A 57,671-nucleotide genomic window follows, 5' to 3' on the forward strand; every position below is an offset into this window, starting at 1 on the left:
ATGTTTATTGGTGCAGGAAGGGGGGCCTTTTGTTCATTTACCCCCCCTGCTTTTTATAACTTTTTCAGCAAACCCTAATTAATTCTAAATCCGAGGATAAATAATCGGTATAAAATTCTTGACATTAAAGTAAAAATTAGCGAAGTTATCATCCAAAAACATGAGCATTGAAAAAGAAATTCAAGTTTTAGCGGCTAAATATGCCGCCGCATTGGAAAAGCAAATTCAATCTAGAATTTCTGAAATGGAGCAGGACGATTTATCCCATTTTTTAATTTATCAGGTTCTGGGAGTAACTGATACAGAAGGTCGCCTGATTGATATTTATCAAAATAAAGGTCGTTTTTTATATAAATATGCAGGTTCTTTTTTAGAAAACGCCACGAAGCTCTGTTTTCTTTACAGCTTTCCTCAATCTGGTTCTATTAGAATTCCGAATACAAAAGGTACTCGCCCAAAAACATTTGAAATTGACTGCTTAGAGGGTAATAATGCCATTGAAATTAAGTGGCGGGATGCCACCACCGATGGCGACCATATCACCAAAGAACATACCCGAATTAGCGTTATAGCGGCAGCGGGATACAAGCCAATTCGCATCATGTTTTATTATCCTAATAGAACTTAAGCTAAAAGAGTCCAACAAACCCTAGAAACACTTTATCAAGGAATCGGCGGTGAATATCATTATGGTGATTCCGCATGGCAGTATGTAAAAAATCGCCCCAATATTGATATGCTAGAAATCCTACAAAAAATTGCCAAAAGAAATACTGGAACAGTATGAACATGAAAGTCTTACAAGGCGATTGCCTGAAACTTTTAGAACCCATTCCGGATGAATCCGTTGATGCCATCTATCTGGACCCGCCATTTTTTACCGAAAAAACCCATAAACTGAAAACCCGCGATGGCAGTAAAGAGTTTTCTTTTGATGACTTATGGGGTTGCCATCAAAACTATGCCAAGTTTCTTTATGAGAGACTGGTTCAATTCCACAGAGTCCTCAAGTCTTCAGGTAATATTTTTTTTCATTGTGATGCTACCGCAAATTACCTGATTCGGTCCCTGTTAAATGAAGTATTTGGACCCGACCAATTTAGGTCTGAAATTATTTGGTATTACAAACGCTGGTCTAATTCAAAAAAAGGATTATTACCCGCTCATCAAACAATTTATTTTTATTCAAAAACCGATTCATTTACATTTAATACCTTCTATACCAGTTATTCTGAATCGACCAATGTAGACCAAATCTTACAGAGGCGATCGCGAGATGCACAAGGCAAAACCGTTTATGCCCGAGATGAACAGGGGGAAGTCATTCTCAATGATAGCAAAAAAGGCGTTCCCTTGTCGGATGTTTGGGAAATTCCCTACCTCAATCCTAAAGCAAAAGAACGAGTGGGTTATCCCACCCAAAAGCCGATTCTACTCCTGGAACGCATCATCGAAATTGCCACCAATCCGGGCGATTTAATCCTAGACCCCTTTTGCGGCAGCGGAACAACTTTGGTGGCAGCGCAACTTTTGGGCCGCCAAGGAATCGGGATGGATATTTCTGCTGATGCAGTTGACTTGACTCAACAACGGCTCATTAATCCCATCAGAACCGATTCAAATTTGCTTAAAAAAGGGCGTAAATCTTATTTAACTTCGGACCCGGACGCCTTAGCCTTTTTACAAGGATTAGATGCTATTCCAGTTCATAGAAATAAGGGCATTGATGCCATCCTTAAACAACAATTCAAGGATAAACCCGTTTTGGTACGAGTCCAAAAATCGGGAGAATCCTTACTTGATGCAGTCCTGTTGTTATCAAAAGCTGCTCAAACTAAAGGGTCTCAATGTTCTATCTTGATTCGGACTCAACTCAAGGAAGCGGTCCCTAAAGAAGTCATTCCCTCTTCTATTCAAATCATTGATGCCCCGGCCTTGAAAGTTGCACAAATTCTGCATGATTTTGCCAACACTTCTATTTTAGGGTGAAAGTGAGCTAAAGCGATTTTTAACTCTCCAAAAGTTAAGATAGAAAGTTTACATCCTTTTATATTCAACTCGCAGAGGGGTGGCACAATCCCGGTTCCAGCCCCCTAATTTCCCTGAAAAAGGGGGATTTTTTAAGATTCTGCAATAGTTTAAATAGCCTAGACTTGACTCACTTAAAGGCAAAACTGGGAGAGAGACTCCCGGATAGGAAAAATTTGTAAAAAAAGTTATTTAATCATCCGGATTGGGAATACTTAAAAAATAGCATAAAATTGCTACATCGTGGGGCCATGATGACTCTAAACCGGGGACCCTCTAAGGCGTTAGGAGTGAATTCAATCAGTCTAACCAGAAACGGGGTTTCACCGCCCAACCACGCTTTTTTGTTTTAAAAAAGCCGGATGTATGGCACTAATTTGGTGAAATTCCCTGATTGTTTACCCCTATCTACTGGATCGTTGGGTGCATCTCATTGCTGTTTCATGTTGTATTCACTAACTTTATCGATTGGGATACTCATTGGATATGAACAAAATGTGGGTGCTATTTGTTGCGATGTTGTCTGTTCCGGGAGTTGAAACGGGCAAATGCCTTGCCCAGGCGATCACCCCTGCCGGGGATGGGACAGGAACTCTGGTGACCCCAGAGGGGAATCGCTTTGAGATTATGGGGGGACAGCGATCGCCGGATGGGGTCAATTTGTTCCACAGTTTTGAACATTTCAATCTCGATGCGGGACAAATTGCCAATTTCCAATCGTTGCCCGAGATTCAAAATATTTTGGGACGAATCACCGGGGGAAATGCCTCCTATATTAATGGATTAATTCAAATAACCGGCGGCCCTTCAAATCTGTTTTTAATGAATCCTGCTGGTATCTTATTTGGGTCAAATGCCCAGTTAAATTTACCCGGGGATTTGACGGTGACGACGGCAACCGGGATTGGATTTGGCAACCATTGGTTTAATGCAACCGGGGATAACAATTGGGCGAATTTGGTCGGAACTCCGTCTCAGTTTGCCTTTAATCTTGCTGAACCTGCGGCCATTGCTAATTTAGGTCACTTAAATCTTGCGGATGGACAGCATTTAAGTTTAATTGGGGGAACGGTTTTAAATGCCGGAACCCTGGAATCGAGAGGGGGTCAAATTACGATCGCCGCTGTACCTGGGGAAAGTGTGGTGCGGATTTCCCAACCGAATCATCTGCTGAGTTTAGAAATTGCTGCAACTCCTCCGGAAGGGGGTCAAACCCCAAATTTTTCCTCGGAAATCACTCCGATGTCTTTACCGGAATTACTCACAGGCGGTAATGTTTCTCATGCCAATCAGGTAGAAGTTCAAGGGGACGGCAGTATTGCCTTATCTGGTTCTAAAATCAATCATTCCGTGGAATTGGGAGATGCGATCGCCTCGGGAACCCTGGAGGTTTCCGGAGAAATGGGCGGTGAAGTGACAATCCTGGGAGAACGAATCGCAGTAATGGATGCCACCATTAATGCCAATGGTACTTCTGGTGGGGGTGATATTCGGATTGGGGGTGAGTTCCAAGGAGGGGGAACGATTCCGAATGCACGCCGCACGTTTGTCAATTCGTTCTCGGCGATTTCCGCTGATAGTTTAGTCCAAGGGGATGGCGGGCGAATTATCGTTTGGGGGGACGAAACCACCCGATTTTATGGTAATATTACAGCGCAAGGTGGGTTACAAGGCGGCAATGGTGGATTTGCCGAAGTCTCCGGAAAGCAGTATTTAGACTTTGCTGGAACGGTTAATTTATCCTCACCGATGGGGAATTTAGGGACTTTACTTTTAGACCCAATTAATATCGAAGTTGTCGTAGGTCCAAACAATCCTGGGGAGTTAGCGGCGAACGACCACTTTGCCGATCCGGGTGCTAATAATACTATTAATAATGGAACGATCGCCGCTGCCACAGCGGATGTGTTTTTACAAGCAAGTAATGATATTACGTTTAATGCACCGATTAATATTGCTACCCCAGGGGTAGGACTTGTGGCCGATGCAGGTAATAATATTCGGGTTAATCAAAATATTACGACTAATGGCGGTCCGGTTAGCTTTTTTGCTGACGGTAACCTGAAGATTGTCAATGCAACGATCGCAACAAACGGCGGTGATTTTATCGGATCGGGTACTGGAACTACCGGGGTTTCCCGAGTGGGGGTAGATCTCTTCAATAGTGCGATCCTCGCAGGCGGGGGGAACATTCAATTAACGGGAATCGGAGGGACGGATCCTACCAATAACTATGGGGTGCAACTGCTGAATGGGAGTCGATTGCAAACCACGGATACGGGAACGATTAACATCGCCGGAAGTGGTGGGTTAGGTTTGGATGGGGGACATACTGGACTCTGGATGGATGCGAGCACCATTGAACATACGGGGTCGGGAGAAATTATACTTCAGGGAACGGGTGGGGACTCTACGGGGACGGGAATTGCCACGTTCAGCAATAATGGCATTCGGATTGCGTCGAATTCCGTGGTGAGTTCCACCTCGGGAGATATTCTGTTAACGGGGAAGGGTGGAAATGGGGACTATGGCAATCATCGAGCACTTACTGTTACCAATGGGACTCGGATCCAAACTGGGGGAACCGGGACGATTACGTTTTCTGCAATTGGGGGTAACAGTACCAGTGATGGGGGGAATTTTGGCCTCCTCATTTCTGGGGTGAATACCCAAGTTTCTGCGGTTGATGGTAATATCAATTTGAATGGAATCGGTGGCGATAGTGGCGGAGTATTAGGCAGTAATCGCGGGATTTCGATACAAGATAATGCGATTATTCAAACAACCGGAATTGGGGATATTGATATTACCGGAACTGGGGGGTTCGGGAATACTTATAACGAAGGGATTTACCTGTTTAACAGTGCCACAATCCAAGCAATGGGAACGGGTAGCATTACGCTGAATGGGACGGGTGGATCTGGTAGTAGCAATAATTTCGGTATCCTTGCGTCAGGTACTGAACCGATTGTGCGGACTGGAGACGGCAATATTTTGCTCAGAGGAACAGGCGCATCGACGGGTATTTTGAACGTGGGTATGTTGTCCTCTAATGTCATGATTGAAACGACGGGGACTGGAGAAATTACGTTAATAGGGGAGGGAACTGGGGGAGGTGACGGGTTAAATTTAGGAAATAGTACCGTAACTGCCAATGGGGGAGGAACGGTGAGATTGCAAGGGGATGAAATTAATCTCACGGGGACAACTGCGATCGCCGGGACGGGAATTCTCCAGGTGGAACCTTTTTCTACAACCATTCCAATTACCGTGGGTGGGGAAATCACTTGGAATACAGCACAATTAAATTTAGAAACTACGGACATTGCTGCGATTAAAAATGGGTTCGATCGCGTCTTTATTGGTTCGCCAACGGGTAGCAATGCCATTACTTTACAAGGAGATGCTACTTTTAATTCTTCCGTCACCATTCAAGCGCCAGGTGCAGGGGGGAGCATCGCTTATACTGGGGGGACGTTATCCGGTGCAAATCAGTCTGCGATCGCCTTGGTTGCTGATGGAAATGTCGCCGCGAGTAATATCACCACTCCGGGCGGTACGATAGAAATTACCAGTAATACCGGGAATATCACTACGGTTGCCGGGACTACCCTCAATACCAGTACCACCACAGGAGATGGCGGTGCAATTACCCTCTCTGCACCGAATGGTAACATCGCCGTCAGTAATCTGACAACCGCAACGACGGATAGCGCTAGTACCAGTCAGGCGGGACCGATTACCCTCACTTCTGGGACGGGAAGCATTACCCTGAATGGGAATATTAATACATCAGCAACCGCAGGTAGTGGCAGTGCGATCGCCTTTGCCGGGGATGTCACCCTGACTCAACCTACCACCACCCTCACCTCCTCGGGAACCGCAGGGGGTGGAGAGATTACCTTTAACCAAACCCTGAACGGGACTAACCCAGGGACGGAAAGTTTAATCTTAAATGCGGGTTCCGGCAATATTTCAATTCTGGGTCCCGTTGGCAATCTCACCCCCCTTGCTGCCTTTACCTTGAATAGTACCGGGACTACTCTCTTGAATAGTCCGATCTCCGTGCAAACCCTCACGACGGATGCGGGGGGGACTACGCAACTGAATCACAATATCACAACCACTGGCGCGATCGCTTTTGGGGATGCGGTCAATCTGGGTCTTTATGCGGTCACTCTCACCAGTGGGGGAAATCCGATTACCTTTGGCAGTACCCTGGATGGGACGCTACCCCTCAACCTGGATGCGGGTCTAGGTGATATCACATTTGTGGGTGCAGTTGGGAGTCAAACGGAGTTAGGTGCAATGACGGTCAACAGTACCGGAACCACGCTATTTAGCAGTTCTGTCAACAGTGCCAGTCTTATAACTTATGCCGGTGGGGTGACGCAAATTAATGGAAATGTTACGACAACGGATGTCCTAGGTCAAGTCTATGGGAATGCGTTGTCCATCATCGGGGATATCATCTTGACGGGAGACGGAATTGAATTTCAGCAGGCGGTTTCAGGAACTGGCAGCTTAACCCTCGCACCTTATACCCTGACTCAGGCGATCACTGTCGGGGGGACAACCGCGAGTGGAGTTGGAACCCTGGACTTAACGGCGGGAGAAATCGGTTTGCTGCAACCCGGATTTACTAAACTCACGATTGGCGGGAGCAATACCAGTGGGTTAATTTCCCTGATAGGTAATCTAGAGTTAAATATTCCCCTCACCCTTCAGGCGCTAGGGTCCGGCGGTGCGATCAATACCACTGGCGGCACTTTAACCGGGAATGCCGCAGCGGCGATCGCCTTGCAAGCGGATGGCACAATTCAGACTGGGAATATTCTCAATTCCAGTGGGACAGTTACCCTGACGAGCAATACCGGCAATATTGATACTTCTGTCGGAACCCTGGATACGAGTTCACCAACTGCCTCCGGTGGCGCGATTACCCTGAATGCTCCCACCGGGATGATTACCCTCGGTGGCATTAATTCCAGTACCACTGCTGCTGATTCGACGACTACTGCTGGAACCGTGATTCTGAATGCGGTATCTGGGGGAATTACTCTCTATGACGATATCAATAGTTCCGCAACCGACGGCAGCGGACTCGATATTATGTTTACGGGAGATGTGACTCTAGCACAATCGGTCCTCCTCAACGCCAGTGGAACCACTGCCAGCGGTAACATTCTGTTTAATCAGCGTCTGAATAGCACGACTGGCAGCGAATCCTTAACCGCTGTCGCCGGTTCTGGGAATGTCACCTTTAGCGGTGCTGTGGGAGATATCAATCCCCTCGCTGACTTAACCGTAAGTAGTACAGGAATGACGCAATTTGGGGGTACAGTCAATGCTCAAACCCTGACAACTAATGCCGGGGGAACCACAACTGTTGGCGGGAATATCACTACCACTGGGGGACAAAGTTATGGCAATCCTGTCTCCATCCTGGGAAATATAACCTTTACCGGAGATGAAATCGACTTTTATAATCCGGTTTCTGGAACCGGGGATTTAATCCTGCAACCGTTTACGCCATCCTTGGCGATCGCCTTGGGTGGCGGATTCGATCCAGGTACGACAACCTTAGATTTAACCGTCACGGATTTAGGATGGTTACAAAATGGGTTTAATTCCCTCACGATTGGACGTGCCAATAGTAGTGGTCCGATCGCCTTATCGGGAAATGTCACGGTTGCCGACCCCCTCACCGTGCGATCGCCACTGAATCCCGGTTCCATTACCACAACTGGATTTACCCTATCCGGAACCGATAATGCTACCCTCACGTTACAATCATCCGGTAATATTACCACAGGTCCGATCTCCACTTCCGGTAATGCGATTACCCTCAACAGTACCACCGGCGCGATCGATACCACCGGGGGAACGCTCAATACTACAGCGGCAACCCAAGGCGGACCCGTCACCCTCACTGCTGCTCAAACCCTCTCTACCGGAGATATCCTCACCTATTCTACTACAACGGGGAACGGTGGTCCGATTTCCCTGAATACCCCCAGTGCGATCGCCACTGGCAGTCTGGATGCGAGTGCAGTGTCTGGAACGGGTGGAACAATTCTCTTAAATGGTAGTACCCTAACTTTCGGCAACATCACGACTACCAATAATACTATCAATCTCAATGCACCCGTTACCCTTGCCACCGATGCCACCATCCAAATTACCGGAAACGGGGGTGCAATCGCCTTTGCCAGTACCCTAGATGGCAGTCGCAACTTAACCCTCAATGCTGGAAATGGTCCGATTACCTTCCAGGGTGCGATCGGGAGTCTCAATCCCTTGCAGAATCTAACTGTGATTACCACAGGTACAACCGCCATCGCCAATCAAATTACGGTCAATAATACCCTCGATTTTACCGCAGCAACCGGGGGAACCCAACTCACTACCGATGTTGCCATCACTGCCAATACCGGGAATATCCTCTTGCAAAACAGTTCGATATCTGGTGCAAATCGTCAGTTAACCTTATCTGCACCCACCGGAACCATTTCCCTGGATGCGATCGGCAGCAATGGCAATGAATTAGGCGCTTTGACGATTGAAAGTGCTGCCATCCTCAATCTCTTTGGCAATATCTATACCAATGGCGGCATCGATTTCACCCAGGCGAACACCATCAACCTTCCGGGAAGCGGAATTATCTTAGAAACCGATAGTGATAACGGCAGTCTTACTACAACCGGGGTCTCTGTCAATGGTCCCGGTTTCCTCACGGTAAATGCAGGCACTGGCAATGTAGAATTCGGCACTCTGGGTAATAGTACCCCGCTTGCTGGAATAACAGTCAATGCCGCCACTGTTAATGCTCCCTCAGCAATTACAGTAGGTACAGGCGGCATGACGATCAACGCCAGTGGTGCGATCGCCACAGGCAGTCCAATCACAGCAACAGGTATTGTTAATTTTACCGCCAACACAGATATCACGACTCAGGCAATTACTGGAACTGACATTACTCTAACCAGTAACAACGGTGCGATCGCCATTAGCGATGGAATGAGTGCATCGGGTGCTGTTGCTGTTAATGCTGACAAAGATATCAATACTCAGGCGATTACGGGGACTGACATTACTCTAACCAGTAACAACGGTGCGATCGCTACAAGCAGTCCCATCACAGCAACAGGTGCTGTTAATTTTACCGCCAACACAGATATCAATACTCAGGCGATTACGGGAACTGGCATTACTCTAACGAGCAATACAGGTGCGATCGCTACAGGCAGTCCAATCACAGCAACAGGTATTGTTAATTTTACCGCCAACACAGATATCACGACTCAGGCGATTACGGGGACTGACATTACTCTAACGAGCAATACAGGTGCGATCGCCATTAGCGATGGAATGAGTGCATCGGGTGCTGTTGCTGTTAATGCTGACAAAGATATCAATACTCAGGCGATTACGGGGACTGACATTACTCTAACCAGTAACAACGGTGCGATCGCTACAAGCAGTCCCATCACAGCAACAGGTGCTGTTAATTTTACCGCCAACACAGATATCAATACTCAGGCGATTACGGGAACTGGCATTACTCTAACGAGCAATACAGGTGCGATCGCCACAGGCAGTCCAATCACAGCAACAGGTATTGTTAATTTTACCGCCAACACAGATATCACGACTCAGGCAATTACTGGAACTGACATTACTCTAACCAGTAACAACGGTGCGATCGCTATTGATGATGGAGTGAGTGCATCGGGTGCTGTTGCTGTTAATGCTGACAAAGATATCAATACTCAGGCGATTACGGGAACTGGCATTACTCTAACCAGTAACAACGGTGCGATCGCTACAAGCAGTCCCATCACAGCAACAGGTGCTGTTAATTTTACCGCCAACACAGATATCAATACTCAGGCGATTACGGGAACTGACATTACTCTAACGAGCAATACAGGTGCGATCGCTATTGGTGATGGAGTGAGTGCATCGGGTGCTGTTGCTGTTAATGCTGACAAAGATATCAATACTCAGGCGATTACGGGAACTGGCATTACTCTAACCAGTAACAACGGTGCGATCGCCACAGGCAGTTCCATTACAGCAACAGGTGCTGTTAATTTTACTGCCAACACAGATATCAATACTCAGGCGATTACTGGAACTGACATTACTCTAACCAGTAATACAGGTGCGATCGCTACACAAGGTCCCATAACCTCAGCAGGAACCGTTAATTTTACCGCACCTAATGATGTTACCACCCAGGATATTCGTGCCAGAAACATTAATATTACCAGCACCAACGGCAATCTCAACCTGGGAAATCTTAATACTGCCTCTACCACAGCGGCAGGAGGGTATATTTTCCTAACCAGCAATACGGGTGCGATCGCCACGGGTCATCTTACCTCATCTGGTGCCACCGATGGCGGCGAAATTTTTGTCAATGCTTCTACTCAAATTACTGCTGGGGAAATTAATTCCAGTGGTACATCCGGTGTCGGGGGAAACGTTACCCTAGATCCATCGGGGGATATCCAAGTCACTTGGATCAACAGCGAAGGTGCAACCCAAGGCGGTTTTGTTGATATTACCACCGGACGCTTTTTCCGCGCCACGGGAAGTTTTACCAATCGGCAAGGCAATTCCGCCAGTATCTCATCCCTAGGCGGGAACGGGGGACCAGTTACCATTCGACATGGCGGTAACGGGATCACCCCCTTTATCGTTGGAGATGGCACAAATAATGGCACTGCTGCACAGATTACCACCGGCAGCAGCGCGATCGCCTCGGGTTCGTTTCTTTATACCTTTACCCAAGGCAATATCGGCATTATTTCCGTTCCCGAACCCCCGCCACCCGTAGAAACCCCAGTGCCATCAGAAGAAGTACCAGCGCCAGTAGAAACCCCACTCACCCCCACCCCTGCGCCAGTACAAACCCCACGGGGAATAGTGGTACCTGTCAATCCAATATTGCCAGAGGAATTACCTCCGCAGACAGCGCAACCGGAAGAAGGTTTACCCATCAATGTACCGACTGCTCCCCGGGTTCCCCAAGAAAGAGCGCCGATCGCTCAACTTTCCACGGAACAACCAGGGTCGTCACCCCAGGAACAGGCACAACCGCCAGTCTCCCGAACCCAGGAACAGGGACAACCCCGAGATTTTGAACCCCAATCCCCGGAATCAATGACGATCGCCCTTTTAGAGGATGCCACGGGAATCTCCTTATCCCCTCTCATCCCGATCGTCTCACTAGAAACGCGATCGCCGATGGATCTCTCCATCGAATCCACAACCGAATCTACAACTGAATCCGCGATCGTCAACTTTCCCGAAGACTATCGCAAAAACCCCCTTTCTCCCCTAGAGAATCCAGGATTCTATTCTAGGGAGCAAATTTTATCCTTAGAACCCAGTCTCGACCCTCAGTTTAGCCTAACGTACCACGAATTAGGGCGAGAACGCATGGATGCCGAGTACGATTCTCTGAATTCCGACTCAACGATCGCACGATTGGAAAACCAGTATAGTCCAACTTCAAGTGCTATCTCTCCTCCGGAAGCACAAATCTCCGGCAGCAACACCCCCCAAACTAGCACGGATTCCAACTCTAATTCTACCGCCATCAGCGCAAAAATTGATCGCATTTTTGAAGAAAATAATCCCGAGGCATCCATCTGGACCATCGAACAACTCAGAAACCAAGAATTTGGACAATATTTGGGAGTAACCGCTAACTTAGCTCAACAAAGTATCGCACTCAAATACTTTCAAGAAGTCTTGCAAACTATTGAGCGGCAAACTGGAAAACAGGCAGCGATTATTTATGCGATCGCTCGCGAATCTCAACTTGAACTGATCTTAGTTCCTCCCGTTGGGAATCCAATTCGCTACAGCGTTCCGGAAGCACCCCGAGAAACTCTCTTGGCAGAGGCAAACGAATTTCGGCAATCCCTCACCGATCCGAAACAACGTCATAACACCCGCTACTTGCGATCGGCGCAACAACTCCATGACTGGTTGATTGCACCGATGGAACAAGACTTACAAAAACTAGGAATTTCCACCTTAATGTTTTCCCTGGACCCTGGATTGCGAAGCATTCCCCTTGCCGCCTTGCATGATGGTGAAAAATTCCTAATTGAAACCTACAGTTACAGTTTAATCCCCAGCTTTAGTTTAACGAACCACATCTATAAACCCCTAGAAAATGTCGAAGTATTGGCTATGGGAGCATCCGAATTTTCCCATCATAAAGCATTACCTGGCGTTCCCTTAGAATTAGAGGCGATCGCCTCCGAAAGTTGGCCGGGTAAATCCTTCCTCAATCAACAGTTTACCCGAGAAAATCTCCTCACTCAACAAGAATCGGAAGCTTTTAGTATCATTCATCTGGCTACCCATGCCGAATTTCTTCCCGGCAACGCCTCCAATTCTTACATTCAGTTGTGGGATAATCAGCTCTATCTGGATGAAATTCCCAGCTTAAACTGGGATAACCCGCAAGTTGAACTTGTAGTATTAAGTGCCTGCCGTACCGCATTAGGAGATGAAGAAGCCGAGTTAGGATTTGGCGGATTAGCAGTCCAATCCGGGGTGAAAACTGCCGTAGCATCCTTATGGTATGTCAGCGATGAAGGCACCTTAGGATTAATGAGAGATTTTTATCACCATCTGCGGACTTCTCCCCTAAAAGCCGAAGCATTAAGGCAAGCACAAATAAACATGATTCATAACACTATCCGCATTGAAAATGGTCAATTACTCAATGCATCGGGAACTCTGCAGCTTCCTCCAGAATTATCCCATTTGAGTAACTTCAACCTATCCCATCCTTATTATTGGTCAGGATTTACGGCGATCGGCAGTCCTTGGTAAGAAACCCCTGAATGAGTCGGGTTAATTTTCACAATTATCAGAAACCGTTTAGTGAGTTTAAACCTTTTTAGAAAAACCAACCTTTTTAGAGCTAATTTTAAGTTGGGTAAGTCACTTTTTTAATTCCCACTCCGGGTTAATTAAAAATCTTTTAGTTTGAGACTTTTTGGACTTAAGTACAAGGCTAATAGTAGGGTTTATTCTAGAAAATATTCGCGGGTTGGAAAGGGTAAAATCTGGTTATGCTTAAATTGGGATCGAACCGAAATTTACACAGGATGGGCAGGGGTTAAACGTTGGCAGCCTAACAAAATCAAGTCTTCTTTAATACCAAATCCGGTTGTAAAAAACCTATTTTACTCTTGTAGTTAAAAGTAGGCCCTTCGACTCCCCCTTCGACTCCGTCGAAGGGCCTACTCGTTTTTAAAGATCTATCACAACCGAATTCCGTATAAGACGAATAAAAGTTTTATTCAGTGGGGTTTTTAGTCAGTTGAAAACCGACGTAGTGGCGAGAACGCGAAGCGCCACTACAGGCCGCCAATTGTTTTAACTCCCGCCGGTGTTGAACTTCGCCCAGGGGGTTTGCTGAAAAAGAGTATTATTTCCCCACAGTTTGGGGAATCAAAATCGTTCGGCTGCCCAACTTTTCATCAAACCCCAGATTGTTTTTCAAGGCAATTAAATCCCAGTATTCAAACGTATCAAATCCCAAGGTTTTCTGGGACAATTGCGGTAATGTGTCTTCCGGTTGAACTTGATAGGAAACCCAGGTATAGGTTTTGCCATCTAGGGTAAAACTGGGAGACCTTTCCAACCACTGCTGATATCGGTTATCTCGATTGAGGTCTAGGCGAGATGCCATCTGATGCAGGGCTTTTTGCCAGAGTTGATATCCCGCTTGGCTCAAATGGATTCCGTCCGTGGTTAACTCGCGCCGTAACATATCTTCGTCGTTGGTAAAGCCGGAATTGAGGTCAAAATAGATTGCGCCTTCGGATTTGGATATTGCCGCGAGTTCGAGATTAATTTTACGAATTCTGGTATTAGGAAGTGCCGCCAGTCGGGTGGGTAAAATCGATTGCACCACCACTTTAGCTGGGGGGTGAATCAGTTGCAGTTCCCGGACTGTATAATAAATATTATCTGCTATACTGGCATCCGGTCTACCCTGACGCAAATCGTTAATGCCTGCTAGGATATAAATGGTATGAGGTTTGGTCTCGGAAAATGTCCACAATCGCTTTAAAATTCCGCTGGTATTATCCCCGGAAATTCCTTGATTGAGCCACAGTCTTCCCTGCGGCATGAGTTCGGGGGGAAACCACATTGAAATCGAATCCCCTAATAAAACCGACAACCGATTAGAACCCTGTCCCTTGGTAAGTGCTTGCGCTTCCCAAGCTAAGAGATTGGTCCAATCCTGATAGGTGGGTTGGCCGATCGCCTGTTCCCATACTGATTTAAAGCTATCCGGTGGGAGGAGGGTATAAGTCCTACCCACTTTTAACCCTTCTACTCGTTGTAAATACATTTGAATTCCAGAAGCCGGTCGATTCATGAGTAAGCCCTCACTATGCCTGGAATTCTAAGATAAGGGAGTGAATTGGGATTGAGTTGAGGCAGTGGACATTTTCTCAAGCGGCTGTTTTTGGGGCGATCGCCAAGAGGGAACCCCACCCTAACCCTCCCCAAGACACAGGGGAGGGGACCGGAGATGCTGTTAATTGTAAAAAACCTGTTGTTGTAAGTCTGAAACTCACCCTATTTTTTCAGTTTATATGCCTGTCGCAATTCGACTAATGCCGTCTGGGATAGTCCAGATTTCAGCGCACGAATCAACAATCCCCAAGCCTGCAACTGTTCTAATCGCTGGGATTTTTGGAGTTGAATCTGATAAAATTGTGTCCAAAACTCCGGTGCATAATGACTCCGCCACCCTTTGCGCCAGCGTTGATGCCACCGCGCCAAATCCGGCAGGGTCGGAGATGCCACTCCCAAAATTGGCGGAAAGTCGGCATAACTCACAAACCGACTCACGCCTTTGCCATGCACATAGACAACGTAACGCATACAATCAATCCGATAGATATCGGCTTCTGAGATGCCAAACATTAGGGCCACTGTCTCTTCTGTGACAAACCGCGCCAGGGGATGCAGGATGTCCGAGGTGTGGTTAATTTTAGATTCGCGGATAACTGGCGAAGAGGGCTGGTAGTTTGATATCATGATGGATAACCTAAATAGAGGGTCCCCTCGATAGATGGTCCCTAACTTGGATTGATAATTACTGTCTGAGATAGACACTTGATTGTCTTTTAGGTTGACTGGGTTGGATAGTTACGGGGTTTAAAAGCCAATGGCTTGAACCTGGTTCTACTGTCCAGTCTGGTTTTAGAAGCGATCGCCTGTTAGTTTTCCAGACCTGGAGGCGATCGCTTTTATTTCTGCATTGATTTATTAAAAGATATCCTCTTATCGTTTGTCAAGTAAATTGTGGGTTTAGTTAGATTAAGGATTCGCGAGTTTGCGAATGAGAAGGGATGGAACCTCAAAGAAGTGTCGGACCGTTCGGGTTTGGTGTACAGTACGGTGCGGCATTATGCCCGATCGCCAGGACTAGCGCTGGTAGATTTTACTGCAATTCACAAGCTGGCTCGGACTTTTGATGTTCTGATAGAAGACTTGGTGGAAATTGTGGAAGAATAGGAAACCGGCAGGGTCTCCCTTTCGGGTTCTTGACGCCGAGGCAGTGAATCCTCCATTCAGACTCTCATCTAACCCAGGGGTGACGGGCGATCGCCTGTTAATTTTCCAGACCTGGGGGCGATCGCTTTTTCAGATAAAGCTATATTAAGATGCAAACGCATCACTTGTCAAGTATGGGATTAGTCAGACTGAGAATTCGGGAATTAGCGGAGGAGAAGGGCTGGACCCTCAAAGAAGTCGCCGATCGCTCCGGTATTGTGTACAGCACAATCAGAAGCTATGCAAGGCGTCCGGCGATCGCCACCGTTGATTTTACCGCCCTCCACAAATTAGCCCGAACCTTCGATGTTCTGATAGAAGACTTGGTGGAAATTATCGAAGAATAGGAAACGGGTTCCGGTGTTCGCCGCCTCTGAGAATAGCCGCGATCGGTTGACAGGATCAGGATTCGCCAAGGGTGGGACTTTACCTGACCCGGATGGAACAGGTGCAATCATGGCACTAAACGCCGATTTGTGCTGTTTTATCTCGCAAATGTATGGAATCAGCAGGCAGAGGCTGCCCTTGTTGAAAAATAGATGGGATGACTTCTAGCTCTACTGAGGCAGATCGCTTAATATATTGGTTTAACTCAGAAAAATACCCGGGGTTCAGGGTTCGGGAATTCTGGGGGGGTTGGGGATTCTGGGGATACCGATCAGAAGGTACGGATCCCTGAATGTAACTGGCATTACATTGGAACTGGAGGGAATTCTCCCATCGAGAGCCAAGTCAGTCTAGGCAAAAGGATCTAGACGATCTCCAGCCACCCCTCGGACCTCATCAATGCCGGTTGATCTCTGAGTCATGTTAAACAGGAAACTCCCTTAACAATCCAACTCAATAAATCGCCATGCCTACTATTCAATCTGGGACTACTCAAGTGGAGCATCAAGAAAACCTAGTTGCACTCAAGTCATACTTTATGACCCTGATTTCCCACGAACTGAGAACTCCCTTAACCACGATCTTATTATCCGCTGATTTACTTGAATGTTATAGCACGAGCTGGTCTGATGAGAAAAAACTCAAGCACGTTCAGCAAATCCAAACTGCTGCTATGGAAATCACGAAGCTGATTGAGAGTGAACATTTTACAGAAACGCTCCAAAAAGTAGCTAGTGAAATTCACTAACTCTTTTAATAATTTTCAAGCCTCTTCTACTCCCTTTCGTTGTAGGGAAGTTGACCGCCTTCGTTGAAAACCGCTGCTCTATAAATCCCCAGGAAACGGGGAGAACCTGAAGCGATCGCCCCGATGATGCCTGTCCCGCCCAGGACTTGACTCCTGGTCACCCGCATGATTAGGGCGCTCACGACGGTGAAGCGGCGATCGCACAAAAAAACCCCCAAATGGGGGCAAATCTCATCAACCAGGAGGGATAACATCCCGATTAGAACAAATACAGAATTGTAAACAACACAATCCAGACCACATCAACAAAGTGCCAGTATAATTCTGCTGCTTCTGGTCCAAAGTGACTTTCACTAGAATAATGACCCGCCTTCAGGGATTTCCATAAGACTGCCAAAATTAACAGCAACCCAAAGGTAACGTGCAATCCGTGAAAGCCAGTTAGCACATAAAACGTGCTGGTAAAGATATTATCCGCCAGACCAAAGCCGGTATGAAAATATTCATACAACTGGCCCACGAGGAACACCGCCCCCATGAGTGCCGTTAGCCCGAACCAAAATCTCAGACCCTTGACATCATTTTTCTTAATCGCCGCATTGCCGCGATTCATCACAAAACTGCTGGAAATCAGGATAATCGTATTCACCCCGGGCAGCAACAGTTCCATTTCTGGCGTGCCTTCCGGCGGCCAGTCCGGGGTCACCGAGCGAAAAGTGAGATAAGCGGCGAACAATCCCAAAAAGATCATCGACTCCGCAACCAGAAACATGATGATGCCAAAAATTCGATGATCCGGATGGTCTCCATGATGACCCCCGTGGGTTCCCGCCCCATGTTCAGCTTGTATAGCCGCGTTGCTGGTATCAATTGTCCCTTGCATAAGCGATCGCCTGTTGTAGAGTTTACGAATTGAGTCTGGGATGATTGGGGTCGGGGTTGACCCGACCCCAAAAAACGCAGTTGCGCGGTTTAGGAAACCGTCGGTCCCCCGGATAACATGGGAGTATTCGCTTGGGACTCAGGCATTGGAATGCCCGAATTGCGATCGCCCATACCGTAATCATAAGGCCCAGTCAAGCGCACAGGTTCCCCAATAAAATTCTCCACCGGCGGAGGGGAAGCCGTCTGCCACTCCATCGTTAAAGCATCCCAGGGATTGCCCGATGCTTTCGCACCCCCAATCCAACTCCACACCGCATTGATAATCAACGGGAAGGTAGAAACCGCCAGGATATAAGACCCCACGGTACAAATTAAATTGACTGTGGCAAACTTGGGGTCATACTCCGCCACCCGGCGAGGCATCCCTTGCAGTCCGAGATAATGCATCGGCAGGAAGCAGAGGTTAAACCCAATGAACGTTAGGACAAAATGCAATTTGCCCAAAAATTCGTTCATCATCCGCCCGGTCATTTTCGGGAACCAGTGATAAATCCCGGCATACAGACCGAAGACGCTGCCGCCAAACAGCACATAATGCAAGTGGGCGACAATGAAATAGGTATCGTGAACGTGAATATCAAACGGGACCGAGGCGATCATAATCCCACTCAGGCCACCGATCACGAACATGGAGACGAAACCCAACCCGAACAGCATGGCGCTGTTGAGGCGAATTTTGCCTCCCCAAACTGTCGCTAACCAGCTAAACACTTTAATTCCCGTGGGAACAGCGATAATCATGGTTGCCACCATGAAGAACATCCGTAACCAACCGGGAGTACCACTGGTGAACATATGGTGCGCCCAGACGATTAAGCCCAGAAAGCTAATAGCCATACTGGAATAGGCGATCGCCTGATAACCAAAAATCGGCTTGCGGGCGTGCACCGGCAAAATATCAGAAATCATCCCAAAAATGGGCAGAATCATGATATAAACCGCCGGGTGGGAATAAAACCAGAACATATGCTGGTAAACCACCGGGTCCCCACCGCCCATTGGATTGAAAAAGGCAGTTCCAGCAATCAAGTCAAACGCCAGAAGAATTAACGCCCCCGCTAACACCGGAGTGGAGATTAAAATCAAAGCCGAAGCGGCCAGCATTGCCCAGCAGAACAAGGGCATATCATTTAATCCCATTCCCGGCATCCGCATTTTCAGGATGGTGGTCAAAAAGTTGATGCCACCCAAAATGGAGGAGGTTCCCAGAATTAGAACGCTCAAAATCCAGATAAATTCTCCGGCTTTTTCCCCAGTGGTGCTTAAGGGGGGATAGGAGGTCCAACCGGCACCAGCGGCACCGACGAAGAAGCTAGATAATAGCAGGATTCCACCGGGGGGAATCAGCCAAAAGGCGATCGCATTCAACCGGGGGAACGCCATATCCCGCGCCCCAATCATCAGGGGAATCAGGTAGTTGCCAAAGGCCCCGGTCCCCGCAGGCACGATCCACAGAAAAATCATGACTGTGGCATGGATCGTAAACAGGCCGTTATAGAGTTCGCGACTGACAAAATCCGAGTCGGGAGTTGCTAGTTCCGTCCGAACAGCAGTGGCTAATGCACCACCAATCAGATAGAAAATGAAGGTGCAGACCAGGTATTGAATCCCGATCACCTTATGGTCCGTACTAAAGCTAAAGTATTCTCGCCAAGGGGTATGTCCACCGGCTTCAACAGCCAGGGTTTCCCCGAGGTTATCGGTTTCGGGTTCGGTTACTTGTGCCATAAATCAATTGTTATTACTGATGCGTCTGTCTTCACTGATTCAGGAAGATCCCGGGTGATGGGTTCTAAGAAATCACCCGTTTAAATCGAGCGATCGCCCAGATGGTGTTCGGCATGGAGTTGTTTGAGTGATTCTCCATCAATCCCCATCTCAGCCGCCAAAGGTTGCAGATAGTCCGTTTCCGACAAGTCTGCCGGATTCAGGGCCACCGTTTCCAGTCCCTCGGATTGGGCCACAATCTGACTTTGTAACCAAGCTTGGAAATCTTCTTCCGTCTGCACAATCACGCGGGTTTTCATCCCGCCATGATAGGACCCACAAAGTTCGGCGCAAACCACAGAGTATTCTCCGACGACTTGGGGCACGAAGCGCAACTCGCTTTCTCGTCCGGGGATGGCGTCTTGTTTCAGTCGAAATTCCGGAATCCACAGGGAGTGGATCACATCACTGGCGCTAATCGTCAATTCCACCTCTTTTCCTGCCGGGAGATGCAATTCTCCAGAGGTCACCCCACTGTTGGGATAGGTGAAAATCCAGGCGAACTGGAGTCCGAGAACGTTGACACTGACAAACGGGTCTTGGCCTTGGGTGCGAGGGGAGGCCCCAACGCCCAGGGCGACCAGTTTACCGGGCGCTTTACTGGGGGCCATTCCGGGTTCGTCCGAGGGTAAGGATGCGGCGATCGCCGCCCCGGCCTGGTGTTTATGGGCAACATGAGACTCATGGGAAGCCATTGGGTCTAGGCCCCCCATTGAGTTGTAAATTTCAAAACTGTAGACCCCGATCCCCATGATGATGACGGCGGGGATCGCAGTCCAGAGAATTTCTAGGGGAACGTTGCCGTGGATGGGGGGCCCATCGGTATTGTCATTGGCCCGTTTTCTAAATTTGAAAATGGAAATCACGATGATCCCCTGCACAATCAGAAACAGACCTGTGGAAATGGTCATCATCGTGTTAAATAGTGCATCAATCCGGGGCGCTTCTTCTGAGGCAGCAACGGGCATGAGACTATGATTCTGGCCGACCCACAAGCTCACCAGGGTGATGGTGATGCCTGCGATCATCGTCCAAATAGCACTGGGTACTTTCAACTTCAACCTCCTTGATGAGAAATTTTGCCGCAGTCGGCGACTCCGAGTGCTGTCTTGCAACAGTTTTTTCTGACTCCACTTGCTAAGTTAGCAATTTTTCGGGTCCGATGTATGGGTTGTGGGTATATTCCGTCCCTCAATTTGTCATAGGGAGAGGATAAATCGGGGGATTTTTGGGGAAGGGTTCAGGGATGGCCCGAGGATTGCACTGTTGTTATCGATGAATGTTTTCGGCAGTGAACGGGGATGACGGTTGAAACCGTCACTACAAACTTGGATGACGGTTGAAACCGTCACTAAGAACGGGGAGGAATGACGGTTGAAACCGTTACTAAGAACTTGGATGACGGTTGAAACCGTCACTACGAACGGGGAGGGATGACGGTTGAAACCGTCACTACGAACGGGGATTTGTGAAGAAAGGTTAACTTTTGGGGAGAGATTGTCAGGAAATCCGGGCAATTTTTCCGGGAGGGAAAATTAGGGAAAAGGCTTGTCGCTCTCGCTTCTGACTCGCTACTGTAGAAAAAGACTGGGGTTGTTTGATTTGGGGGAAAGGATAAACTACATCAGAATAATTACTCAGTGTTACTTTAACATAAGGAACGAAAATGACGCGAAGGAGTAGCAATGATGGCGAACTCAGTCGTTGATCGGCATCCGGCGATCGCACCCACTGACTCCCCCCCTCGGGATCGGATTCGTCGCTTGGTCTGGAAAATTGCGATCGCGACCCTGCTATTAATGGCAGTCGGCAGTGCAACAAGGGTGATGAATGCGGGTCTGGCTTGTCCGGACTGGCCGCTTTGTTATGGTCAGTTAGTCCCCACCCAGCAGATGAATCTTCAGGTGTTCTTGGAATGGTTTCACCGCTTAGATGCGGGATTAATCGGCATCAGCGCGATCGCCTTAGCCGGTTTATCCTGGTGGGACCGACGCGAACTCCCCGGTTGGCTACCCTTTGCCTCCACCGGCGCATTGGGTTTAATCGTTTTTCAAGCCGTCTTAGGCGCACTCACCGTCACCGAACTGCTGCGATTTGACATTGTAACCGCTCACCTGGGAACTGCCCTCTTATTTTTCACCACCCTGTTAATTATCGGCATGGCACTGTTACCCTATCAAGGGACTGGCAGTGTGGGTAAATTACCTTGGATTGGTCTGTTCGGAGCCATTTTTGTCTACGTCCAAAGTTTACTCGGCGGATTAGTCGGTTCCCAATGGGCGCTTCACCAATGTTTCGGCTACAATCAGCTATGCACTGTGATGAACAGTCACATTCTGGGGGTTGTTCCCCCGACTGTCACGATTCTCGCTTTAGTGGTTCTGGCATTCCGAACTCCGGCTTTGCATCCTAAATTACGACAACTCGCAAGATGGGCCGGTATTTTGTTGCTCTTGCAAATTGGATTAGGGATTGCTACCTTTTATGAACATCTGCAAGTGGAACTGCTCACAGTGTCTCACCAAGCCACGGGTGCAGCCTTACTCGGAACCTTGGTGGCGTTTACAGTATTAGCACTGCGCGATCGCGCCGGAAGCGTTCGGGTTTGAAATTTCCATCGTCAACTGTATTTCGATGCAATAGCCCAGCCTCTTGACTGCTGAAAGGAAACAAAACATTTATCATGCAAGAAATCATCGCAACTGGTACACAACGGCATCATGAAACTCTGTTGCAAGTGCTAAAAAGTTACTACCAGTTAACCAAACCTCGAATTATTCTGTTGCTGCTGATTACCACGGCATCCGGTCTCTGGGTCGCGGCTAAGGGAGAAGTTGATCCCCTGTTAGTGTTAGTGACAATGGCGGGCGGGGCTTTAGCTGCCGCTTCCGCGAATACAATTAACTGTTTGTACGATCGCGATATCGATTACATCATGGAACGCACTCGTCATCGCCCCTTACCCTCGGGTCGGGTGCAACCTCGGGATGCGCTAATTTTTGCGATCGCCTTAGCAGTCACTTCCTTTACCCTCCTCACCGTCTTTGCGAACTTACTCGCCGCACTTTTGGCGATGTCGGGAATCGTCTTCTACGTCGCTATCTATACCCATCTCCTCAAGCGTCACAGCACCCAAAATATCGTCATCGGAGGCGCTGCCGGGGCGATTCCCCCGCTAGTCGGTTGGGCGGCAGTTACCGGCGACCTCAGTTGGGCACCTTGGATAATGTTCGCCATCATTTTTCTCTGGACACCGCCCCACTTCTGGGCATTAGCCATGATGATTCGCGATGACTATGCCGCCGTCAATGTCCCCATGTTGCCGGTGATTAAGGGAGATGAAGAAACCGCCCGTCAAATCTGGTATTATACTTTATTGCTTTTGCCATTAACCCTCGGGCTGACTTATCCCTTGCATACCAGTGGAATTGTCTATGCAGCCTTGGCGGTGTTTTTAGGGGCAATTTTTGCCAAGAAAGCCTGGGAACTGTTGCAAGCCCCCACAGACCGAGACAAAGCGCGATCGCTGTTTAAATACTCGATTTTATATCTGATGTTATTATCTGCGGGAATGGTGGTGGATAGTTTGCCCGTGACTCATCAGATGACCACGGCGATCGGTCAAAATGTCCAGGTGTTAATCAGTGCAACTGGCGTGATGTAATGAGTAGTTAATCGCCAATAAAACTAACCCAAATGGGTTAGTAAACCACAGAAATTGTGGGATGGGGTGGGCCAATTGCCTACCCCTAATTTTTGGGGGAAATTTTGAGGGAATGATACCCCCTCTGGTTTTCAATCGAGGGTACGAATCACTCGACAGGGGTTTCCCGCAGCAACGACCCTCGGGGGGAGATTTCGCGTCACCACACTCCCTGCGCCAATGGTAGAGCCCTCTCCAATGGTAACCCCCGGGCAGATAATCGCACCTCCGCCAATCCAAACATCGCTACCGATTTCCACCGGCAATGCCGACTCCCATCCGTCTGTGCGATCCGTGGGATTGAGTGGATGAGTGGCGGTGTAGATTTGCACCTTGGGTCCAATCAGGACGCGATCGCCCAGTCGGACTGTATTGCAGTCGAGAATGACGCAATCATAGTTGATAAACAGACGCTCCCCTGCCAAAATATTAAAACCGTAGTCGCATCGAAACGGAGGTTTCACTTCAGAACCGGGTCCAATTTCCCCAAACAGTTCTTGGATGAGAGATTGTCGTGCTGTGGTGGCATCCGGAACGGAGAGATTGAAAGTATGTAAGATGCGCTGCGATCGCACCAGCAACTCTACAAGTTCTGGATCGGTTGCCAGATAAAGCTCTCCTGCGAGCATTCTTTGGCGCATCGATTTCTCGGCGTTCGATTGATTCATGGGTTATTTACGTTATCTCAAGGAGGCGATCGCACTCGCGGAAGTAATCACCCGACTACAATGAGTCAGTATCTTTGTCTTCAAAAAGGATAGCCTGCTCAGGTACATGACAATTATGCAATATTTTCTTAAGATGCTCACCAATGGCATGGGGTGATATCAGGCGATCGCATCAGGGTTCAATTTCCCAAGGCTTATAATTTTGGATAGTAATCCAATCAGGGTAAGTTGACTGATTGTAGACGATCTCCCTGAGTCAGCGCCCGCTCAACTTGGCGATCGGGTGTGAAAAATTTTTCTGTTGATCTCTGGGGATTCTCGGATTTCCCAACTCTGATCCCGTGGCAGTTTTACAGCGGTTTTGAACGGAAAGGCAGGGAGATTTTCAAAATCATCTGGGGAGTTAACGGGGTCTGTAATCATAACAGGTTGATGAATCCGATCTCAACCAGATTTCCCGGCATTAGCGATCGCCGCCTATCAACATCACCGGGAGTTGATGGAATTAACGGTTCCTATCCGGTTACATCCCTCTAAAGAGGTAATTCTTGTTCCATTGCCTCGGATGCAGTCCTCGTAGTGATGCGCTTTCCAATGCGATCGCGGATTGCCCCTCTTCCTCTAGTCTTAGAAAATCCGGCACTTTTACCCTAGAGTAATTTTACAAGAATGGATTCGGCAAATTTATGATAAAATAATCGGAAAATCATAATCTCAAGCCAAATGAAGCATGAACCAACTCTCCTATACTTCCGGCATAGACCTGGTGCAGTTATTCCCAATTTTGTCAATTTTTCGGAAGCTTAGAAAAACTAGGGGGCTTTATATTTAAAGGGGGTTTGTGAAAATATCTATTAATCAGTCGAAAATACAAATCAGGTTAAGAATAATCTTAGACCTGTAAGATTGAGTATCTTTAGGTTCCTAAATTACAACTAGCCAGTCGGTCACCCTTTCGACTTTCGTAACTCTTAAATTTGTCACATAAAAAACAGCAATGAGCAAACCCTCTAGGCGAAACATTTGGTCGCGAATCAATAATTATAAACTTTTACGCTATTTGCTCTTATTAACTTTAGGCTGGGCAATTATTCAAGTATTAGGGTACTTTCAAACCGTGATCGTAATTTTTATTTTTGCGGCTATTTTAGCGTTTTTGCTGAATTATCCCGTGAAATGGATTCAGCGATGGGTTCCTCATAATATTGCAGTGATTATAGTTTTTTTATCCAGTCTCCTCATATTTGGGGGACTGACTATTACCCTAGGGGTAGCTGTCTTATCCCAAGGTCAACAATTACTGGAACAATCTCCTGAAATTCTCCAGGGTGTTTTGGATTTATTAGACTATATTCAAGAGGTATTAGCTCGACGGAATTTAGCATTAGATTTAACAGCCATTGAAGACCGTCTGCGAGAGGAAGCCTTGGCGGGAATTGGGGTAGGTTTAATGACGGTTCAAAAAATATTAGCTAACTTGATAGATTTAATTTTAATAGCAGTGGTTGCATTTTTCATGCTTTTAGATGGTAAACAAATTTGGAACTTATTTCTAAAACTCTTTCCCTCTCATTTGCGAACGGACGTTACCCGCTCTATTCAGAAAAATTTTCTGGGATTTTTTTGGGGCCGGTTAATCTTATCGGTATTTTTTGCAGTGTCTTGTTTTGTGGTGTTTGTCATCCTTGATATTCCTTATGCTTTAATGTTGGCCGCAGTCGGAGGACTTTTTGATTTAATTCCCGGAATTGGTGCGACTTTAGGAATTAGTTTAATTTCTCTAATTTTATTACCCCAAGGTATTTGGATCAGTCTCAAGGTATTGGTGACTTGTATTTTACTTCAGCAGGTTGAAGAAAATCTATTGATGCCACGAATCATGAAAGATTCTATTAACGTCAACCCAGTTATTATGTTTTTAGCTTTATTAATTGGGGCAAAAATTGCGGGTTTAATGGGAATATTTTTGGCGATTCCTATTAGTGGAGTATTAATTAATTTGGGAGAGATTGATGAAATGAAGGGAGACCAATAAATTAAAAGTTTAAAATAATTACCGACAAGAATTTCTATCGGAATTTAAAAAATAACCGAGCTTTATAGCCCGGTTAAATACAATTTAATAAGCAACAATTGAGTGCTTATAGCAAGGGACGGATTCTTTCTCGATAGGTGGCTCCATCTAAACCCATTCCTTGATTAGCCTGACCCGCAGGAATCATTTGTTCGAGTGCCGCAATCCGATCGCTACTGGCCGGGTGGGTACTTAAAAAGGTCGGTGGAGAGGGTTTGCCGAGGAGTTTTTCAAAAAATTGAACCAGACCCCCAGGGGCGTAACCTGTGTTCATGAGAATGGCTAAGGCCCCGCGATCGGCCTCATATTCATGTTGGCGACTCCGGGGCCGACGCAGGGCTAATTCTACCCCAATTTGTACCGCAATATTGCTATCTATACCAGCAGCACCGGCTAACCCTCGGGCAATGATTAACTCGCGCATTTGCCGAATGGAATGTTTGTGGACAATGTGGCCAATTTCATGACCCATTACCCCAGCTAATTGAGCTTCATTATCCATAGCTTGGAGGAGCCCTGTGGTAACATAAACAAAACCGCCCATTGTGGCAAAAGCATTAATGCTGTCATCCTGAACCACTTGAAAGGTGTAGGGAAGATTGGGCCGATCGCTTTGAGCCACTAACCGATCGCCTACCTCCCGAACATAGTTATTAATTTGAGTATTTCCGTATCGCCTAAATTGACTACTGAGAATTTGTTGGTTGATTTGTTGACCGAGGGCAACTTCCTGGGCATCGGACATGGTACTTAGCTGGAGCACCTCAAGTCCGGGCCCAATTAACCTCCGGGCGCTAAATGCCGAACTCGGATAGGATGAACTGACGACTAAGGCGATCGCCATAATCCCAGAAATGAGCGGGTAAATCCAGCGACGATGAACTCGATGAAACATCCAAGCGTAAGGGTTGAACATAATAAATGTGAGAATTGATTGAACAAATAGGACTGATATTTAATTGAGGTCAGGTCTTTTAACCGCGATCTCAATGCTCCGAAAACTGAGATATCCCCTCGTCTAATCATAGGGGCAATTCATATACTGCTCTATCTACAGATGGGGTTCCATCTTAAAAGATTCGGCGTAAGTCCTCTGTGGGATCTTTTAAGACTCAACCAAAGACCCTGATATTTTCAGGACTTCTGGACTATTTACAGCCGGTTGATTCAGTCTAATTTCAGCATAAGCGATCGCCTCCCTCCTCATCCATTGACGAATCTGTACAGTAGCAAGTTGCCATTGACAATCCCTCAGAATCCTCCTCGGGGGTTTGTAGAACTCAACGGTAGGGATCCGATCAAGAGGACGGTGACTTGGAAGAGGCCCAAACCTGGTTACTCACAGAGGAGAGGGGTAGCCAAAATTGCGATCGCCGCAAGATTAACAAGTCTCTTCAAAAACTCCCACAGGTTGGACTAATAAGGTAATACAGTGAATGCCGACAATGCGAACAGGTTCTCCGGGTCCGATGACAATTTCGCGATCGCACCGCGCGGGCCAATAACTACCTCTAAAATGGACTCTCCCAGTGATATAGGGGCCTCGAATGATCTCATCCACAATGCCAATTTCTCCCGGTTTGCCGAGAGTATATTTTAAGTTGGGGTCTCGATATTCTTTGAGTAGGGAGGGATCGGGAGCAAACAGGCTGTTTAAAAAACGGAACATGGGATCTCAGTTGAACGCGACAATCCCACCCTAAAAGGCTTGCTAATTTTTTGGGAATGCTCTGGTGTCACTCCCGGAATTGGTTGCTGGATCCGGATGTTTTGGGGCGATCGCATCCGGTTTAATCCCAAATCCGAGTCAACTCTTGGAGAGGGACTTGTGCATTTCCCCAACTGCCACATTGCACAGAAGGCGATCGCACTCTTACTCCTCGACACATCCTTCAATATTACGGGCCGCTGCGCCGGACTGCTGAACAATCACGGGACAATCATCCCGAGTCTGCCAAAATCGATCCAGGGTGTAATGAAGGACGATGGACCAAAATAACACCACAAATGCCAGCAAACCCAACTGTTCAGGGGAGATAAACCGTCGTAGAGGTTCTGACTGTAGCTTCTTGTCGTCCATAATACCTCCTAGTTTGGGTCATCGGCGATCGCACTGCACCTGTTGGGTTCATTCCAGGAGAATAGAGCGCTCAATGGAAATCGAACGCTTGGGTGAAAAATTCCCCTATTCCATATTTTATGCTAATTTTCCAAATTTGCGGTCTAAAAATCCTCTCGTTCACCGACTAAAATTTAACGATTTTTTCGATAGAATCCGCCCCGGTTTAGGGGATGGCTTCAGGGTTTAAATCCTAGAATGGATGAGGCGTTGACGGTACAGAGCATGGCATGAAACCGAATCGATTCGACCGGATGGGAACCCGTTGGTCAAATCAGTCCCCGAATAACAGAGTATAAAATAACCTGAAGCGTTCCCTATTTTCCCATTTTCATCAGACTACCATCACTGCACCTGATTGTGCAGGGAAGATGTTTTTAATGACGAGACTAATCCCGCATTAGAAACATCTTCCCCGGTCATGTGGGGAAGTCGCTTACTTTGCCCCTTAAGTTGACTGAAAATCTGGGACCAATTTAACGTTATCACTCTAGGTAATAATACACAAAATGTTACGTTAAATAAGGTCAAAAGCATAAATTCAAACCAGTTTGATAGCACCATAAAACTCTCCTGACTAAGGCTGATGAGATAGTGAGCTTAATTATAAACCCTAGCTTAGGTGAAACGACGAAATTTGAGCACTTGCAGTAATTGGAATTTCTTGTAGTTTCTATAAAAGATTCTCAAGATAAGATTGATTACGGACGAAATTTTCTTCCAGAGTAAGTTTCTATACAGAGCAATCGTTTCAGGGTTTTGATGATTTTTTGGACATCTTGGGTTATAATCTAAATTGGTAGTCCCGTGCCTCCTCCCCTGATGTCGGAATCGGAGTGGAGAGGGAAAAGTGCAGTCTGTCTAACTCCTTATAAAACTTTTCAAATTAAGTATAAACAACCAGGGTTTTTTCTGGCCTCTACTCCCCTAGAATAGTGAGGAATCGCTCAAAGATTAGGGTTTTCCAAGGAATGGCACAGTGAAGGGGAGTGAGTGTCGGGAAGCCAAATGGAAAACCCATCCAAAATACACAGCAAGGTCTGCGTAAATCTGTCTTGCTGTGTATTTTGGATTATTATAAAGAGAGGGCTATTATCGACCGGCGGCAACGCTGGAAATCTTCTTGAGTAGTTCCAGGGACTGACGACAGGCTTCGGCACACTTTTTACAATGTGCGTCGTCATGGCTTGCACATTCTTTCGCACAAGCTTCGCAGATATCGATGCAGGCGCGAGAGACTTGTTCAACGAAGTTAGAACCTCGACTCATAAAACCGGCAAGGGTCCAGCACATTTGAGAGCAATCTCGGCATAAGCGCGCGCAATCAGGCATATCGCCAATACATTCGTCGGCACAATGCTCGCACTGAATAGCACAATTAACGATCGCATCTATAGTGGATTGATTAATTTGATGAGGCATGAAAATTTTCCTCCTTTGTTTCCGATGAAGTTCTAGCCTCTACATTAATCGTTGCAGGATGGCCTGATCATCTATCTAAAGTGTGAAGTACATTGTATTTCTTTTGCAGGAGGGGAATTTCATTTCAGTTTCATTTTTATATGATAATCTCAAATATTGTTGTTTTTATCCGGCAAAACCAAAATAAAAATTAGATGTTTTAACTTGTATTTGTTGATAAAAATTAAAATAAAAACTTATTTTTTAAAAACTAGAAGGCGGTTATCTATCAATGGTTAGGCCAAGAAAAATGAAAAATAAGCCTTGCAGAACGGGAATTTCCTGCTTTATAGTATCATGGACAGGGAGAGATAAGGGTTGGTAAATATGAAGGTACTCTTAGTAGAAGATGAACCCGATTTAGGGGCAGCGATTAAACGGACCCTAGAGCGGGAAGCTTATGTGGTAGACTGGGCCAAGGATGGCACCGAGGGTTATGAGTATATTGAGAGTTATCGCTTGCAACCCGTAGAAACACCCTATACCCTGGCGATATTTGATTGGTTGTTACCGGCATTATCGGGGATAGAATTGTGTAAGCGCCTGCGGGCTTCGGGCAGTGCTTTACCTGTGCTAATGCTGACCGCAAAAGATAGCATGGAAGATAAAGTGGCTGGGTTAGATGCCGGGGCGGATGATTATTTAGTTAAACCCTTTGGGATGGCGGAATTATTGGCAAGATTGAGGGCATTACAGCGGCGATCGCCTCAATTGCAACCCCAGCAGATACAGGTGGGAAATCTGACTCTCGATTATGGGACTCGTACCCTCTATTGTAATCAGGAAACCGGGGAATCTGTGGCTATTGCAATGACCAATAAAGAGTTTCAGTTATTAGAATATTTGATGCGTCATCCCCAGCAAATTATTACCCGCGATCGCATCTTGGATCGGCTGTGGGAATTGGGGTCAGAACCCGGAAGCAATGTAGTCGCTGCCCAAATGCGCCTGCTGCGTCGCAAACTCGCCGAACAGGGTTACGATCGCCTCATAGAAACGGTTTATGGATTGGGATATCGCTTCAAAACTGAAGAATAAACCAACCGGGGAGTAAAACAGCATGAATCACAATCAACTTTTTCGACAAACTCGCTTACAACTGACTTGTTGGTATGCTGGAGTCATGGGGGTGATTTTGGGATTATGTGGGTGGGGAATGTATGAGGCGATCGCCCATGCCCATTGGATGACCCTTGATCGCGAATTAGAATCCGTTGCGGGAACTCTCCATGATAGTTTGGAACCTGTATTGCAAGAACCGGCACAATTAGAACCAGAAGTGGGCCGATTATTGCCGGATTTATGCACTCAAAATGAGCAGTGTTGGAATAGAAAATTTAATCCCGAACGACACGCGATCGGGGCGCTTCATCAAGGGTATTATTACGTCCGATTACTGGATTTAACCGGCAATTTAATCGCCGTAGCCGGAGTCAGTTCCGATGGATTACCCGAGATAGAAAGTGCAGAAACATGGCACACCCTCACTGATAGCCAAGGGACTCGATTTCATCAAATTTCTGTAGTCTTACATACGGAAGATGGCGGAGATTGGGGCAGTCTGCAAGTTGGGAGAAGTTTGAAAGAATTTGATGACTATTTAGGGGCAGTTAAAGTGATGATGTTAATCGGATTGCCCATTGCTTTGTTAGGGGTGGGCGCTGCCAGTTGGGGATTGGCGGGAGTTGCCATGCAGCCGATTTATCAGTCTTATCATCAAATACAACAATTTACCGCCGATGCGGCCCATGAATTGCGAACGCCCTTAGCAGCAATTCGAGCCACGGTCGAATCAAATTTAAGAGTGGACAGCCCTAATTTTGAGGACATTATGGACACCTTAAAAACCGTTGATCGCCAAAATTTGCGCCTCTCTCAAATCGTGAATGATTTGTTATTATTATCCCGAATGGACCAACAAGAACGGCCCGTGAAATCCTCTCCTTGCTGTCTCAAGGATGTGATTAGCGATGTGGAAGAAGAAATCGCAGCCTTGGCGATCGCCTCGGAAGTCAAGCTCACTACCGAGGTTCGAGTCCAGCAAGCAGTTTGGGTGAAAGGGAATGAAGAAGAACTCTATCGACTCCTGTTTAATTTAGTCAGTAACGGCATTCATTATACTCCGGCAGGAGGTGAAGTTACTCTAATTTTAGATGCCAGCGATCGCCATGCGATTATTCAAGTCAAAGATACAGGAATTGGAATTCATCCTCAAGATTTAACCCGAATTTTTGACCGTTTTTATCGGGTTAATAGTGACCGCGCCCGCCATACAGGAGGTTCGGGTTTGGGACTCGCTATTGCTAAGGCGATCGCCAAAACCCATCACGGCAATATCCAGGTGCAAAGCGAATTAAGTCAAGGGAGTTTATTTACCGTGCGACTGCCCATTTTAGAATCAGTATAGCCGTAACCCGGGACAAAAAACCTGGTTTCTTGACCAGAAGAGTTGCTACCGTTGCCGAGAATTATTGAAAGAACCCGGGTTTCTAACCTTTCTTGTACCGACGCCCTAAAATTAAATTCAATTTCATCCTTATTTCATTTTCCCATGTCAAACTCGGCGGTGAGGTTTGATTCACCCTTACGAGATCCAGACTAATCATGCGATCGCCTAATTACTCTAACCTAACCCCGACCTTACTGGCTGCTATCCTGCTCGTGATGACGCCTGCGGCAGTTTTAGCGCATCCTGGACATGGAAATGAGTTTGAAGGGGGTGGGGATGCCAGTCACGCACCGACGGGGGGAATTGAAGTTGATTCTCAAACCCTTGAACGCATGGGAATTATCGTTGAACCCGTGCAACAAGCGGTGATGGAAGCGGGAATCAAAGTCACGGGACAAATTGAAACATTACCCAATGAAACCGTCGAGGTAACTGCACCGATCGCCGGTAAAATTATTCAATTATTAGTGGAACCAGGAGATGCAGTTCAAGAGGGAGATGCTGTGGCAATTTTGTCCAGCCCAGAATTAGCAGCCTTGCGAGTCGATGCACTCCAAAAACAGGCAGAAGCCGAATCTAATTTCAAGCAATCTGAGGCAAATTGGCAATTAGCTCAACAAAATTATCAACGGCAAGTGACCATTGCTGATGCAGAAATTGCCCAAGCGGAACAGCAAGTGGCAACGGCTCAATCTCGCTATGAACGGGACCGGAATTTGGTCGAGGAACGAGGGGTATTAACCGCCGCCGAAGAAGGGTATCGCCGCCAAGTGGAATTAGCGGAATCAGAAATTGCCGCAGCGCAGAAACAAGTAGAAATTGCTCAGTCTCGCTATGAACGCGATCGGCAGTTAGTCGAGGAAGGCGGAGTGCTATCCGTTGCCCGAGAAAACTATCAGCGTCAAATGGAACTGGCAGAAGCCGAAATTTCCCAAGCCGAAACGGAATTAGTCGTTGCTCAGGAACGCTTTGAACGGGATCAGGAATTAGTCGAACAAGGGGCAATTCCGCGCCGTCAAATGCTGGATTCTGAAGCCCAGTTTGCAGCAGCAAAAGCCGCCGTGAAACGCGCACAAAGTCGGTTAGGGCAACTACAAGCGGAATCTGAAGTGAAACGGGCCGAAATTGATTTACCGTTAAGAGACTTGCGGGAATCAGAAGAATTATTAGCGCGATCGCAAAGTGAATTAGCCCGCGCTCAAAGCCGCTTAGGACAACTGGAAGCCCAAGCCGAGGTGAAACGGGCTGAAGTAGATTTACCGTTAAGAGATTTGCGGGAATCGGAAGATTTATTAGCTCAAGCCAAAGGGCAACTGACTCGGGCGAGAAGTCGCCAAGGGGTGATTGCAGCAGAAGCCGAATTAAAACGCGCTGATGCCGAATTACAAGGGGCAAAATCTCAATTAAATTTAAGCGATCGCACCTATCAAACTCGGTTAAAGCAGTTAAATATTACCCCGGATGAACAGGGAACCGTGACGATAAATTCTCCGATTACTGGCGTAGTCGCGCACCGAGATATCACCCCGGGTCAATCGGTAGATGCAGCCGGAACGACTTTAATGAAAATTCAAAATCAGGTGCGAGTGGGTGCCATAGCAAATTTGTATGAAAAAGATTTACAACAAGTCAAAATCGGCCAAAAAGTCAATATCAAAGTAGCGAGTTTTCCCAATCGCATTTTTACCGGCAGAATTAATTATATTGCCCCCGATGTCCAAGGAGAAACCCGAGTGATTCCCGTGAGGGCAGAAGTCGATAATGTCGGAGGAGAATTAAAACCGGGGATGTTTGCTGAGTTAGAAATTGCTACGGATAGAACCAGCGAAGGGGTGACCAGTATTCCCGAAAGTGCCATTGTAGAGGTTAATAATTTGCCGGTGGTTTATGTCCAAAATGGGCAGCAATTTCAGGCGGTTGAGGTGAAACTTGGACCACAATTTGGAGAGCGAATTGAGGTCAAAGGGGGATTATTTGCAGGCGATCGCATTGTTACCGAAGGGGCGATGCAACTCTACGCCCAATCCCTCCGAGGTGGCAGTCATAGCAGCAATGAACACCCGGAAGAAACCGAGGGAAACCAGGTGAATGCGGCAGGGTTCATGCAGTGGGTATGGCTACCTCTAGCAGGGGCGATCGCAGGGGTGGCATTTTGGTTAGGACGGCGCAGTAAACCGCTAAATAAATCAACCGCGCCCTATCCGACTTTTTCCTCAGAAAAAGGTGAATTTTCTGAAACAGCTAGGGGTGAATTTTGTGAATTGCCCGTTTTAGTCAACAATCATCATCATCAGGAGTAAATTCCCCGGCGATCGCCCTGCTAACTAACGCCCCTCTTGACCTCCAGATACTCGATTAAGAAAGGGTTCAGTGAGGTCTAGTTTATTCAACTCTCTCTACATCGAACCAAAGCGAATTTTCCCCTCAGCGAAAGAAATGACCCCATGACACTGTTCTAGGAAGTCCATTCCCAGAATACCCCTCCACTGACTACGCTTCGGTGGGTCTAAAGCCAGGACGGGGAAATTTGGTTTTGTATGGTATTGATATCTCAACCAGGGAACTTGAAACACCGGAATTCTATTTTCGATGCCACTACCCGTAAGGATGGGAACATACTTGATAGGATTAGAGAGATCGCACCCGACCGTTTCAAGTATCTTGGGAGATAATGAGGTAAAAGTTGCTCCACAATCTACCAATAAAGGTGCTGTGACAGAGGTTCCTCCTCTCCGGTTAACACTTACTTTGACTCTAATCAAGAGGTAATTAACTTTCCAGTTCGGGTTGATTAAGCCTGGATAGGGTAGGCGCTCTAACTGATAAACTAGATCATTACTCACATCATCACCCCTGCATGATCGGGAATAAATGGTCCTGTATATTCGATCGCCAGAGGTTGGTTTCGGAATTCAAGGAGGCGATTCTCAATCTCATCACAATCCGGGGAATGCGCTAACAGTTCCCCGGATTGTACCGACTGATCGCGATTGAGCCTTTTGTAGGCAATCAACACCCACTCTTGGGGGTAACGGCGTTTAATCTCTTCCATGCTTAACAGTTCCCCACCCCCCTCTGTTTTGGCATTCGTCGGGGATGAGATATCCGGATCACTGGCATTAACTGCTGCTTTTATGGGGTTTTCCATTGTTGTTACTGCTCCCGGTTGAGTTATAATTTCCCTATTTTAGCAAAATTTCATCGTGATTTCATCTTTTCATGTCACCCTGAAATTACAGCCAAACTCTTAACTCCCCCCCTTCCTAATCCATGCTTAATGGTATTCTAAAATGGTCGATCGCCCAGCGGTGGTTAGTCGTGATTGGAGCGATAATTATCACAATTTTGGGCATTCATACCATTTCCCAAATGCCCTTAGATGTGTTCCCAAACTTTGCTCCTCCCCAAGTGGAAATTCAAACAGAAGCCCCCGGATTGGCCCCGGAAGAGGTGGAATCTTTGGTCACCTATCCCATTGAAAGTGCCATTAATGGCACTCCGGGATTGGAAACGGTGCGATCGTCTTCTGGAGTTGGGTTATCTGTCGTTAAAGTTATTTTTAAATGGGGGACTGATGAGTATCAAGCGCGACAATTAGTCACCGAAAGATTGCAGCAAGCAGCCAGTCAATTACCCCAAGGGGTGGAAACGCCACAAATTTCTCCCATGTCTTCTCCAATTGGGACAATTATTCAATATGCCTTTACGGTGACGGGAGAGGGAGAAACGACCTTAATGGAGTTAAGACAATGGGTCGATCGCGATATTATTAATCGGTTACTGGCCGTCCGAGGGGTGACTCAAGCCATTGCCTATGGCGGCGATGTTCGTCAATATCAGGTTTTAGCAGATCCAGTAAAATTACAGGCTTATAATATTTCTTTAACTGAAGTTAGAGAGGCAGCGGAAGCAGCGAATACCAATGCTGCCGGTGGTTTTTTACAAAGTCCGGACCGGGAATTAATTATCCGAGGAATTGGCCGGATTGAATCCATAGAAGATTTACAAAAATCTGTGGTAACTGCGCGCAATGGGACACCAATTTTGTTAGAAGATGTGGCAGAGGTGAAAATTGGGGCGGCCTTGAAACGGGGGGATGGGAGTGTGAATGGACAATCTGCCGTGGTGGTGGTGGTGAATAAGCAACCCCTGGCTGATACTCCCACGGTAACGAAAGCAGTGGAGGCGGCGATCGCAGAACTACAGCCGAGTTTACCCCCCGATGTCAAGGTAATGGTCACCTTTCGGCAATCGGACTTTATTGATGCTTCGATTGAAAATGTTCGCAATTCCCTCAGAGATGGAATTATCATCGTTTCGGTTATTCTGTTTCTGTTCTTAATGAATTGGCGTACTGCCATCATTACCCTGAGTGCCATTCCCTTATCCCTAATTATTGGATTAATGGTGATGAATCTCTTCGGTCAAGCCATTAATACCATGACCCTGGGGGGACTGGCTGTAGCCATTGGGTCGGTGGTAGATGACTCGATTGTAGATATGGAAAACTGCTACCGAGGATTACGAAAAAACCAAGCCGCAGGGAATCCCATTCCTCCGCTTCAAGTCGTTTATGATACCTCCGTAGAAGTCCGCGTGAGTGTGCTATTTTCTACGGTAATTATTGGGGTAGTATTTGCTCCAATTTTTACATTAACGGGAGTTGAAGGCAGAATTTTTGCCCCAATGGGAGTGGCCTATTTAGTCTCAATTTTCGCCTCTACCTTTGTGGCATTGACCCTATCTCCGGCCTTATGTGCCTTCTTATTAGCCTCTCAATCCTTACCGGAGGAAGAAACCTGGGTTTCACGGGTTGCAGAACGGCTGTATCGGCCTTTATTGCGAATTTCGATTCAATGGCCCAGTCTTATTTTAGGGATAGCTACGGCTGCATTTATTGCTTCTTTGATTGTCTTGCCCTCCTTGGGACGAGTGTTTTTACCGGAGTTTCAGGAACGGTCTTTAGTGAATGCAATGGTACTCTATCCGGGCGTGTCTTTAGAAATGACAAATCGGGCGGGGTTAGCGATGCAAGATGCCCTGAAAGATGACCCGCGTTTTAGTTGGGTACAGTTGCGATCGGGACGAGCACCGGGAGATTCTGATGCTGGGGGGGTAACTTTGGGACATTTGGATATTGAGTTGAGTGATATAGGGATACAAGATCGGGAAGAGGCGATCGCAAAATTACGGGAAGAATTCGACAAATTACCGGGGGTTGCCCCCAGTATTGGCGGATTTATCTCTCACAGAATGGATGAAGTCCTCTCTGGGGTGAGAAGTGCGATCGCCGTCAAAGTCTTCGGTCCTGAACTCCCGGAACTCCGCATTCTCGGGGCGCAAGTCCGCGATATTATGCGCGATATTCCTGGGGTGGTAGACTTGCAACTCGAACCCCAAGTCCCCATCCGTCAGGTGCAAATTCACTTCGATCGCCCTGCTGCTGCCCGCTATGGATTAACCGTGGGTGACTTGTCAGACACGCTGGAAACTGCCCTGAATGGACGGGTGGTTTCCCAAGTCCTAGAACAACAACAATTGTTCGATTTTGTCGTCTGGTTAAAAGAAGATTTTCGCAACAATTTAGAGACCATTCGCAACTTATTAGTGGATACCCCTAATGGGACAAAAATTCCCCTCGCCCAAGTCGCCCGGATTGATTATGGCACGGGTCCTAATACCATTAACCGGGAAAATGTCTCCCGCTTGATTGTGGTTTCGGCCAATGTTTCCGGGAGAGATTTAGGTAGTATCGTGGATGAAATTCGGGAAAAAGTTCGCGAATCGGTGCAACTTCCGGCAGGATATTTTATCCAATATGGAGGACAATTTGAATCGGAACAACGAGCGAGCCAAAATTTACTAATTTTTGGGTCATTAGCCTTGATTGTGATTGCGGTTTTAATGTATTTTGCCGTTAAATCTCTAGCCAGTACGGTGATGATTATGCTCAATCTGCCCTTAGCGATTACCGGCGGCATTTTTTCCGTTGCCTTGGGGGGTGGCGTTCTCTCTGTCGCTTCGATGGTGGGATTTATTACCTTGTTTGGGGTTGCCACTCGCAATGGGCTGTTATTGGTGGATAATTATAATTCTAAACTCGCTGAAGGAATGCCGCTCAAATCCGTAATTTTTCAGGGGTCAATGGAACGGTTAACGGCGATTTTAATGACCGCTTTAACTTCGGCTTTAGGGATGTTACCCTTGGCGATCGGAACTGGGGCCGGGAAGGAGATTTTACAACCCTTGGCGGTGGTTGTCTTGGGGGGATTATTTAGTTCGACCGCGTTAACCTTGTTAGTGATTCCGGCACTTTATTCCCAATTTGGTCGGAGGTTAAAGCCGAAAAAAGTTTCTATAGAGAATAGGGGGGAAAGATTTGATGATGAAGTAAAACCCCTTACAGATTCTTAAAATGTTGTCCAGAAGAGAATGTCATACTCAAGGAGAAATTAAAATGTGGCGATCGCTCAAATTAGGCTTTGTTGCTGTGGTGAGTCTGGGATTAATCGGATTAACTGCTTGTGGAACCGGAGAACCGGACTCGAATGTGCGACAAAGTGCGACGGAAACTCCCACGGAAACGGCAGTAGCACCCACGGCAACGACCCCAGCGCAACAACCCACCCAAGGGGGACAGGTGATTGAAGTGGGTCCGTATCATTTAGAGTTAGTGGCGTTACCGGAACCCGGAGGAGTGCATTTAGATTTTTATCTGCAAACGGGAGATACTCACGCCGCGATTCCCGGTGCAACGGTTACCGCGCAGGTGGAAACGCCGACTGGGGAACAACGAACCCTAGAACTACCGTATGACGAACCGGGGGAACATTATGCCGCTTTTTTGCCGACGGAAGTATCCGGGGAGTATAAGGTGGCAATTCTCACGGATATTCAGGGGGAAAAAGTTAATGGGCGGTTTACGTTCAATTGGGAATAGGGAGAATCCTCTGGTTATGACTCTGCCTCTGCCCTAGGAAATGTAGGGGCGATTCGCTTTCTCGCGCCTAGATTGAGTTAATAAAGCCCATAAAAAAGCTCAGATATTGAATATCTGAGCTTTTTCAGGTTAAGCTATGAGACGAAAAGGTTTCGTCTTATGGGTTTCCAGAAAAAAACTCTCCGATGTTGACTAGAGGATTAGAGCACCGAAGGTTTCAGTGCTTGTACTCTTATCATTCGGGAGATTTCATCGTTTGGAGTTCCACTAATCTTGCTTAGTAGCCTTTCGAGAAGTTGTTGCGACGGCCACCGCGACCACCGCCGCCACCGCCGCCCCCAAAGGAGCCTCGGTCTTCACGGGGTTTAGCCTTGTTGACTTTCATATCGCGACCCATCCACTCAGCCCCATCCAGGGCTTCAATCGCAGCGGTTTCTTCAGTTTCAGTGGACATTTCCACAAAGGCAAAGCCGCGCACACGACCCGTTTCCCGGTCGGTGGGCAGATTCACGCGCTTAACAGAGCCGTATTCTGCGAATACGGCGCTCAGATCTTCTTGGGTAACTTCATAAGAAAGATTACCAACGTAAATAGACATGGACTAACTCCAAAATTCAACGGATGTAGAGGTCAAGTTTTCGGAGAGAAGCCTGTCCAGACGAAAGGGAGAAATACCTATCAATACTCGAAACAAACACTGCAACCGAATTTCAATCTCATCCATAAGAATAACACAGTTTTTTCAGTTTGGGTAAAGCCATCGGTAGTTTTTCCCCAAATGGGCTGAAACCCTTTACACAAGGTATTTTCTGGAATTGAAATTCCCGGGCGATCGCCTCGTTTTGGGTAACAAATCTCGCCGCATCAATCCCTCACCCCTCAACATCCCACAAGAGTTCTGGAGTCATGTTGGGAACCTATGCCTTCAATACCCTGACCCACTGGCGATGGAAACTCCTTGAAGTTGGCACCGCGATACCCCGGGTTCGGCGACCCTTTTCACTCGGGAACGGTCCGATCGCCTCCCGAGAGAGTTGGGTCAATTCATGTCATGCTCTGCCTACAGTTCGGAAGATGTCGCCCACCTTGCCGTAGTCCTAAACCTCCAGGGGCAACTGCCCCTCTCGTCGTTGAGCATTCCTGCTAGACACGGTATCCAAGTCCGGTGAGCTTAATCACTTAACTGAAGACTCACCAAAACCCTCCCTCGGTGCAAATGTTTTTTGTTACCAATGTTTGTTCTATTTATATAGCGGTTCTCCTGAATATAGGGTACAGCGATGGCGGCCCCAAACCCCTCTTCCAGAACGGGAGAGGCCTGTCCTGAGCTTGTCGAAGGGGGCTTTGAGAGAATACCTCATGAGTCCACCGAACCGCTATATAGCCTAGGGGTAACATCTAGGGAATCTATTATGGAATGCATCTTCATAGGTATAAATCTATAGAAATGCATTGGGGACAGGAACCCAGCCGTGCTTCTTTTTTTTAGGGCTACCAAATTTCTACCCTAAGCCCTTGACATCTATCGCGCCCTTATGATTTTTTTTCTGAATCCCTCCCTAGGAGCCGTCCGGGTTAACCCTTCATTTCCCGGACCGGGGGAGTGCAACTTTTTTGCAAAAATACCGCCAAAACCTCGATATAATCAAGAGGAGAGCTTTAGGGGCAAGGGAGGCTTAAGATTTCGAGACCCCTGAATTGCTTCAGCAAATTTTAAAATTAAAGTTTTACCAACCACAGAAAAGTATGGTATCCTGGCTAACATCATCTTAAAAACGTCTCCCAAAAGAAAGATGTCAAATTTCATAACTTGTGCTAGGGGCCTAGAGGTTGAGTTTTTCTTTCGGAAAGGATTAAGCCTGAGTGAAGCGGGAAACTATACAGGAGCGATCGCCAGCTATGACAAAGCTCTCGAACTAGAACCCAATACCGATGAAATCTGGTACTGTCGCGGCAATGCGCTGTACAACTTGGGGCGGACTAATCCTGCCATCAAAAGCTACGACATGGCGCTAGAGCTAAATCCGGGCTGTTACCAAGCCCTGATCAATCGTGGCAACGCCCTTGATGATAGCGGACGCCACCAGGAAGCCGTGGAGAGCTACGATCGCGTCTTACGGCTGAAACCCGATCATCATCGCACCTGGAATAATCGTGGCATTGCCCTGGGGAACTTGGGTAAATATGACGAAGCGATCGCCAGCTATGATCGGGCGATCGAGTTCAAACCGGACTATTCCCGCGCCTGGTATCATCGAGGACTGGCCCTCAAAAGCATGGGTCTGACCGAGAAAACCCTGGCTTGTTACGATAAAGCCCTGGCCTCACAACCGGACTTCTACGAAGTTTGGAACAATCGTGGGAACACTTTATACTTGTTAAAGCGATATTCAGAAGCGATCGCCAGCTACGACAAAGCCGTACAAGCATTCCCCAACTATCATTGGGCGTGGTACAATCGCGGCGTAGTTCTGCAAGAGATCAACCGCAATGAAGAGGCGATCATCAGTCTTGATAAAGCGGTCAATCTCAATCCTAAAAATGCCGAAGCCTGGTATTATCGCGCCTTGGCCCTAGAAGCCTTAGACTGCACCCGTAGCGCTGCGGCCAGTTATGATAAAGCCTACGAACTCAAACCGAATCTCAGTATCGAGTCCCCGACCCGCTAAACTATTGGCTGAATGTCCAAATCCTCAAGGGAACAGAATGGCGATCGGGCTTGAAGCGCCTTCTAAAACAGGACTTCAACCCCAACCTGAATTCTCTTGGTCCCTCAACAGCAAATCAGCGCACCCTGGATAATCAGGGGTCCTCTTAACATGGCAAAAACCGGCTATACTCTACCCGTTTTCGCCGTTGCTGCGGCGAAAGCGGCCCTGATGGTGCTGTCTCCCGGTGCAGAGGCCCCTAAAACGGTCACCCTTGACTTAATGCCCGAACTCGTCGAGATTCCCATCTACCAAGTCGCCCGACTTGATGGTACTTCCGCCTTGGGCATCACCCGAAGTGATCCGGGGGATAACCTGGACTTGACTCGGAATACTCCGATATGGGCTAGGGTCATATCCACCCCCCGAAAAAGCCAACCCTTAATCCTAGAAGCGGGCGAAGGATTAGGCAAAACAGAAACGGGAGAACCAGCCATTTATCACTATGCGCGCCAACTCTTTGAGCGCAATTTATTTCCCTTAATTCCGGAAGATAAAACCCTCATTGTCTCTATCATTTTACCCGAAGGACGGCAACTTGCCAGCCGGACTTCTAACGCTGCCTTTGGCATCTTAGAAGGACTTGCCTTACTCGGAACCAGTGGGATTTCTCAACCCCTCTCCGCCGCTGATCATCTCGATGAATTTCGGCAAATTTTGCAGGATAAAGTTAAAAAGTCCCCTCATTTAACCTTCTGCATTGGCAATAATGGTCTAGTTGTGGCCCAACGGTTAGGCATTCCCTCGGGGGCGATCGTCCAAACGGGAAATTGGATCGGGGCGCTGTTAGTTGAAGCCGGATTGCGCGGTGCCGAATCGGTTCTGCTTCTGGGATATCAGGGAAAACTGATTAAATTAGCTGGGGGAATTTTTAATACTTCCAGCCATATTGCTGATGCCAAATTAGAGATTCTCAGTGCTGCCGTGGTGCGGGCGGGGGGAGATAGGGAGACGGTAGAAGCGGTATTAAATGCTAAAACTGCCGATGCTGCTTATTTTGAAATTAAAGAACGAGGACTGGCTGAGTTAGTTTTTAATAATTTAGCCAAGAAAATCAGTCAGAATGCTCAGAATTATGTTAAAAAATATGCCGATACTGCCTTAGAAGTCGGCACGATTTTATTTAACCGCCAAGGGGAAATTATTACTCAAACGAAGCCCTGCCAGTGGGATAACCCCTGAAGGGGTTACTACGAACTTTTGCTCAGAATTGTTTGTAGTGACCCCTTCAGGGCTCAGCCCGGTAGTCAACAACTTACAACCGATCGCGATCGCCCATTACATTTTCCCGACTTTGGCGCTGAAACTGAGGTATCGGTTCCCGGGAGGAGTGTCGCAACAACACAAAGGGAATCGTCAGAACCCCGACAATCATTACCGTTGACGCTGTTAACCACACCATCCAACGACTGGGACGATAGGCGCTGAATTCAATTTGTTGAAAAACTCGATTGTAGCGCCAGACAGATAGGGGAATAAAAATAATTCCCATAATCACCAATGCCACCCCCAGGGTTTGGGAATTAATGGCGATCGCCGGTACAGAGTCCGGTTCACCCGTCACACTGGCTTGTAACTCGCGTAAAAATAAACCAAAGCGGGCGATCGCAAATCCAAAGCCAATCATGCCAATGGAGGTCCGCAACCAAGCCAAAAACGTCCGTTCATTAGCTTGATGTTCTCGTTGTCGGTCTATTTTTTCCTGAGTCATTGCTACTCCCATTAACCCCTAATTTGTAGGGGCGATTCGCTTTCTCGCCCCTACAGATAGCGATCGGTCTCCAAGGAACTTCTCACCCTATCCAATTACCGATAGTTGGTAAACTGTAACGCTACCGGCCAATCTTCTTGCTTAATCAACTGCATCGCTTCTTGCAAGTCATCTTTCGACTTACTAGAAACCCGCACCGCATCCCCTTGAATTGAGCCTTGGACCTTCTTCAATTCATCTCGAAGTAACTTCGTGATTTGTTTACCCACCTCTTGGGCGATGCCTTTTTTGAGCTTAATTACCTGACGAATGCGGTTACCACTAGCGGTTTCCTCCTTGCCATAGTCAAAAATTTTCAACGATAAATTCCGCTTAACCGCCTTTTGTTGCAGAACCGAATGAACCGCATCCAGGGTCATTTTACTATTAGTATTGATGACAATTTCATCCTCCCCGAGTTCAACCGTCGTATTGGTATCTTTCAGGTCGTAACGACTGGTAATTTCCCGATTGGTTTGGTCAATCGTATTAACGAGTTCCTGGCGATCGAAATCGCTGACAATATCAAAAGAATAGGTGGAAGCCATGAATAAAACGTGACTAATTATCCGTACAACTACAAATTACTAGAAAATGAAACCACTCGAAGAGGGGGACAAACTGCCAGAGCCCAATATCAGCGATCGCCTCCGTTAGTTCGCTTTGCAACGTTCTTCAGGAAATTAGACGAATCGAGTAGCCTCGGGGCCATTGCCTGGGAGTCTTTAAACAATAACTGACCTAGGCAACGGCAGTTTCATCTCTTCTTCGCGGGGGAATTTTAGAGTAAAACGAGAGCAGACACAAGCGTATCCAAACGCCAAATGGGAAATCCGATCGCAGGGTCAAGCCTAGATGAATGAGGATGCCCTTAATCAAAATAGAACAACGTCACGAGTCGGCGTTGTTCCTCCGCATCCTGACAAGTTTGCAGCAGCGTGTGGCTATCATGGAACGCAAAGCAGATTAACTGCTGACAGCGAGAGACAATTTCCAAATTGCACAAAGCACTGGCTTCGGCTAAGGATAAATGGTCATTCGCGGGATTTTCCACCAAATGGATCACCTTTTCGAGTTGCTCGCGCGACTCTCGGGGTTGACGATCCAGGCTTTGGGGCAGAATCACCGTCAGCATATTGGGATCTGCTTTCATCGCGCCTTTAATGGCAGCAGAATTGGTGCCGGTGGCACCGGAGGTGAGAATACGATTCCCTTCTAAGACCAAGGCATAGGTCATTCGCTCAATGAGCGCTTGATGGGTAATCGGAACATGACGGGAACCCAAGAGGGAAATCCGTTTAGAACCTGTTTGCTGGATCGAGGCCAGTTCTTGAGCCAGAGTATCGATCCCAGGTGATGTGTCTATTGATTGACTCAAAGACGGTAAGAAATAACTAGAACAACGCAGTTATTTTAGCAAAGATAAGCCCATGTACGAGAAATAGATTGAAAATAGCCATGAAAAGTATTAGCAAACCCGAAAATCGAGAGAAAAGTTGGGCAGGGGCGATCGCCTCACCCGCCCAGGAATTCCCCACCACTCCCCTCAAAACCATCACCGGAACCATCCCCCCCGGATTGCGCGGAACCCTGTATCGCAATGGTCCAGGGCGTCTCACCCGAGGGGAAACCCGCGTCGGACATTGGTTTGATGGCGATGGGGCCATTTTAGGCGTTCACTTTACCGACAGCGACAGTCGCGCCCTTTACCGCTACGTCCAAACTGCCGGATATCAAGCCGAAGAAGCCGAGGACCGCCTGCAATTTGCCGGATATGGCACTCTCCCCCCGGGACCCGTCTGGAAACGATTGGGCAAGGGGGTCAAAAATGCGGCCAATACCTCCGTGATTGCCCTCCCGGACAAACTTTTAGCCCTCTGGGAAGGGGGACATCCCCACGCCTTAGATTTAGAAACCCTAGAAACCTTCGGACTGGACAACTTAGAGGGATTGGCACCGAACTGGGGCTATTCCGCCCACCCCAAACGGGACCCCCAAACCGGGGAAATCTATAACTTCGGCATCTCCCCGGGAAAAACCACCCAACTGCACGTTTACCGCAGCAACCCCCAGGGCCAAATCCAACAACAGGCAGCTTTTGACTTGGATGGAGTGCCCCTGATTCATGATTTTGTCATGGCGGGACCCTATTTAATCTTTGTGATTCCCCCTGTGCGGATGTCCCTGTTCCCCGTCCTGTTTCACCTGAAAAGTTTTAGCGATAGCTTAACCTGGCATCCCGAGTTAGGGACTCAGATTTTAGTAATTGACCGTTCCAGCTTAGAACGGGTGAGTCGGGGGGAAGCGGAACCCTGGTATCAGTGGCATTTTGGCAATGGTTCCGTGAGTCCAGATGGAGAAATTGGACTAGATTTGGTGCGTTATGAGGATTTTCAGACGAATCAATATCTCAAGGAGTTTGCCACCTTGGAGACTGAGACAGCAGCGAAAGGGACCCTCTGCCGAGTCCGACTGAATCCCACTACAGGGAAAGTGATTGCCACAGAGACAATGGTCGATCGCCACTGTGAATTTCCCACGGTAGATTTCCGAGAGGTGGGACAAGAGTGGCGCTATACCTATTTATCCTTGCATCGAAAGGGAGTGGAGTTAGGGAGAGAACCCGTCGGGGCGATCGGGCGTTTCGACTATCAAACCGGCCAACTGACCGAGGCCCCTATTCCAGACAACTGTTATCCGAGTGAACCGATTTACGCACCAGATGGCGATCGGGCTGAACAAGGGTGGGTTTTAACCGTGGTTTATGATGCTAACCAGCATCAGAGTCAGGTATGGATTTTTGATGGCGATCGGTTAGATCAGGAACCGGACTGTCGGTTAGCCTTACCCGGGGTAATTCCATTAGGGTTTCACGGGACTTGGAACCCGGAGAAACGTTCGTAGTAACTCCTTCAGGAGTTATCAAAAAGTAACCCCTGAAGGAGTTACTACCAACGTTGTATCCTCGTGACTTGACTGAAGCGAGTCACGTTCATTCGAGGCTATGCATCCAGACAGACAACCGGCGGCAGTTAAAAACTCCGCTGTATCCTCCTGATAATTCTGCTAATCTAACCCCTGTCACTGCAACCCCTATCTTCTCTCCAAAGCCTCTCTAAAAAACTTATTTTTTTGACAGGGTGATAGGGGTTAAAATTTCCCCAAAATGTGAGATTTGCTTTCCATCTGGCTGGGTAGTTTTGTTACCCCTAATTTAGGATAGCGATAAATTATCACGAGCTATAAATTATAACAATGGAAACTGCTATCTCCTCGTTTATTCCTGTTCTGGTTCTTCTTCTATCCACCATCGAAATAATGTAGGTTCTTCCTGGTTGTGAACCGTAACCACGATTAACCTTTCACCATAAGCATTAACAAACGAAGCCCGACAGAACCCCATTCCAGTTCCCGAACAGTTCTCAAATTCAGGATAGTCTAACTCATTTACCATTCGCTCTAACAACGACGATAATACTTCGGTTGTGTTGGGATTTCGGTAATTAATCTGCCATCCCTCGTCTAAAATAAATTCTCGTGCCTCGTTGTAAGGCATAAGCTGACGTAGATCAGTAGGGATTTCTTGTGTGACTCCATTGAAGGGCAGAACCACAATATTGAGAGCCAGTGCAATTCCTGACAAAAGCGCGTGACGCATGATATTACTTTACTTTTGCTTGACAATATGACAAAAGAAATTCTCCCTCTGCTAATGGTGTAAGGCACAAAGATATATGCCCTAGAGCTTAAAAACGAGAATTTATTAGGGTTTCGGTTAACGATTCCTGCTGAATCTTTTTCTAAAGCAAAACCCTACAAGTGATTGATTCACTAAATTAAAATTAGCCCGCGCAGGGCTCTGCTGAGGCAAGTCGAAGCACGGGCTTTGTCCGTAGAGACCCACCCTAAAGGGTGCGGTTAATCTATTCCTCTACCGCCCCGAAAGAACAGGTTCTAACCCTAAAATAGATAGCAAGCGGTCTACGTCAAAATGTTCTGACATGAGTTTTCGCATAAATTCCACTTTAATCGGCTCATGTAAGCGAACTTGACCAAAGGTTTCATCGATAATTTCCACCGTTCTCAGGGTGTCCAAATCAACGGATAAAACTGGAACTTCGACCTCTTCAGCGCGATTCAAAATCATCTGACTTGGTGGCATATGTCCGGTGAGAATCAGACATTGAGTGGAGGTTTCCAGGGCCGCGAGTTGCAGTTCTGACCGATCGCCTCCGGTAATCACTGCCATGTTTTGAGCTTCGGAGAAATACTTTAAAGCCGAATTAACATTCATCGCCCCAATTTTCAGGGTTTCCACCATCAAATCTAGGCGATCGGGACGGCAGAGCACTTCTGCATTCAGCCGTTGTACCAACTCTCGGACGCTGACACTCCGAAGCAGATTGCTTCTCGGTAGCAACCCAAACACTCGAATCCCCTGTTCTTCCAAAAATGGACGCAGAATCGTCGAGGCACTGGTCCAGGTTTCTTCTGGGATATCCGTCAGGACCACTCCCAGGAGGCGATCGCCCAAACGGTCCTGCACCGATAACAGTTCCCCCACATCTAACATGGAGTGGAAGCGCGCCACCAACAACACAGACGCCTCAATCAGAGTGGCAACTTTGGGCACCGACAAATTAAATAAGCGGCCTTGATCTAACGTCCCAGCCCCCTCTAAAATCGTTAAATCTCCCCCGAGTCGTCCCAACGAATTCACCAGAGTCTCAGAGTAGTCCGTTTGTCCGATGCCTTGGAGACGGTTCTCCAGGGTTGGCGCATCTAAAAACAGCAGGGTCTCCCCCAGTCGGTTATCCGGCAGATTCAAAGTCTTGGCTAAAAATCGATGGTCCTCGTCTATCCCGTCATTTCCTACTTCACTGAAACAGGTTCCCAGGGGTTTAGAATACGCAATATCCAGCCCCTTAGCTTGGAATTGCTGGACCATGCCTAGGATAACTGAGGATTTACCGCTGTAAGGCCGAGTTGATCCGATCGCGAGATATTTAGATGTTGGTTTGGCAGATATTGGCACGCACTCACTCCCTATTCTCTTGTGTTGATAGTCTGCTTTGAGTCCTCAGATCAGGTCTTATCCCAAATCCGGTTGTCTCAAGTCGGTTTTCTCTCTTAGCCCGCGCAGGCGGGCCCCCTTCGTCTCTTTGACTAGCTCAGAGCTCAGGACAGGCTTCGACGGAGCTGCGGGACAGGCTTTGTCTGTGTAGCCCCACCCTTAAGGGTAAAGTCGGTTTTCTCTCTTAGCCCGCGCAGGGCTCTGGTGAGCCAGTCGAACCACGGGCTTTGTCTGTGTAGCCCCACCCTTAAGGGTGCGGGTTAAGGTAGGCATCCCCATTACAGCAACATTTCCCCAAGGGTGACTCCGGAATCAGGGGCGCTCGTCCCTCATTCCATCGAAAGCTGTTGCTCTGGCGACTGCCCCCTCTTGCTAATCGTCAGTCTTTATTCTAGTCATCCAGTAGTAACAACTTCCGATAGAACCCCTTAGAAAAATCTACCGAGTGGTGTCGCTTATGGCTGACAATCACATCGATTAAGTGGTCAATAAACTCAAAATTTGCCATCGTCACTTCATAGCTCAGGTCCGCATTCCCATCAAACTGGATGCGACACCGGGTAAGGTCAGCCGGAAGAGAGGAAACGTGCCAGCTTGCTACAAATGGAACGTTTTCACCGCCCTCTATTTTGCGCTCACCCTCCAAATTCCCTTGACGATAGAGGCTAATCGCTCTCGGTAACACCGCTCGTTTATTGCCTTGGTAGTAAGGGATATAGACCCCTATCTCCCGATTGTCAGCAGGCTGAAGTTGATCGAGGTTATTACCCATGCTCGCTGCTCCTTCTAGTCCAGTATCAATAAAAAGTGTAGTGGACAAAGGGGTGGGGAATTGAATTTGTCCGGTCATGATTCCCCGACTCTTGTCAATTTGGGCAATTTTTGGGGACCAGATGAGGGTTAGCTTTCTTCGGACCCAAAAGACTGAATCCGGCTCAATTGCAGCAACGAGTTAGAAAAATAACAATCAAGGATACAATAAAACAACATTAAGGTTTCTCTAAGCTCCTAGCGCTCCTGTTTCGACTGGCGTTGAAGCCGTAGAGACATCGAGGGCGAGGATTCCCCTTGGGAAAGAGCCGTCTGGGGGCGATCGCCTGATCGTCCTGACTGGGTTTTCCCACTGAATCCCTATTACGTCCTGGGGTCTAGGGGCTGAGAAACCACTGAACCTGTATTGCTTTTTACCTAAGTAAACTATGCCAGCGAATTCCTGGCCCGAAAACAATTCCTTTGAGGAATTCGAGCCTCTTCATTTGATTTTGTCTGCTTTTGGAGATTCTGATCAGGTCGAAGACTTTTCCTATCCGGGGTATCTGGGTCGCCGACTCAAAGCCGCAGTATTGCTATTGGGGATTTCTATTCTCACCCTCATCCTCCATTTCCTCTCCTGGGGATATTGGCTGGTGTTGGGCTTTACGGCAGTCTTAGGACTCCATGCGATTCGGATTATCCGGGCGAAAGCATTCCCGACCCCCGAACCCCTGGACCCGGAAAACCAGGAACACTGGCCCCAAGTTTCCTTACTGGTAGCGGCTAAAAACGAAGAAGCCGTGATTAGTAAGCTGATTGATGTCCTGTGCAATCTGGATTATCCTCGCGATCGCTATGAAGTCTGGGCGATAGACGATAACAGCAGCGATCGCACCCCGGAGGTGTTGCAGCAACTCGCCAAAAAATATGACAACCTGAATGTTTTTAGGCGTTCTGCCGATGCCACAGGGGGAAAATCTGGGGCACTCAATCAAGTTATTCCCCTCACCCAGGGAGAATTTATCGGAGTTTTTGATGCCGATGCTCAAGTCTCCCCAGACTTCCTGCAACGGGTCCTCCCCACATTCAATCCGCCCCAAGTGGGGGCCGTGCAGATGCGGAAGGCGATCGCCAATCCTGCGGTCAACTTCTGGACTAAGGGACAAGTGGCAGAAATGGCCTTAGATAGCTATTTCCAACAGCAACGCATCGCGATCGGTGGCATTGGGGAACTACGCGGGAACGGTCAATTTATCCGGCGTCAAGCCCTCGATCGCTGTGGCGGATTCAACGAAGAAACCATCACCGATGACTTAGATTTGACCCTGCGGCTGCATTTGGACCGTTGGGATGTCCACTTTATCCCCGTCCCCGTCAAAGAAGAGGGCGTGACTCGTCCCCTGGCCCTCTGGCATCAACGTAATCGTTGGGGAGAAGGAGGATATCAGCGCTATTTAGACTATTGGCGGCTAATTTTCAGCGATCGCCTCCCCGGATCCAAATCTTGGGATATGTTTGCCTTTTGGATTATCCAATATTTCCTACCGGCAGCCGCCATCCCCGATTTAATCCTGGCGATCGCATTCAAACATTTCCCCATTTACAGTCCCTTAACCACCCTTGCCATGAGTCTTTCCCTCGTGGGAATGTTTACCGGACTCCGGCGCATTGAGCGACAAACTGCTCAATCAGCCAAAACTCGCCCCGCATCTCCTATCCAATCCCTCATCCAAACCGTGCGAGGTATCATTTACCTCCTGCACTGGGTGGTGGTGATTTCTAGCATCACTCTACGGATTTCGGTCCGTCCCAAACAACTCAAATGGGTGAAAACTGTTCATCAAGGCAGCGGCGAATTACCCGCCTAATTCTCCCGTCTGGCCCTGTGGGGCGATTCGCGGATCGCCCCTACATTGAGGGGTTACTCAGAAAATAGGCGTCAGTCCTATCCCCTCAAAAATCCAACCCTCCAAACGGATCATCCTCTATATCCACATCATTGGGACTCTCTACAACTCCCCCCATTTCCTCCTCAGAACTAGGATTCTGCACATCCCAGGTGTGGCTAAATTCTGCCTCACTTGCCCGACCCCTAAGCTTTACTTCCGGGTCATCTGGAAGGCTGATTAATTTCCCATTAAAATGGTTGCTAAATCGTTGAGCAGCCCGCATCACTTCATCATCATCGGTTTCCTCACCCCGGGGAATATCCCGTCTTCCATTCGCCCCAACAGACACCGGAGGGCGATTTTCTGGACCGCTAACCGTTTCAATTCGGGGGTTTTGAGGGGGGGATTGAGCCGGTGAATTTTCACGATTTACAGGGCTTTGGGGCGTCGAGTTGGCCTGTCCATTGCCTATCGGTGCAGCCGGTGGCTCCATCAGGGCTGAGGGGGGTTCGGAATGGTTCTGCTCTATCGGAGTAGAAGCCGGAGGAGGTGCGTCCCCAGACACCTGAATCAGCACTTTAACTCGCAGATTAAACGCCTTCAAAAAGGCTGCTTCTACCTCCGATACCTTACTTTGCGCCATCTTAAACAGGTTCGGGGAGCGAATCGCAATCTGAGCTTGATTATTACTGAACCCAATCAGCCGTCCATGTTGCTGCAACAGCGCTTTGCAACTCAGAGACAGGTATTCCAGCAAAGTTTTCCAGGTTTGTTCCAAGTTGCCACTCAGTTCTACAGCCGATGGTTCAGGGTTCCCAGACCCCTGAATCGGTGCCGCTGGCGGGGGAGAAACCGGGCGATTTTCCGGGGGAGGGGCTTGGCGACTCTCCTGGGGAGAGGCAGCGCCAACGGAACTCCCCGCGTTCCTCCCCTGTACTGGGGGAGACTGAGGGATATTCTCCGCAGCAGGAGGACGTGAAGAGGTTTTTCCTGGTGATGCCACAGTCCCACCGCCTCGACTGGATGCTTCCTGCCGTCCCTGAGTCGGTGTGATTAAAGCCGAGGGTAGTAATCCCAGCAGAGTCACTTCTAACCATAAACGAGGCTGAGTGGTATTTTTAATTTGCGCCTCGCTGCTGCGTAAATGTTGTTGTCCGGCTAAAATAGTGGACATTTCCCATTGTTGAGCTACCGCACATAACTGTTCCCAAGTGGGAGGAGTAACAGCAACTAAATCCGGACGATGGGGCGCGGTGTGAGCGATTAATAAATCCCGATAAAACCCGGCCAAATTTTGTAAAACAATCAGGGGTTCTCGACCGCGATTCATTAATTCTCGGGCTTTATCTAGGACTTGTTCTGCATTATTGGCAGCGATCGCCTCTAACAACTGAATCAAATCTCGCTCCGGGACCGACCCCACCAAATCCCAAACCCGCTCCACCGTCACCTGTTCTTCAAGCAACGAAAGCTGATCCAGGAGACTTTCTGCATCCCTCAGTCCCCCCTGAGCAATTTGAGCCACCGTCAAAACCGCTTCATCACTGATATTAATGGTTTCATTGTTCGCAATATGCTTCAAATGCTGAACCATTGAAGCTACAGGAATCCGGCGAAAATCAAATCGCTGACACCGAGAAATAATCGTCGGTAAAACTCGTTGGGGGTCCGTTGTTGCTAAGACAAACACCACGCGATCGGGTGGTTCTTCTAATGTCTTGAGAAGTGCGTTGAAAGCCGCAGTGCTTAACATATGAACTTCATCGACTATGTACACTTTGAAGCGACTTTGTACAGGTGAAAATTGTACTCGTTCGATGAGTTCACGGATGTTATCAACCCCGGTATTGCTGGCGGCGTCAATCTCAATGGTGTCTAATGAGGTGCCTCTGGCAATGGTGCGACAGACTTCGCATTCACCGCAGGGGGTCTCGGTGGGACCGTTGCTGTTGAGGCAGTTGAGGGATTTGGCAAGAATTCGGGCGCTGGATGTCTTGCCAGTGCCTCGGGGTCCGGTAAATAAATAAGCGGGTGCGATTCTATTTTGGCGAATCGCATTGGTTAGGGTGGTGGCGATCGCCTCTTGTCCCACCAAATCCGCAAAGGTTTGGGGGCGATATTTGTGATGTAGCGGTTCGTATGGCATGGATGGGGGAAGAATATCAGCAGACAATCATGTTAAATCTGGAGGCAATCGCCGGTTGAATGGCAAGGCTGGAAACGCAGTCTCTCTCCACAGAAAGCCCGATCGCCCCTCAAGGGTTCCCTCTTTCTACTCGTTTCCCTCTGTTATGAAAAAGGTGCATTTTTTGAGCGGAGGAAACAGGCTCCCAATCTGCGATTTTAAAGGGAAAAGCGCCAATCCCCATTCTAAAATAGAATAGCACTGGCCTATTCCCTTCCTAACCCTATAGATAGATATCCGTGGCAGAGGAGGCGGTTTAGGATTGGGCTGGAGCGCTTCCCCATTGACTCGGGTAGGCTCTGGCAAGTTTGACAAATGTGAAGGTAAAACGCTGCCAGCATCGAAAAAATGCAGCGATGGGGTGGGACTCGGAATAGAAAAGAAATCCGTAGGCACAGAGGGATAAATTTATCAATGATGCAGTTCAGGCAATGGGTTGTGAAAACTTTGAGACGAATCTGGCAGCAGCTTATCCGCTTGTGGAAACAGTGGTTTCGCCGATCGCCACCTCAATCGTTCCAAAAAAAGCCGGAAAACCGCGTTCGGTTCCAGACGGTCAAGGGTCCTCGTCCACACCCCCCCAAACCTCTCTCTGCGGCAGAGTATGAATTTCTCTTTTCTGAATTGCTCGATGGGGTGCACCGAGGCTGGAGTCAAGCTCAGGTTACCCAATTTCTGGAGGAAATCGGCCCCGAATCTGCTCCCAATGTCAAGGATTTTGTCCAGGATTCTGGGATGGAAAATGCGGACAATCAGGCTTATGTGCTCTGGTTACAGCAATTTGGGACTCGTCTGCTGAATTCCCCAGTCCCCAATCAAGAATTAGCAAGGCGCATGGTTCGCTTAGGACAGTTAAACTGTGGCAAACTCTCAGCAGTAGCGGGAGAAATTGGTCAAACGTTGCTCGATCGCGAGGCAAATACCCCATCCCCATCCGCAACTACACCCGCCTCGCCGGTTGCTTCGGAATTTACCCTAGAACACTATTTACAATTGGGACAGATTCATCTCGATCGCCGGCAATACCCATCAGCATTAACCACCTTTGAGCAAGCGGCAACCCATTCCCCGAATCACCCAGAAGTCTTGTATGGATTAGGCTTAGTCTGTCACCGCATGGGACTGTATCAAGAGGCAGTCGCCCATTTAACGGAGGCATTAGCTCAAAACCCGGAGTTTGTGGCAGCGCTGACTCAACGGGGTTTAGCCTATAAAGCGCTAGAGGATTTAACAGCAGCAACGGCGGATTTTGAATCAGCGGTGGGGATGAAACCGCAAACTCCCGAGGAATGCTGTGCCCGAGGTAAGGCCCTGATGCAGTTAAAGCAACCGGAGGAGGCGATCGCCGCGTATGAGGAAGCCCTGACAACCCATCCCGAATCCCATCAAGGGTGGTATGACTGGGGCAATGTTTTTTATGACTTGCAGCGGTATGACGAGGCGATCGCTGCTTATGATAAAGCCCTGGACTTACAACCGGACTATGCTGCCGCTTGGTTTAATCGGGGGGCCGCCTTGGGGAATTTGCAGCGGTACAAAGAGGCGATCGCTGCCTTTGAGAAACTCCTAGAAATTCAGTCCCATGACTATCATGGCTGGTTGTGCCTGGGTCAAACCCTGGAACGATTACATCGAATTCCCGAGGCGATCGCGGCTTATGAACGGGCCCTACAACTGCGACCCGATGACCCCATCGCCTGGAGATATCGGAATGCCGCAATGCTGGACATGAAAAAAAGCTAGGACGGCGATCAGCCTAACCTAGCTTTTCCCGGGATAACAGGGACCTATTATTTAACCGGACATCACCGATGAGGGCGATGCCAGGGCCGCACCCATCACCGGAAGAATTAGGGTCATCCCGATTTAACCCGTACCCTGGTTCTTATTTTCATGGGAATGGACCGGACCTGGGGGAGAATTCGGTATGCCGTGACCTTCTTGAGCATACTGTTGCCAGAGTAGCGCTAAATCGTGAGCTTGTCCCTGGAACTCTGGATGAACCTGATACATTCGTCGGGGTCTTCCCCTGCCTTCAACCTTTTTCCAGTAACCCTTAATGACTCTTTCATTTTCTAAAAATTTTAGAGCGCTGTAGAGTACCGTATCCGAAAGTCGATAGGCTGGATATTCCCGCTCTAATTGCTGAATCAGTTCTGTGCCATAAGAGTCACCCGCCAATAATACTGAGAGAACATAACAGACGGTTAGTTCTTTATTCAGATAAAGCGGCGGAGGGTTTTGAAAAAAGTCATAGATCTCTTCAAAATTCATTTGAGTTACCCGCTGAATACCCCTTAAAATACCAATTGATACAGGAATTGACGCACTGAAAGATTGACGTTTCGTAGCTTGCCCACTCTTTTGATGGGTGAAAAATCTACAGTTCAAAGTCAACTCAAAGTCAACCCAGATACCGTCCCGAGCGTCGGGAAGATTTGTGATTCGGTTCCCTTCGGTATAGATGCGTTGCTGAATGAATCTGCCAGAAAATCCGGTTGTTCGGCCCGATTAATGAGAATTAAGCTTCTTTTAATTCCTGAGTTAAAATCGGAGTACCGGAAGGAAGGAACTCTAAATGTCCAGGAAATTTGTATTGCAGTAATGTTTAAATAACTTCCTACAACACGGGAACCAAAGAAGCATAAAACCCGTCCATGCGCCGCACTGCGGTTCAGGCGAATTTCGTTGAGAGTTGAGCCGGAAAATTTACCGACTTAACTTGCAAAACACCCTCTCTCAAATTTTTTTATACAGACTCTTTCTGATGGGATCAGCGAAAGTCAGCACCCAAATAAAATAAATACAACTTCTGCGAACTTGACCGTGGGAACAGAAATAGTTAAAAATCATCTGCGACGGCAAGCCAGCCCTGATTTATTAGTAGTAATTTGCACCCTTGTTGATACTTAGCTAGACCGAGGGATGAATCATCAACACCTGCGATCGCTCCGGTAGGTCTGTCGTTCAGTCGGCTTAATTGACTCAGGCGGAAGATGGCTTGATTCTCCCTAACCTGAGCGCACCCTTTCTATTCCCTAGGCCGACTGGAGTAATCAATCCACAGCTCAATCAGAACCTTTTGGAGACTTAATCTGCTTCAGCTCTGGATTGTGACTCGGGGAAGGTCGGTGATGCCGCACAACCCCGAAAGCCTACATAAAAGCTTGTAGTCATGAATCCTTGAGGTATTTTACCGCGATTTTCAAAGGAAAATCGAGTCGGCCAACCGGGACTGGGTTAACCCGGTTACCCGCGATCGCCATCTTCTCCCAGAGTTCAAGTCAAGTGTCAGGCAAACTTGACTTGAGCTGCACCCCAATTTCAAGCACGGATCATCGGATAGTGCTGACACAAATCCCTAAAAAAACCCAGATGCTTGAAATTGCCCCAAACCAATGGGGCGATCGCCTGCCGAAAAGATGCATTCTTCATGGGCTGACGCGCATCGGTGTTTTTTTGTTCTCTATTTTTCTTTACAAGTTAATTTAAAATAAACAGGGCAAACACAGCAATTGCACCTCAATATCACCGGGCAACGGCAATCAGGAGGTGCGGTGGTCTATGATTGAGCTTTGAGCCGATCAATCTCAACGCACCAAAACGGTAACTGCGTTCTGCGTATGTCAAATCAAACAGACTTAAAAGCACTTCCACCCCCCGTCCAGCGCGTCATCCCTGCCTTACGCAGAGTCGGCTGGATCAGTTTTTGGACACAGTTAGTTCTAGCAGTTGTTGCCGGACTGATTTTCTTATTTGCAATTTTGATTGAATCTCCAGGACCTCGGGAAGCAGCCAGAACCAGTAATGTCAGCATTGCTCCGGGCATCTTTTTTGCAGTTCTGGGACTGGTTTCCCTGGGACTGAGTATCTATTGGGCTTATCGCTATACTCGCCTCTCTCAACAGCTTAGTTCGGTCAATCCTAAGCTGCGCCCCCGCAGAGCAGATACCCTACAAATGGTGCGTCGGGGTTTAATGGTCAATTTAGCCGGGATGTCCTTTACCCTGATCGCGGCCGAAGCCATTGGGGGAATCCTCCTAGCCAAGGCCCTCCAGTACCAAGGAGGAGGCTCCCTGGTGACAGCGTTGCGCCCCCAAGATTTTATTCAAGCGTTGGATATTTTTGTGGTGTTGGCGAATACGCATACGATTGTGGCCCACTTTATCGGGCTTGTTACGGGACTCTGGTTGCTCAACTGGATCGATCGCCAGACTCAAGGGTAACCCTGAAACCCTCGTGGAGGGGGTTGGGTGGGGTCCAGTTTTCCGGCCTATTGGGTTACCAGTCGAGTGCTTCGGGTGGGGCTATCTCGGAGATAGCACAGGCGATCGCCCCGGTGGTAATCCCTGGTGTTTGCATCGGCAGCACCCCTTGATGAGAATCCCTCCCCGGGGCGGTTAACGTTGGGT

The 57,671-nt window shown here is 47.8% G+C and carries 43 protein-coding genes and 1 pseudogene (1 of these 44 running past the window's edge); 21 read left to right on the forward strand and 23 right to left on the reverse strand.

Translation table 11 applies throughout. From position 1 onward, the window contains the following. Nucleotides 1-160: 160 nt before the first annotated feature. The 3 genes and pseudogenes from NG795_RS17175 (at nucleotide 161) to NG795_RS17185 (ending at nucleotide 12,891) form a co-directional block, all read left to right on the forward strand. Nucleotides 161-787 (forward strand): annotated as a pseudogene (locus NG795_RS17175) (ApaLI family restriction endonuclease). Between the two features lie 2 nt (nucleotides 788-789). Next, nucleotides 790-1,989, forward strand: coding sequence for a DNA-methyltransferase (locus NG795_RS17180; RefSeq protein ID WP_367289870.1), 1,200 nt, complete (start codon nucleotides 790-792; stop codon nucleotides 1,987-1,989). Nucleotides 1,990-2,514: 525 nt separating this feature from the next. Beyond that, nucleotides 2,515-12,891: a CHAT domain-containing protein gene (locus tag NG795_RS17185; protein ID WP_367289871.1), complete on the forward strand. Its 10,377-nt coding sequence runs from the start codon at nucleotides 2,515-2,517 to the stop codon at nucleotides 12,889-12,891. A 601-nt stretch (nucleotides 12,892-13,492) separates the two neighbouring features. On the opposite strand, the gene NG795_RS17190 is transcribed toward NG795_RS17185, so the two are convergent. Beyond that, complete coding sequence (locus NG795_RS17190; protein ID WP_367289872.1) at nucleotides 13,493-14,452, reverse strand: GDSL-type esterase/lipase family protein; 960 nt, start codon at nucleotides 14,450-14,452, stop codon at nucleotides 13,493-13,495. A 203-nt stretch (nucleotides 14,453-14,655) separates the two neighbouring features. Then, nucleotides 14,656-15,120, reverse strand: a complete 465-nt coding sequence (locus tag NG795_RS17195; RefSeq protein ID WP_367289873.1) for a hypothetical protein — start codon at nucleotides 15,118-15,120, stop codon at nucleotides 14,656-14,658. A gap of 267 nt (nucleotides 15,121-15,387) precedes the next feature. Between NG795_RS17195 and NG795_RS17200 the strand changes: the two genes are divergently transcribed. The 3 genes from NG795_RS17200 to NG795_RS17210 all read left to right on the forward strand — a co-directional run bounded on the left by NG795_RS17200 (nucleotide 15,388) and on the right by NG795_RS17210 (nucleotide 16,774). Continuing rightward, nucleotides 15,388-15,600: a helix-turn-helix domain-containing protein gene (locus NG795_RS17200; RefSeq protein WP_015151896.1), complete on the forward strand. Its 213-nt coding sequence runs from the start codon at nucleotides 15,388-15,390 to the stop codon at nucleotides 15,598-15,600. Between the two features lie 173 nt (nucleotides 15,601-15,773). Next, nucleotides 15,774-15,986 (forward strand): helix-turn-helix domain-containing protein, encoded by a 213-nt coding sequence (locus NG795_RS17205; RefSeq protein WP_367289975.1) that lies wholly within the window; start codon nucleotides 15,774-15,776, stop codon nucleotides 15,984-15,986. A 506-nt stretch (nucleotides 15,987-16,492) separates the two neighbouring features. Next, nucleotides 16,493-16,774, forward strand: a complete 282-nt coding sequence (locus NG795_RS17210) for a histidine kinase dimerization/phospho-acceptor domain-containing protein (RefSeq protein ID WP_367289874.1) — start codon at nucleotides 16,493-16,495, stop codon at nucleotides 16,772-16,774. A gap of 26 nt (nucleotides 16,775-16,800) precedes the next feature. On the opposite strand, the gene NG795_RS17215 is transcribed toward NG795_RS17210, so the two are convergent. From NG795_RS17215 to NG795_RS17230, 4 genes are all read right to left on the reverse strand, one after another. Further along, nucleotides 16,801-17,028, reverse strand: a complete 228-nt coding sequence (locus NG795_RS17215; RefSeq protein ID WP_367289875.1) for a hypothetical protein — start codon at nucleotides 17,026-17,028, stop codon at nucleotides 16,801-16,803. Nucleotides 17,029-17,033: 5 nt separating this feature from the next. Next, nucleotides 17,034-17,657, reverse strand: a complete 624-nt coding sequence (locus tag NG795_RS17220; RefSeq protein WP_367289876.1) for a cytochrome c oxidase subunit 3 — start codon at nucleotides 17,655-17,657, stop codon at nucleotides 17,034-17,036. 89 nt (nucleotides 17,658-17,746) lie between these two features. Next, nucleotides 17,747-19,447, reverse strand: coding sequence for a cytochrome c oxidase subunit I (gene ctaD / locus NG795_RS17225; protein ID WP_367289877.1), 1,701 nt, complete (start codon nucleotides 19,445-19,447; stop codon nucleotides 17,747-17,749). Nucleotides 19,448-19,527: 80 nt separating this feature from the next. Continuing rightward, the gene (locus tag NG795_RS17230) at nucleotides 19,528-20,541 is read right to left on the reverse strand and encodes a cytochrome c oxidase subunit II (RefSeq protein WP_367289878.1); all 1,014 of its coding nucleotides are present in this window, start codon (nucleotides 20,539-20,541) and stop codon (nucleotides 19,528-19,530) included. Between the two features lie 633 nt (nucleotides 20,542-21,174). On the opposite strand from NG795_RS17230, the gene NG795_RS17235 reads away from it, so the two are divergent. After that, nucleotides 21,175-22,095 (forward strand): COX15/CtaA family protein, encoded by a 921-nt coding sequence (locus NG795_RS17235; RefSeq protein ID WP_367289976.1) that lies wholly within the window; start codon nucleotides 21,175-21,177, stop codon nucleotides 22,093-22,095. A 74-nt stretch (nucleotides 22,096-22,169) separates the two neighbouring features. After that, nucleotides 22,170-23,150, forward strand: coding sequence for a heme o synthase (locus tag NG795_RS17240; protein WP_367289879.1), 981 nt, complete (start codon nucleotides 22,170-22,172; stop codon nucleotides 23,148-23,150). A 131-nt stretch (nucleotides 23,151-23,281) separates the two neighbouring features. Here NG795_RS17240 and NG795_RS17245 read toward each other — a convergent pair whose 3' ends face one another. After that, nucleotides 23,282-23,857, reverse strand: a complete 576-nt coding sequence (locus NG795_RS17245; protein ID WP_367289880.1) for a sugar O-acetyltransferase — start codon at nucleotides 23,855-23,857, stop codon at nucleotides 23,282-23,284. Nucleotides 23,858-24,854: 997 nt separating this feature from the next. Between NG795_RS17245 and NG795_RS17250 the strand changes: the two genes are divergently transcribed. Next, nucleotides 24,855-25,892, forward strand: a complete 1,038-nt coding sequence (locus NG795_RS17250; protein ID WP_367289881.1) for an AI-2E family transporter — start codon at nucleotides 24,855-24,857, stop codon at nucleotides 25,890-25,892. Nucleotides 25,893-25,998: 106 nt separating this feature from the next. Here the strand turns inward: NG795_RS17250 and NG795_RS17255 are convergent, their stop codons facing one another. The 4 genes from NG795_RS17255 to NG795_RS17270 all read right to left on the reverse strand — a co-directional run bounded on the left by NG795_RS17255 (nucleotide 25,999) and on the right by NG795_RS17270 (nucleotide 29,472). Next, nucleotides 25,999-26,847 (reverse strand): M48 family metallopeptidase, encoded by an 849-nt coding sequence (locus NG795_RS17255; RefSeq protein ID WP_367289882.1) that lies wholly within the window; start codon nucleotides 26,845-26,847, stop codon nucleotides 25,999-26,001. Nucleotides 26,848-27,312: 465 nt separating this feature from the next. Then, nucleotides 27,313-27,600, reverse strand: a complete 288-nt coding sequence (locus NG795_RS17260) for an NfeD family protein (protein ID WP_367289883.1) — start codon at nucleotides 27,598-27,600, stop codon at nucleotides 27,313-27,315. A 204-nt stretch (nucleotides 27,601-27,804) separates the two neighbouring features. Continuing rightward, nucleotides 27,805-28,011, reverse strand: a complete 207-nt coding sequence (locus NG795_RS17265; protein WP_367289884.1) for a hypothetical protein — start codon at nucleotides 28,009-28,011, stop codon at nucleotides 27,805-27,807. A 1,131-nt stretch (nucleotides 28,012-29,142) separates the two neighbouring features. Then, on the reverse strand, nucleotides 29,143-29,472 hold the full coding sequence (locus NG795_RS17270) for a four-helix bundle copper-binding protein (protein ID WP_367289885.1): 330 nt from the start codon (nucleotides 29,470-29,472) through the stop codon (nucleotides 29,143-29,145). A 366-nt stretch (nucleotides 29,473-29,838) separates the two neighbouring features. Between NG795_RS17270 and rppA the strand changes: the two genes are divergently transcribed. The 3 genes from rppA (at nucleotide 29,839) to NG795_RS17285 (ending at nucleotide 34,260) form a co-directional block, all read left to right on the forward strand. Further along, nucleotides 29,839-30,549: a two-component system response regulator RppA gene (rppA, locus tag NG795_RS17275; protein ID WP_367289886.1), complete on the forward strand. Its 711-nt coding sequence runs from the start codon at nucleotides 29,839-29,841 to the stop codon at nucleotides 30,547-30,549. A gap of 22 nt (nucleotides 30,550-30,571) precedes the next feature. Continuing rightward, the gene (gene rppB / locus NG795_RS17280; protein WP_367289887.1) at nucleotides 30,572-31,918 is read left to right on the forward strand and encodes a two-component system sensor histidine kinase RppB; all 1,347 of its coding nucleotides are present in this window, start codon (nucleotides 30,572-30,574) and stop codon (nucleotides 31,916-31,918) included. A gap of 197 nt (nucleotides 31,919-32,115) precedes the next feature. Beyond that, nucleotides 32,116-34,260: an efflux RND transporter periplasmic adaptor subunit gene (locus tag NG795_RS17285; RefSeq protein ID WP_367289888.1), complete on the forward strand. Its 2,145-nt coding sequence runs from the start codon at nucleotides 32,116-32,118 to the stop codon at nucleotides 34,258-34,260. Nucleotides 34,261-34,356: 96 nt separating this feature from the next. On the opposite strand, the gene NG795_RS17290 is transcribed toward NG795_RS17285, so the two are convergent. Next, nucleotides 34,357-34,803 (reverse strand): retroviral-like aspartic protease family protein, encoded by a 447-nt coding sequence (locus tag NG795_RS17290; protein ID WP_367289889.1) that lies wholly within the window; start codon nucleotides 34,801-34,803, stop codon nucleotides 34,357-34,359. Then, entirely contained in the window at nucleotides 34,800-35,108 is a 309-nt protein-coding gene (locus NG795_RS17295) for a hypothetical protein (protein WP_367289890.1), read from the reverse strand. Before NG795_RS17295 ends, NG795_RS17290 begins: the two co-directional genes overlap by 4 nt. 122 nt (nucleotides 35,109-35,230) lie before the next feature. Here NG795_RS17295 and NG795_RS17300 point away from each other — a divergent pair, with 122 nt between their 5' ends. Beyond that, complete coding sequence (locus NG795_RS17300) at nucleotides 35,231-38,374, forward strand: efflux RND transporter permease subunit (protein ID WP_367289891.1); 3,144 nt, start codon at nucleotides 35,231-35,233, stop codon at nucleotides 38,372-38,374. 1 nt (nucleotide 38,375) lies between these two features. Then, nucleotides 38,376-38,900, forward strand: a complete 525-nt coding sequence (locus tag NG795_RS17305; RefSeq protein ID WP_367289892.1) for a hypothetical protein — start codon at nucleotides 38,376-38,378, stop codon at nucleotides 38,898-38,900. A gap of 277 nt (nucleotides 38,901-39,177) precedes the next feature. Here NG795_RS17305 and rbp read toward each other — a convergent pair whose 3' ends face one another. Then, nucleotides 39,178-39,498, reverse strand: coding sequence for an RNA-binding regulator (gene rbp / locus NG795_RS17310; protein WP_254564389.1), 321 nt, complete (start codon nucleotides 39,496-39,498; stop codon nucleotides 39,178-39,180). A 1,195-nt stretch (nucleotides 39,499-40,693) separates the two neighbouring features. On the opposite strand from rbp, the gene NG795_RS17315 reads away from it, so the two are divergent. After that, nucleotides 40,694-41,569: a tetratricopeptide repeat protein gene (locus NG795_RS17315; protein ID WP_367289893.1), complete on the forward strand. Its 876-nt coding sequence runs from the start codon at nucleotides 40,694-40,696 to the stop codon at nucleotides 41,567-41,569. A gap of 150 nt (nucleotides 41,570-41,719) precedes the next feature. After that, the gene (gene cbiD / locus NG795_RS17320; RefSeq protein ID WP_367289894.1) at nucleotides 41,720-42,790 is read left to right on the forward strand and encodes a cobalt-precorrin-5B (C(1))-methyltransferase CbiD; all 1,071 of its coding nucleotides are present in this window, start codon (nucleotides 41,720-41,722) and stop codon (nucleotides 42,788-42,790) included. Nucleotides 42,791-42,863: 73 nt separating this feature from the next. On the opposite strand, the gene NG795_RS17325 is transcribed toward cbiD, so the two are convergent. Further along, nucleotides 42,864-43,319: a YidH family protein gene (locus NG795_RS17325; protein ID WP_367289895.1), complete on the reverse strand. Its 456-nt coding sequence runs from the start codon at nucleotides 43,317-43,319 to the stop codon at nucleotides 42,864-42,866. A gap of 95 nt (nucleotides 43,320-43,414) precedes the next feature. Next, nucleotides 43,415-43,906 (reverse strand): YajQ family cyclic di-GMP-binding protein, encoded by a 492-nt coding sequence (locus NG795_RS17330; RefSeq protein WP_261207624.1) that lies wholly within the window; start codon nucleotides 43,904-43,906, stop codon nucleotides 43,415-43,417. 9 nt (nucleotides 43,907-43,915) lie between these two features. Here NG795_RS17330 and NG795_RS17335 point away from each other — a divergent pair, with 9 nt between their 5' ends. Further along, the gene (locus tag NG795_RS17335) at nucleotides 43,916-44,098 is read left to right on the forward strand and encodes a hypothetical protein (protein ID WP_367289896.1); all 183 of its coding nucleotides are present in this window, start codon (nucleotides 43,916-43,918) and stop codon (nucleotides 44,096-44,098) included. Nucleotides 44,099-44,229: 131 nt separating this feature from the next. On the opposite strand, the gene NG795_RS17340 is transcribed toward NG795_RS17335, so the two are convergent. Beyond that, the gene (locus tag NG795_RS17340) at nucleotides 44,230-44,736 is read right to left on the reverse strand and encodes a DNA recombination-mediator protein A (RefSeq protein WP_261199323.1); all 507 of its coding nucleotides are present in this window, start codon (nucleotides 44,734-44,736) and stop codon (nucleotides 44,230-44,232) included. Between the two features lie 80 nt (nucleotides 44,737-44,816). On the opposite strand from NG795_RS17340, the gene NG795_RS17345 reads away from it, so the two are divergent. Then, the gene (locus NG795_RS17345; protein ID WP_367289897.1) at nucleotides 44,817-46,262 is read left to right on the forward strand and encodes a carotenoid oxygenase family protein; all 1,446 of its coding nucleotides are present in this window, start codon (nucleotides 44,817-44,819) and stop codon (nucleotides 46,260-46,262) included. A 373-nt stretch (nucleotides 46,263-46,635) separates the two neighbouring features. On the opposite strand, the gene NG795_RS17350 is transcribed toward NG795_RS17345, so the two are convergent. The 3 genes from NG795_RS17350 to ebsA all read right to left on the reverse strand — a co-directional run bounded on the left by NG795_RS17350 (nucleotide 46,636) and on the right by ebsA (nucleotide 49,204). Next, on the reverse strand, nucleotides 46,636-47,016 hold the full coding sequence (locus tag NG795_RS17350; protein ID WP_367289898.1) for a hypothetical protein: 381 nt from the start codon (nucleotides 47,014-47,016) through the stop codon (nucleotides 46,636-46,638). Between the two features lie 273 nt (nucleotides 47,017-47,289). Beyond that, nucleotides 47,290-48,393 (reverse strand): phosphotransacetylase family protein, encoded by a 1,104-nt coding sequence (locus NG795_RS17355; protein WP_367289899.1) that lies wholly within the window; start codon nucleotides 48,391-48,393, stop codon nucleotides 47,290-47,292. 430 nt (nucleotides 48,394-48,823) lie between these two features. After that, the gene (ebsA, locus tag NG795_RS17360; RefSeq protein WP_367289977.1) at nucleotides 48,824-49,204 is read right to left on the reverse strand and encodes a type IV pilus biogenesis protein EbsA; all 381 of its coding nucleotides are present in this window, start codon (nucleotides 49,202-49,204) and stop codon (nucleotides 48,824-48,826) included. A 427-nt stretch (nucleotides 49,205-49,631) separates the two neighbouring features. Between ebsA and NG795_RS17365 the strand changes: the two genes are divergently transcribed. Further along, nucleotides 49,632-51,053 carry a glycosyltransferase family 2 protein gene (locus tag NG795_RS17365; protein WP_367289900.1) on the forward strand — a complete coding sequence of 474 codons (1,422 nt, stop codon included), beginning with the start codon at nucleotides 49,632-49,634 and terminating at the stop codon, nucleotides 51,051-51,053. An 85-nt stretch (nucleotides 51,054-51,138) separates the two neighbouring features. Here the strand turns inward: NG795_RS17365 and NG795_RS17370 are convergent, their stop codons facing one another. After that, nucleotides 51,139-53,220 (reverse strand): DNA polymerase III subunit gamma/tau, encoded by a 2,082-nt coding sequence (locus NG795_RS17370; RefSeq protein ID WP_367289978.1) that lies wholly within the window; start codon nucleotides 53,218-53,220, stop codon nucleotides 51,139-51,141. A gap of 477 nt (nucleotides 53,221-53,697) precedes the next feature. Between NG795_RS17370 and NG795_RS17375 the strand changes: the two genes are divergently transcribed. Then, nucleotides 53,698-55,002 carry a tetratricopeptide repeat protein gene (locus NG795_RS17375; RefSeq protein ID WP_367289901.1) on the forward strand — a complete coding sequence of 435 codons (1,305 nt, stop codon included), beginning with the start codon at nucleotides 53,698-53,700 and terminating at the stop codon, nucleotides 55,000-55,002. A gap of 123 nt (nucleotides 55,003-55,125) precedes the next feature. Here the strand turns inward: NG795_RS17375 and NG795_RS17380 are convergent, their stop codons facing one another. Further along, entirely contained in the window at nucleotides 55,126-55,533 is a 408-nt protein-coding gene (locus NG795_RS17380; protein ID WP_367289902.1) for a PadR family transcriptional regulator, read from the reverse strand. 1,349 nt (nucleotides 55,534-56,882) lie between these two features. On the opposite strand from NG795_RS17380, the gene NG795_RS17385 reads away from it, so the two are divergent. Continuing rightward, nucleotides 56,883-57,485: a DUF3611 family protein gene (locus NG795_RS17385; RefSeq protein WP_367289903.1), complete on the forward strand. Its 603-nt coding sequence runs from the start codon at nucleotides 56,883-56,885 to the stop codon at nucleotides 57,483-57,485. Nucleotides 57,486-57,540: 55 nt separating this feature from the next. Here NG795_RS17385 and NG795_RS17390 read toward each other — a convergent pair whose 3' ends face one another. Beyond that, a protein-coding gene (locus NG795_RS17390; protein ID WP_367289904.1) for a helix-turn-helix domain-containing protein crosses the window boundary here: on the reverse strand, nucleotides 57,541-57,671 show its 3' end. 898 nt of this gene lie beyond the right edge of the window; the window shows 131 of its 1,029 coding nt (coding positions 899-1,029); its start codon lies off the right edge, out of view — the gene reads right to left on this strand; the stop codon is at nucleotides 57,541-57,543.

Source organism: Laspinema palackyanum D2c (assembly GCF_025370875.1).
GTDB lineage: Bacteria > Cyanobacteriota > Cyanobacteriia > Cyanobacteriales > Laspinemataceae > Laspinema > Laspinema palackyanum.

What these genes read in the sequence shown, in the direction of transcription:
- NG795_RS17265 (WP_367289884.1), bottom strand. Translation starts at nt 28,011, where the DNA reads ATGGACGACAAGAAGCTACAGTCAGAACCTCTACGACGGTTTATCTCC.
- NG795_RS17315 (WP_367289893.1), top strand. Translation starts at nt 40,694, where the DNA reads ATGTCAAATTTCATAACTTGTGCTAGGGGCCTAGAGGTTGAGTTTTTC.
- NG795_RS17210 (WP_367289874.1), top strand. Translation starts at nt 16,493, where the DNA reads ATGCCTACTATTCAATCTGGGACTACTCAAGTGGAGCATCAAGAAAAC.
- NG795_RS17270 (WP_367289885.1), bottom strand. Translation starts at nt 29,472, where the DNA reads ATGCCTCATCAAATTAATCAATCCACTATAGATGCGATCGTTAATTGT.
- NG795_RS17385 (WP_367289903.1), top strand. Translation starts at nt 56,883, where the DNA reads ATGTCAAATCAAACAGACTTAAAAGCACTTCCACCCCCCGTCCAGCGC.
- NG795_RS17345 (WP_367289897.1), top strand. Translation starts at nt 44,817, where the DNA reads ATGAAAAGTATTAGCAAACCCGAAAATCGAGAGAAAAGTTGGGCAGGG.
- NG795_RS17245 (WP_367289880.1), bottom strand. Translation starts at nt 23,857, where the DNA reads ATGAATCAATCGAACGCCGAGAAATCGATGCGCCAAAGAATGCTCGCA.
- NG795_RS17305 (WP_367289892.1), top strand. Translation starts at nt 38,376, where the DNA reads ATGTTGTCCAGAAGAGAATGTCATACTCAAGGAGAAATTAAAATGTGG.
- NG795_RS17220 (WP_367289876.1), bottom strand. Translation starts at nt 17,657, where the DNA reads ATGCAAGGGACAATTGATACCAGCAACGCGGCTATACAAGCTGAACAT.
- NG795_RS17255 (WP_367289882.1), bottom strand. Translation starts at nt 26,847, where the DNA reads ATGTTCAACCCTTACGCTTGGATGTTTCATCGAGTTCATCGTCGCTGG.
- NG795_RS17185 (WP_367289871.1), top strand. Translation starts at nt 2,515, where the DNA reads ATGAACAAAATGTGGGTGCTATTTGTTGCGATGTTGTCTGTTCCGGGA.
- ebsA (WP_367289977.1), bottom strand. Translation starts at nt 49,204, where the DNA reads ATGGGTAATAACCTCGATCAACTTCAGCCTGCTGACAATCGGGAGATA.
- NG795_RS17285 (WP_367289888.1), top strand. Translation starts at nt 32,116, where the DNA reads ATGCGATCGCCTAATTACTCTAACCTAACCCCGACCTTACTGGCTGCT.
- NG795_RS17180 (WP_367289870.1), top strand. Translation starts at nt 790, where the DNA reads ATGAAAGTCTTACAAGGCGATTGCCTGAAACTTTTAGAACCCATTCCG.
- NG795_RS17325 (WP_367289895.1), bottom strand. Translation starts at nt 43,319, where the DNA reads ATGACTCAGGAAAAAATAGACCGACAACGAGAACATCAAGCTAATGAA.
- NG795_RS17215 (WP_367289875.1), bottom strand. Translation starts at nt 17,028, where the DNA reads ATGTTATCCCTCCTGGTTGATGAGATTTGCCCCCATTTGGGGGTTTTT.
- NG795_RS17350 (WP_367289898.1), bottom strand. Translation starts at nt 47,016, where the DNA reads ATGCGTCACGCGCTTTTGTCAGGAATTGCACTGGCTCTCAATATTGTG.
- cbiD (WP_367289894.1), top strand. Translation starts at nt 41,720, where the DNA reads ATGGCAAAAACCGGCTATACTCTACCCGTTTTCGCCGTTGCTGCGGCG.
- NG795_RS17260 (WP_367289883.1), bottom strand. Translation starts at nt 27,600, where the DNA reads ATGTTCCGTTTTTTAAACAGCCTGTTTGCTCCCGATCCCTCCCTACTC.
- NG795_RS17190 (WP_367289872.1), bottom strand. Translation starts at nt 14,452, where the DNA reads ATGAATCGACCGGCTTCTGGAATTCAAATGTATTTACAACGAGTAGAA.
- NG795_RS17330 (WP_261207624.1), bottom strand. Translation starts at nt 43,906, where the DNA reads ATGGCTTCCACCTATTCTTTTGATATTGTCAGCGATTTCGATCGCCAG.
- rppB (WP_367289887.1), top strand. Translation starts at nt 30,572, where the DNA reads ATGAATCACAATCAACTTTTTCGACAAACTCGCTTACAACTGACTTGT.
- NG795_RS17370 (WP_367289978.1), bottom strand. Translation starts at nt 53,220, where the DNA reads ATGCCATACGAACCGCTACATCACAAATATCGCCCCCAAACCTTTGCG.
- NG795_RS17300 (WP_367289891.1), top strand. Translation starts at nt 35,231, where the DNA reads ATGCTTAATGGTATTCTAAAATGGTCGATCGCCCAGCGGTGGTTAGTC.
- NG795_RS17365 (WP_367289900.1), top strand. Translation starts at nt 49,632, where the DNA reads ATGCCAGCGAATTCCTGGCCCGAAAACAATTCCTTTGAGGAATTCGAG.
- NG795_RS17250 (WP_367289881.1), top strand. Translation starts at nt 24,855, where the DNA reads ATGAGCAAACCCTCTAGGCGAAACATTTGGTCGCGAATCAATAATTAT.
- NG795_RS17235 (WP_367289976.1), top strand. Translation starts at nt 21,175, where the DNA reads ATGGCGAACTCAGTCGTTGATCGGCATCCGGCGATCGCACCCACTGAC.
- NG795_RS17380 (WP_367289902.1), bottom strand. Translation starts at nt 55,533, where the DNA reads ATGAATTTTGAAGAGATCTATGACTTTTTTCAAAACCCTCCGCCGCTT.
- NG795_RS17205 (WP_367289975.1), top strand. Translation starts at nt 15,774, where the DNA reads ATGGGATTAGTCAGACTGAGAATTCGGGAATTAGCGGAGGAGAAGGGC.
- NG795_RS17240 (WP_367289879.1), top strand. Translation starts at nt 22,170, where the DNA reads ATGCAAGAAATCATCGCAACTGGTACACAACGGCATCATGAAACTCTG.
- NG795_RS17195 (WP_367289873.1), bottom strand. Translation starts at nt 15,120, where the DNA reads ATGATATCAAACTACCAGCCCTCTTCGCCAGTTATCCGCGAATCTAAA.
- rppA (WP_367289886.1), top strand. Translation starts at nt 29,839, where the DNA reads ATGAAGGTACTCTTAGTAGAAGATGAACCCGATTTAGGGGCAGCGATT.
- NG795_RS17295 (WP_367289890.1), bottom strand. Translation starts at nt 35,108, where the DNA reads ATGGAAAACCCCATAAAAGCAGCAGTTAATGCCAGTGATCCGGATATC.
- ctaD (WP_367289877.1), bottom strand. Translation starts at nt 19,447, where the DNA reads ATGGCACAAGTAACCGAACCCGAAACCGATAACCTCGGGGAAACCCTG.
- rbp (WP_254564389.1), bottom strand. Translation starts at nt 39,498, where the DNA reads ATGTCTATTTACGTTGGTAATCTTTCTTATGAAGTTACCCAAGAAGAT.